This window comes from Streptomyces sp. WAC03905 (genome assembly GCF_057371075.1).
The window spans coordinates 1590559-1648229 of the sequence record NZ_JBXYDZ010000003.1 but is presented as its reverse complement, the minus strand read 5'-3'; the positions used below and the strand labels follow the sequence as shown (position 1 = coordinate 1648229).

General features: G+C 71.6%; 45 protein-coding genes and 6 pseudogenes (1 of these 51 running past the window's edge). 23 read left to right on the top strand and 28 right to left on the bottom strand.

What is annotated here, in order from left to right; genetic code table 11:
- Together AC2RP6_RS10125 and AC2RP6_RS10120 are read right to left on the bottom strand one after the other, a co-directional pair.
- Positions 1-689 carry the 5' portion of an ATP-binding protein gene (locus AC2RP6_RS10125; RefSeq protein ID WP_486445915.1) on the bottom strand. Its footprint begins 547 nt before the window's first position, so the window shows 689 of its 1236 coding nt (coding positions 1-689); its start codon is at positions 687-689; the stop codon falls past the left edge of the window.
- A 466-nt stretch (positions 690-1155) separates the two neighbouring features.
- Positions 1156-1293: pseudogene (locus AC2RP6_RS10120) on the bottom strand (IS481 family transposase); the annotation flags it as partial.
- 17 nt (positions 1294-1310) lie between these two features.
- On the opposite strand from AC2RP6_RS10120, the pseudogene AC2RP6_RS10115 reads away from it, so the two are divergent.
- A pseudogene (locus AC2RP6_RS10115) lies at positions 1311-1637 on the top strand (IS481 family transposase); the annotation flags it as partial.
- Positions 1638-1923: 286 nt separating this feature from the next.
- Here AC2RP6_RS10115 and AC2RP6_RS10110 read toward each other — a convergent pair.
- From AC2RP6_RS10110 to AC2RP6_RS10080, 7 genes and pseudogenes are all read right to left on the bottom strand, one after another.
- Positions 1924-2676, bottom strand: coding sequence for a hypothetical protein (locus tag AC2RP6_RS10110; protein ID WP_486445914.1), 753 nt, complete (start codon positions 2674-2676; stop codon positions 1924-1926).
- Positions 2677-2689: 13 nt separating this feature from the next.
- Entirely contained in the window at positions 2690-3121 is a 432-nt protein-coding gene (locus AC2RP6_RS10105) for a hypothetical protein (RefSeq protein ID WP_486450583.1), read from the bottom strand.
- A pseudogene (locus AC2RP6_RS10100) lies at positions 3116-6549 on the bottom strand (putative T7SS-secreted protein); the annotation flags it as partial. The gene AC2RP6_RS10105 and the pseudogene AC2RP6_RS10100, both read right to left, overlap by 6 nt.
- A complete protein-coding gene (locus AC2RP6_RS10095; protein WP_486445913.1) occupies positions 6549-7112 on the bottom strand; it encodes a hypothetical protein in 564 nt (187 codons plus the stop codon). The gene AC2RP6_RS10095 and the pseudogene AC2RP6_RS10100, both read right to left, overlap by 1 nt.
- Positions 7112-7543: an SseB family protein gene (locus AC2RP6_RS10090; protein ID WP_486445912.1), complete on the bottom strand. Its 432-nt coding sequence runs from the start codon at positions 7541-7543 to the stop codon at positions 7112-7114. Before AC2RP6_RS10090 ends, AC2RP6_RS10095 begins: the two co-directional genes overlap by 1 nt.
- 115 nt (positions 7544-7658) lie before the next feature.
- A pseudogene (locus AC2RP6_RS10085) lies at positions 7659-7952 on the bottom strand (short-chain fatty acyl-CoA regulator family protein); the annotation flags it as partial.
- Positions 7953-8032: 80 nt separating this feature from the next.
- A pseudogene (locus tag AC2RP6_RS10080) lies at positions 8033-8340 on the bottom strand (CorA family divalent cation transporter); the annotation flags it as partial.
- Positions 8341-8405: 65 nt separating this feature from the next.
- On the opposite strand from AC2RP6_RS10080, the gene AC2RP6_RS10075 reads away from it, so the two are divergent.
- Both AC2RP6_RS10075 and AC2RP6_RS10070 read left to right on the top strand, forming a co-directional pair.
- Entirely contained in the window at positions 8406-9524 is a 1119-nt protein-coding gene (locus tag AC2RP6_RS10075) for a winged helix DNA-binding domain-containing protein (RefSeq protein WP_486445911.1), read from the top strand.
- Between the two features lie 106 nt (positions 9525-9630).
- Positions 9631-11352, top strand: a complete 1722-nt coding sequence (locus AC2RP6_RS10070; protein ID WP_486445910.1) for an AMP-binding protein — start codon at positions 9631-9633, stop codon at positions 11350-11352.
- A gap of 177 nt (positions 11353-11529) precedes the next feature.
- On the opposite strand, the gene AC2RP6_RS10065 is transcribed toward AC2RP6_RS10070, so the two are convergent.
- Positions 11530-12018 carry a glutathione peroxidase gene (locus AC2RP6_RS10065; RefSeq protein ID WP_387125483.1) on the bottom strand — a complete coding sequence of 163 codons (489 nt, stop codon included), beginning with the start codon at positions 12016-12018 and terminating at the stop codon, positions 11530-11532.
- A gap of 68 nt (positions 12019-12086) precedes the next feature.
- Positions 12087-12947, bottom strand: coding sequence for a hypothetical protein (locus AC2RP6_RS10060; protein ID WP_486450278.1), 861 nt, complete (start codon positions 12945-12947; stop codon positions 12087-12089).
- A 434-nt stretch (positions 12948-13381) separates the two neighbouring features.
- Here AC2RP6_RS10060 and gcl point away from each other — a divergent pair, with 434 nt between their 5' ends.
- Entirely contained in the window at positions 13382-15160 is a 1779-nt protein-coding gene (gcl, locus tag AC2RP6_RS10055) for a glyoxylate carboligase (RefSeq protein ID WP_486450277.1), read from the top strand.
- 334 nt (positions 15161-15494) lie between these two features.
- Entirely contained in the window at positions 15495-17054 is a 1560-nt protein-coding gene (locus AC2RP6_RS10050) for an APC family permease (protein ID WP_486445909.1), read from the top strand.
- A 481-nt stretch (positions 17055-17535) separates the two neighbouring features.
- Here the strand turns inward: AC2RP6_RS10050 and AC2RP6_RS10045 are convergent, their stop codons facing one another.
- From AC2RP6_RS10045 to AC2RP6_RS10035, 3 genes are all read right to left on the bottom strand, one after another.
- Positions 17536-18993, bottom strand: coding sequence for a catalase (locus AC2RP6_RS10045; protein ID WP_030822343.1), 1458 nt, complete (start codon positions 18991-18993; stop codon positions 17536-17538).
- 238 nt (positions 18994-19231) lie between these two features.
- Complete coding sequence (locus tag AC2RP6_RS10040; protein ID WP_486445908.1) at positions 19232-20131, bottom strand: 2-hydroxy-3-oxopropionate reductase; 900 nt, start codon at positions 20129-20131, stop codon at positions 19232-19234.
- Positions 20132-20205: 74 nt separating this feature from the next.
- Positions 20206-21039, bottom strand: a complete 834-nt coding sequence (locus AC2RP6_RS10035; protein WP_486445907.1) for a TIM barrel protein — start codon at positions 21037-21039, stop codon at positions 20206-20208.
- A 125-nt stretch (positions 21040-21164) separates the two neighbouring features.
- On the opposite strand from AC2RP6_RS10035, the gene AC2RP6_RS10030 reads away from it, so the two are divergent.
- From AC2RP6_RS10030 to AC2RP6_RS10000, 7 genes are all read left to right on the top strand, one after another.
- A complete protein-coding gene (locus AC2RP6_RS10030; protein ID WP_486445906.1) occupies positions 21165-21416 on the top strand; it encodes a YkoF family thiamine-binding protein in 252 nt (83 codons plus the stop codon).
- Complete coding sequence (locus AC2RP6_RS10025) at positions 21413-21796, top strand: helix-turn-helix domain-containing protein (protein WP_486445905.1); 384 nt, start codon at positions 21413-21415, stop codon at positions 21794-21796. The genes AC2RP6_RS10030 and AC2RP6_RS10025 overlap by 4 nt, the downstream gene beginning before the upstream one ends.
- Positions 21797-21950: 154 nt before the next feature.
- Positions 21951-22457, top strand: a complete 507-nt coding sequence (uraD, locus tag AC2RP6_RS10020; protein ID WP_486445904.1) for a 2-oxo-4-hydroxy-4-carboxy-5-ureidoimidazoline decarboxylase — start codon at positions 21951-21953, stop codon at positions 22455-22457.
- A gap of 8 nt (positions 22458-22465) precedes the next feature.
- The gene (uraH, locus tag AC2RP6_RS10015) at positions 22466-22867 is read left to right on the top strand and encodes a hydroxyisourate hydrolase (protein ID WP_486445903.1); all 402 of its coding nucleotides are present in this window, start codon (positions 22466-22468) and stop codon (positions 22865-22867) included.
- Position 22868: 1 nt separating this feature from the next.
- Complete coding sequence (gene pucL, locus AC2RP6_RS10010) at positions 22869-23792, top strand: factor-independent urate hydroxylase (protein ID WP_030656696.1); 924 nt, start codon at positions 22869-22871, stop codon at positions 23790-23792.
- A gap of 194 nt (positions 23793-23986) precedes the next feature.
- Positions 23987-25387 (top strand): 8-oxoguanine deaminase, encoded by a 1401-nt coding sequence (locus AC2RP6_RS10005; RefSeq protein WP_486445902.1) that lies wholly within the window; start codon positions 23987-23989, stop codon positions 25385-25387.
- Between the two features lie 302 nt (positions 25388-25689).
- Positions 25690-27081, top strand: a complete 1392-nt coding sequence (locus tag AC2RP6_RS10000) for a nucleobase:cation symporter-2 family protein (protein ID WP_486445901.1) — start codon at positions 25690-25692, stop codon at positions 27079-27081.
- A 117-nt stretch (positions 27082-27198) separates the two neighbouring features.
- Here AC2RP6_RS10000 and AC2RP6_RS09995 read toward each other — a convergent pair whose 3' ends face one another.
- Together AC2RP6_RS09995 and AC2RP6_RS09990 are read right to left on the bottom strand one after the other, a co-directional pair.
- Positions 27199-27792, bottom strand: a complete 594-nt coding sequence (locus tag AC2RP6_RS09995) for a 3'-5' exoribonuclease domain-containing protein (RefSeq protein ID WP_486445900.1) — start codon at positions 27790-27792, stop codon at positions 27199-27201.
- Between the two features lie 59 nt (positions 27793-27851).
- Entirely contained in the window at positions 27852-29039 is a 1188-nt protein-coding gene (locus AC2RP6_RS09990) for a GDSL-type esterase/lipase family protein (RefSeq protein ID WP_486450276.1), read from the bottom strand.
- Positions 29040-29399: 360 nt separating this feature from the next.
- On the opposite strand from AC2RP6_RS09990, the gene AC2RP6_RS09985 reads away from it, so the two are divergent.
- The 3 genes from AC2RP6_RS09985 (at position 29400) to AC2RP6_RS09975 (ending at position 33510) form a co-directional block, all read left to right on the top strand.
- On the top strand, positions 29400-31142 hold the full coding sequence (locus AC2RP6_RS09985) for an Hsp70 family protein (RefSeq protein ID WP_486445899.1): 1743 nt from the start codon (positions 29400-29402) through the stop codon (positions 31140-31142).
- A 161-nt stretch (positions 31143-31303) separates the two neighbouring features.
- Positions 31304-31921 carry a hypothetical protein gene (locus AC2RP6_RS09980; RefSeq protein WP_486445898.1) on the top strand — a complete coding sequence of 206 codons (618 nt, stop codon included), beginning with the start codon at positions 31304-31306 and terminating at the stop codon, positions 31919-31921.
- 2 nt (positions 31922-31923) lie between these two features.
- Entirely contained in the window at positions 31924-33510 is a 1587-nt protein-coding gene (locus AC2RP6_RS09975; protein ID WP_486445897.1) for a serine/threonine-protein kinase, read from the top strand.
- Between the two features lie 139 nt (positions 33511-33649).
- Here AC2RP6_RS09975 and aceB read toward each other — a convergent pair whose 3' ends face one another.
- The 3 genes from aceB to AC2RP6_RS09960 form a co-directional block, all read right to left on the bottom strand.
- Positions 33650-35269: a malate synthase A gene (gene aceB, locus AC2RP6_RS09970; protein WP_486445896.1), complete on the bottom strand. Its 1620-nt coding sequence runs from the start codon at positions 35267-35269 to the stop codon at positions 33650-33652.
- A 251-nt stretch (positions 35270-35520) separates the two neighbouring features.
- Positions 35521-36132 (bottom strand): nucleotidyltransferase family protein, encoded by a 612-nt coding sequence (locus AC2RP6_RS09965; RefSeq protein WP_486445895.1) that lies wholly within the window; start codon positions 36130-36132, stop codon positions 35521-35523.
- A complete protein-coding gene (locus tag AC2RP6_RS09960) occupies positions 36099-36281 on the bottom strand; it encodes a hypothetical protein (RefSeq protein WP_486445894.1) in 183 nt (60 codons plus the stop codon). Before AC2RP6_RS09960 ends, AC2RP6_RS09965 begins: the two co-directional genes overlap by 34 nt.
- Positions 36282-36369: 88 nt before the next feature.
- On the opposite strand from AC2RP6_RS09960, the gene yczR reads away from it, so the two are divergent.
- Positions 36370-37857 carry a MocR-like transcription factor YczR gene (gene yczR, locus AC2RP6_RS09955; protein WP_486445893.1) on the top strand — a complete coding sequence of 496 codons (1488 nt, stop codon included), beginning with the start codon at positions 36370-36372 and terminating at the stop codon, positions 37855-37857.
- A gap of 25 nt (positions 37858-37882) precedes the next feature.
- Here yczR and AC2RP6_RS09950 read toward each other — a convergent pair whose 3' ends face one another.
- The 3 genes from AC2RP6_RS09950 to AC2RP6_RS09940 form a co-directional block, all read right to left on the bottom strand.
- The gene (locus AC2RP6_RS09950) at positions 37883-39610 is read right to left on the bottom strand and encodes a PP2C family protein-serine/threonine phosphatase (RefSeq protein WP_486445892.1); all 1728 of its coding nucleotides are present in this window, start codon (positions 39608-39610) and stop codon (positions 37883-37885) included.
- Between the two features lie 117 nt (positions 39611-39727).
- A complete protein-coding gene (locus tag AC2RP6_RS09945; RefSeq protein ID WP_486445891.1) occupies positions 39728-40357 on the bottom strand; it encodes a response regulator in 630 nt (209 codons plus the stop codon).
- The gene (locus AC2RP6_RS09940; RefSeq protein ID WP_486445890.1) at positions 40354-41649 is read right to left on the bottom strand and encodes a sensor histidine kinase; all 1296 of its coding nucleotides are present in this window, start codon (positions 41647-41649) and stop codon (positions 40354-40356) included. Before AC2RP6_RS09940 ends, AC2RP6_RS09945 begins: the two co-directional genes overlap by 4 nt.
- A 134-nt stretch (positions 41650-41783) precedes the next feature.
- Between AC2RP6_RS09940 and AC2RP6_RS09935 the strand changes: the two genes are divergently transcribed.
- Both AC2RP6_RS09935 and AC2RP6_RS09930 read left to right on the top strand, forming a co-directional pair.
- On the top strand, positions 41784-42872 hold the full coding sequence (locus AC2RP6_RS09935) for an ABC transporter permease (protein WP_486445889.1): 1089 nt from the start codon (positions 41784-41786) through the stop codon (positions 42870-42872).
- Positions 42869-43559, top strand: a pseudogene (locus AC2RP6_RS09930) (ABC transporter ATP-binding protein). The gene AC2RP6_RS09935 and the pseudogene AC2RP6_RS09930 overlap by 4 nt, the downstream one beginning before the upstream one ends.
- A 132-nt stretch (positions 43560-43691) precedes the next feature.
- On the opposite strand, the gene AC2RP6_RS09925 reads toward AC2RP6_RS09930, so the two are convergent.
- Positions 43692-44495: an IclR family transcriptional regulator gene (locus AC2RP6_RS09925; protein ID WP_486445888.1), complete on the bottom strand. Its 804-nt coding sequence runs from the start codon at positions 44493-44495 to the stop codon at positions 43692-43694.
- Between the two features lie 336 nt (positions 44496-44831).
- Between AC2RP6_RS09925 and allB the strand changes: the two genes are divergently transcribed.
- The gene (gene allB, locus AC2RP6_RS09920) at positions 44832-46166 is read left to right on the top strand and encodes an allantoinase AllB (RefSeq protein WP_486450275.1); all 1335 of its coding nucleotides are present in this window, start codon (positions 44832-44834) and stop codon (positions 46164-46166) included.
- Between the two features lie 3 nt (positions 46167-46169).
- Positions 46170-47288 (top strand): allantoicase, encoded by a 1119-nt coding sequence (alc, locus tag AC2RP6_RS09915; protein WP_486445887.1) that lies wholly within the window; start codon positions 46170-46172, stop codon positions 47286-47288.
- 263 nt (positions 47289-47551) lie between these two features.
- Here alc and AC2RP6_RS09910 read toward each other — a convergent pair whose 3' ends face one another.
- The 3 genes from AC2RP6_RS09910 to AC2RP6_RS09900 form a co-directional block, all read right to left on the bottom strand.
- Positions 47552-48049: a GNAT family N-acetyltransferase gene (locus AC2RP6_RS09910; protein WP_486445886.1), complete on the bottom strand. Its 498-nt coding sequence runs from the start codon at positions 48047-48049 to the stop codon at positions 47552-47554.
- A gap of 943 nt (positions 48050-48992) precedes the next feature.
- Positions 48993-49733 (bottom strand): SDR family oxidoreductase, encoded by a 741-nt coding sequence (locus tag AC2RP6_RS09905; protein WP_486445885.1) that lies wholly within the window; start codon positions 49731-49733, stop codon positions 48993-48995.
- 181 nt (positions 49734-49914) lie between these two features.
- The gene (locus AC2RP6_RS09900) at positions 49915-51339 is read right to left on the bottom strand and encodes a hypothetical protein (protein WP_486445884.1); all 1425 of its coding nucleotides are present in this window, start codon (positions 51337-51339) and stop codon (positions 49915-49917) included.
- A gap of 446 nt (positions 51340-51785) precedes the next feature.
- Between AC2RP6_RS09900 and AC2RP6_RS09895 the strand changes: the two genes are divergently transcribed.
- A complete protein-coding gene (locus tag AC2RP6_RS09895; protein WP_486445883.1) occupies positions 51786-52559 on the top strand; it encodes a barstar family protein in 774 nt (257 codons plus the stop codon).
- A gap of 563 nt (positions 52560-53122) precedes the next feature.
- The gene (locus AC2RP6_RS09890) at positions 53123-53740 is read left to right on the top strand and encodes a dihydrofolate reductase family protein (protein ID WP_486445882.1); all 618 of its coding nucleotides are present in this window, start codon (positions 53123-53125) and stop codon (positions 53738-53740) included.
- 1178 nt (positions 53741-54918) lie between these two features.
- Here AC2RP6_RS09890 and AC2RP6_RS09885 read toward each other — a convergent pair.
- Positions 54919-55287, bottom strand: a complete 369-nt coding sequence (locus AC2RP6_RS09885) for a hypothetical protein (RefSeq protein WP_486445881.1) — start codon at positions 55285-55287, stop codon at positions 54919-54921.
- Between the two features lie 111 nt (positions 55288-55398).
- Here AC2RP6_RS09885 and AC2RP6_RS09880 point away from each other — a divergent pair, with 111 nt between their 5' ends.
- Entirely contained in the window at positions 55399-56376 is a 978-nt protein-coding gene (locus AC2RP6_RS09880; RefSeq protein WP_486445880.1) for a DMT family transporter, read from the top strand.
- A gap of 63 nt (positions 56377-56439) precedes the next feature.
- Here the strand turns inward: AC2RP6_RS09880 and AC2RP6_RS09875 are convergent, their stop codons facing one another.
- Positions 56440-57453, bottom strand: coding sequence for a Gfo/Idh/MocA family protein (locus AC2RP6_RS09875; protein WP_486445879.1), 1014 nt, complete (start codon positions 57451-57453; stop codon positions 56440-56442).
- Between the last annotated feature and the right edge of the window lie 218 nt (positions 57454-57671).

Genomic DNA, 57671 nt, shown 5'->3' with positions numbered 1-57671 from the left:
ACGCCTGCGTCGTCGATGACGATGCACAGGTTGTTCTGGACGCGCTGGAACGTTACTTCTATGGGCGCGTCGTGCTGCGAGAAGCTGGCGGCGTTGTCGAGCAGCTCCGCCACGGCGAGCGCGACGGGCGCCACCGCGGACGCCTTGAGGGCCAGGCCGGTCTGCTGCATGATCGCGACCCGGTGGAAGTTGCGGATCTGGCCCTGGGCGCTGCGCACCACGTCGTAGACGCTGGCGGGGCGGTTGCGCCGGCCGAGCGGCGCACCGCACATGACGGCGATGCCCTGGGCCTTGCGCGCCATCTGGGCGTTGGCGTGGTTGACGTCCAGCAGATCGCTGAGGACGGCGTGTCCACCGTACGTGCGCTGGATCCCGTCCAGCAGCGTCGTCTGCTCGGCGGCGATGCTCTGCAGGAGACTGGCGGCGCCCTTGAGGACGGACTTGGTGTTCTCCTCCGCCGCTTCCTCGGCCTCGCGGAGCGTGGCGGCCTGCTCGTCGCGGAACCTCTGCAGCTCGGCGCGCGACGCGTGCAGGTGGCCGTCCGCCGCGAGCAGCTGCTGCCTCAGTTCGGCCTCGGTGTGCTCCTTCTTCGCCTGCAGCGCCCTGTTGCGGGCGACGAGTGCCGCGACTGCGGCGACGGCTATCGCCACCACCGCAACCAAGCACCACACAAGTGCGTCTCGATTCATGGAAACCTTTCCCGGCGCATGGCGTGCGGACGGCTGCAGATACACCTCGCGAGGCCCCGCAACACAGCTGATCGGCGCGGTTCACCCGTCGATGTGCCGAGTGCGCGACGCCGATCACCATCCGTATCTGCGTGTAAACAGATCAAGATCACAGATGCGGGGATGCTATCACCGGATCTTCGCCCCTCCTGACGCCCGTTGCGGCGTCGCTTCCGCCCAACCGGCCCGTGGCAGGAGCAGGTTGACATGGGTCTTTCGACCCGGCGTCCGCCGTCGTCCACCCTTCTCTCCGTTGATCTGTCAAGCAGTTCTTCACATGAGGAGCCGCAATTCCTCACATCGATCCGAGAGGCCGTCGACCGACCCCCGGGCGGGCCCCACCGGCCGGCGTCCGCGGCCCGGCCGAGCCGCCCGACTCCGCGACGCCGACCTCCGGAGCCGCATCCCAGCCGGTCAGAGCGCGGCCCTCTCCGGTCGGCCGGTCGATCCAAGCCAGCCGGTTGAGGTGGTGGCGGGTCAGGATCCGGTGCACGGTCGAGGCGGGCGGGCCCGGGATCGGGCCTATCCGGGCGGGGCCGAGTTTCCGGGCTTGTCGCAGCTCGCAGCCGGAGCTGAAGTGGCAGGGGGCTATCCCCGGTGATCCGCCGCTACGAGCGTGAGCGGCCCGGCGAACTGATCCACGTGGACGTGCAGAAGCTCGGCCGGATCCCCGACGGCGGCGGTCACAAGACCAACGGCCGCCAGGCCGGCCGGCCGATCCGCGGCAAGGGCTTCGACTACGTCCACTCCGCCGTCGACGACCACTCCCGCCTGGCCAGCAGCGAGATCCACCGCGACGAAAAGTCGCCACCTGCGCGGACTTCCTGACCCGCGTGGCCACCTTCTTCCACGCCTGCGGCATTCCCCGCATCGAGCGGGTGCTGACCCGACAAGGCCTGGGCCTACCGCGGGATGGGGGACGTGAGCGATTTCCTTGGCAGCGGCGGATTCTTCCGGCATGTGGAATTCTGCCCAGACCAGCTCACGGCTGGTCCTGTCGGACCGCAGGATGTCAGGCGCGTCCCGTAGAAGGTCCTGGCTGCCGAAGGTGTCCGCGAGGAACCGCTCGCGCTCGTTCACGTCCGCATAGTGCACGACGTCCACGGAGGTCGATGAAGGGGGGATGCGCAGCGGATCGTTCGCTACTGTCGCGCACCAGTCGCCATCGAATGTCAGGTTCATTGATGGCCGGCCGTCACCAGTTCCCATAGGTGTCCACCAGGTTCGCGATCAGCGCGGTCAGGGCGTCGGCGCGCTGGCGGTCCTCGCGCTGTTCGCGCAGGGCCTCGTCGGCGGCTCGCAGCCGGGCCAGGGCGGCCGGATCCTGGTCTTCCACGTCGTAGATCAGCGGATCGGTGACCAGATCCAGGCACTCGGTGAACAGCCGACGGGTGGCAGGAGACGGGGGGTCGAGGTCGGGGTCTGCGTATGGGTTGGTCAGGTAGCGCGCCGCATTTGTGAGGCTCCACCCCACGACGACGCCGTGCTGGACCAACAGCGCCAGGTCTGGGGCGATGCCGATGCGGGCCTCGATCGGCTCGTCCAGGACATCGAGATCGCGCAGACTGGTCAGTACGGTGTCTCCGGAAACGCGACACAGCACCGGGCACATCTCGTGCCGGAAGTCTTTGAGCTCGTCTGCTCGGAGCCCGCCGGGACGTAGCGCCGGCAGTGTGGGAACGCGGTCGGTGCTGTTGCAGTTGGGGGACGTATACGGCATCTGGAATTCGGCCCCGACGAGCTGTCGGCTGTTCTTGTCGAACCGGAATACGTCGGGGAAATCCCACATGAAGTGCTGGCTGCCGAAGGTGTCCAGGACGAACCGCTCCCGCTCCTTCTTGTCCGCATACTGCACAACGCGCACAGAATCACCTGCGAAGCGGGGGGTGATGTGCAGCGGTTCGCCCGTCACGGTCGCGCGCCAGTCGTCGTCAAATGCCAGATTCATGGTGTCTGCTGCCTCATCTGATCTGCACTCCTGGAGCCATGTAGCCGTTCTTGGTGGGAATCCTGCCCTGCACGATGTCTTCGTGGGTAATCGGCGGGTGGGGGTCCGTGGGTTTGCCTCCGAGCGCCGTCGCTCCGGAGTCGCCCTTGATCCCCGATGGGCCGTATGCCGTGATGGCCTGGCCTTGGCTGCTGCCGGGTCCATGAACCACGACGATGTCCTCGCCCTGGCGGAAGATGAGCTTTTGGGTCGTGCCCGTCGTCTGGTAGACCGCATCCGGATTCTTCAGGATCTCCACGGCCCGTCCGTCGGGGAAAGCATGCATGTCGTCCCCGTGGTAGTCGCTGTGCTTCTTGAACCCTCCGTCCTCCGCCCGGGCGATGACGTCGTCCACGACCTTGTCGATCCGCTTCTGTGCCTTCTCCTCCTTGGTGTACTTGGGCATCAGGCCCAGCGGGTCGCAGCCGCCGTGAGGGTTGTCCACGTACGCGACGGGGTTAGGGGCGGGGGCCAGTCCGAGGGGGTCCGGGGAGGTGTAGCGGCCGGTTTCCGGGTCGTAGTGGCGGAAGACGTTGTAGTGGAGGCCGGTCTCGGGGTCGTAGTACTGGCCGGGGAAGCGGAGCGGGGTGTAGGTGCTGCTGTCGCGGGCCCAGGCGGTGGCGCCCCAGAGGGTGGCCCGGGAGCGCCAGGCGATGTTGCCGGACTCGTCGATCAGTTCGGTGGGGGTGCCGATGAGGTCGGTGGCTATGGCGAAGAAGCGGCTGTCAATCTCCTCCTGGCGGTCGTCGGCCGTGAGGATGCGCTCGGTCTGGGCCAGGGGGATGACTCCGCGGTGGTCCCAGGTGAGGGCGATCGTGTTCGGTTGTTCGGGCTGGTGGCTGGTCTGTTCGCACAGGGTGAGGCCGTCCCAGGTGAACCGTTCCTTGCTGACCGCCTGGCCGAGCTGGTCGCGCTCGAACGAGATGGTCCCGCCGAGCGCATCGGTGCGGAGGCGAGTCGTCCCGCGGCGTCCAGCCGGTAGGTGAGGGTGCGGCCGTCGAAGTCGGTCTCGGAGACGATGTTGTCGGCGGCGTCGTACGTGTACGTCCAGGTCAAGCCGTGCGGATTGATGACGCGGGTGAGGCGCAGCGCGGAGTCGTGCTCGAACTCGTAGCGTGCGCCGTCGGGCCCGATACGGGCGACCGGGAGGTCACAGTGGGTGTACTCGAAGCGGGTCACCCCACCGGCCGCGTCGGTACGGGAGAGCAGGTTGCCCTCGCCGTCGTACGTCCACGTCTCCGTGGCGCCGTCGGGTCCGGTGCGCCAGGCGAGCTGCCCATCGGCGTCCCATTTCAGGCGGGTGACACCGCCCGTCGGATCGGTGATGCGGACCGGCCTGCCGAGGGCGTCCCGCTCCGTACGGGTCACGGCGCCGGACGGATTGGTCACCTCCACGGGCAGCCCCGCCGCGTCGCACACCACGTAGGTCGTGGCCCCCTCGGCGTCGATGAGCGAGGTGAGACGGGCGGCGTGGTCGTAGGTGTAGCGGGTGGTGGCGCCGGCCGGGTCGGTGACGGCCGTGCGATTGCCACGTTCGTCGTACTCGTGGAGCATGCGTGCGCCGTCCGGACCGAAGACTTCCACCGGCAAACCGAACGGGCCGCGCACGGTGTGCAGTTCGCTGCCGTCGGGGCGGACCGCGCGGATGATGCGGCCGTCCTCGTCGTACGAGAAGACGGTCGTGAGGCCAAGCGGGTCGGTGCGGGACAGCAGGTTGCCGCGCGGGTCGTAGGTGAACCGGGTGGTGTGGCCGAGCGGGTCGGTGACGGCCAGGAGCTTGCAGCCCGGGCCGAACACGTGGCGGGTCGCATGCCCGTCGGGGGTGGTCAGGGTGGTGGTGTGGTGACCCGTCTGCGGGTCCGGCTCGGTGTATGACAAGGTGATCTGGATGTGGCCGGCTTCGCCGCCTTCCGCCACGACGCGGTCGCGGTCGTCGTAGACGTAGTCGTACCGGCTTCCGTTGGAGTCGATCCAGGCGATGACGCGGCGGCGGTCGTCGTAGACGAAGGTGGTGGTGGCGCCCGACGGCTTGGTGGCCGCGGTGAGGTTGCCGTCCTCATAGCCGTAGCCCATCAGGGGCAGGTCCGCGCCGCCCTCGCCCGCTCCGGCCAAGGACAGGGCGGTGACCAGACCGTCGGTGATGGACACTTTCACCTGGTGGCCCGCCGAGTGCACGAGGGCCAGCGGCAGACCGTCCTCGTCACGATCGACGGTGATGGTGTGGCCGTTGCGTTCGGTGATGCCGGACAGCCAGGCTTCGCCGTCGCCTCCCGGCTCGCTGCCGACTGGGGCGGTGAAGTGGAAGACCAGGCCGCTGTCGGGCTCGGTGACCGTGTAGTCGCCGTTGGCATCGCGGGCCAGCAGGGTACGGGCCCTGCCCTTGTCCGGCCGGGTGGGCACGCCGGGAGCCGGGTGCGGGTACGTAATCAGAAGGCCTTCGGCCGTGACATGGATGACGCCGGCCTCGTCGATTTCCAGCCGCTCGTCGACCGTGGACGTCCAGGCTGGCCCGAGGAAGCGCCCGACCGGGCAGCCCGACTCGGTGCGGCGGGTGAAGACCAGTGGCAGGATGCCGGGGAGTTCGAAGTCGGTCTGGGGCAGGAACATCCGGCCCGTGGCGAGATCCACCGGGTCGCCTGCCGTCTTGCGCTCGCCATCCGTGGTGTTGTGCGTGCCGTCCGGGGCGTCCTCCACCTGCTGGCGCACCTTCCGACCCTTGATGTCGTCGAGGTGCCTGGCGGCGGAACCGAACTTCTTGACGGCGCCGGTGCCCTTGGAGCCTATGAGTTCGGGGATCAGCTTGCCGATTCCTTCGGAGGGATCCTTCATGAACTCGTCCAGCATCTTCTTGCCCGCGCCCCAGGGGTCGTTGGCCATGGTGAGCAGACCTGCGGCCGTCGAGTTCAGGTTCGTCACGTACTCGGCGGGGTGAGCGATGTTGTAGAGACCCAACGGATTCAGGGCGCTTGCAAAGTTGACGACGCCAGCCGTGCCCTTGACGACACCGCCCAGGAGGTGAGTTCCGGCGAGCTCGAAGTAGATCCGTCCATCGTTGAGCTGTTCGGTGTACGACGGCTTGGGCGGCGCGGCATCTCGGGCGGCCTCGAGGGTGCCGCCGAGGTTCTCGGCGACCTCGTTGCGCTGCTTGCGGGCGTTGTCGAGCTTCTCCTGCGCGGCAGTGGCCATCGCCTTGCCCGGATCGGGGTAGTCGTCCCCCGGGCGCGGCGGGAGGGTCTCCTTTTTCGCCTTGTACGCGTCGTTGTATTCCTTGACCAGCTTGTTGTGGGCAGTGCGGGCGTCCTCGGAGGCCTTCTTGGCCTTGTTGTAGTCGTCGAGGGCCTCCTTGGCCTGGCCCTGGGCCCATTCGACGGTCTCGGCGAAACGACCCATGACGTCGGCGGCCTTGCCGAACGCGTCGGCAGCCTTGAACCAGCGCGGCGGCTCCTTCGAGACGGAATCACGGAACGCTTTGGCGCTCTCTCCCTTGAGTCCGTCGGGCTGGGTGAGGCTCTTCAGACCGTTGCCGACGGATTCAAAGGCCTTCCTGAAGTCGTGCAGGTGGGCGACCTGCTCGCGGATCTTTGATGGGCTGCCGTAGACGAGCTTCATCGGGTCCTCGGTCTGGCCGAGTTCGAGTTCCTCCACGTCCGAGCCGAGCCGGTTGGCCGCCGAGCGGCTCTTGTCCCGGATCCAGTCGCCCGCATCGTCGAGACCGACTTCCTCCGCCAGGTCGGCCGTCTTGCCACCGGTCCACTCGATGGCGTTGCCGACCCCCTCGGCAACGTCCTCGGCAATGTCCTCGACCGGATCGGGAATGTAGTCGCGCCAGCCCATCAGTTGCCGCCCCCGTCGCCCTTCGCCTGTTCCAGCAGATCCTTCAGGGAACCGATCCTGCCGGTGGAGGTCACTGTGTCCTTGGTGTCCGACCAGGTCTGCTTGATGTCCTTCGAGCCCTTCTCGAACGACTCGGCGCTGTGGTCCGGTTTGTAGACGTCCGCGCTGAAGATGTCGCCCCAGGACTTCTGCTCGATCTCGTCCTCGGTGGCGTGCGGATTGACGTACGCGGCGTTCGCGGCTACCTTGAACGCGCCCTGGATGTACTGATCCTCCTCCCACATCATCCCCGCGGCGATGCCAAGATGCCCGGCGAGGGTGGAGGCATCCTGGATCAGGGCGCGCACGCCCCACTCCCAGCGCTCGCAGAAGTCCTCGAAGCGCGTGGCCAGTCCTGCGTGCCCGGTCTCCATCCCCGTCATCGACAAGTTCTCGAAACCCGCACCCTGCGAGGCCCCGGCGGCATCGCCGGACTCCCGCAACTCCGATATCGCTGCCCGCAGCCCGATCTGGATCGAGGCAACCGCCGCCGGCGAAACCTCCAGATCCCCCTCGCTCGCCATCAGGCCACCGCCCCATCGGAAACCCGCCCGGCGACATCAACGGCGCAGGTATCGGGGACGATCCCCGCGACCGGCGGGAACAACATCGAGCCGTCGGTGTCGGCCACGTTCACCGCCACCCCGGCCGGTCCGTCGACCTGCGGAACGACCGCATCGATCAGCCGCGCGCCGAGAACCGCCAGGTAAGGCCACTCCCGGCCGTCCTCCCCGCGGGCCCGGGCGAACCGGAACAACGCCTCCTCGTCGGTGAACGCATAGAACCAGCGGATCCCGCCCGACACGGCCGACGTCAGACCACCGGCGGCGTCACCGGCACTTGCCGCGACGTCGGTGACCGGAACGAGCAGGGCAGCGCGGCGGAACTCTCCCACCAATCGCCCCGGATCCCCCCGGCCTTCCCGGTGATCGGCGATCTCTTCGGTCAGTCCCATGGTATTGCGCCCCCTCCGCGTGATCCATATGAGAGGGGCAAACAGTACCTTGATCATCTAAATGGCCTCACGCGGCGAGGGTCACACACTCCCGGCGCCCGCGGCCATGCGCCGATCAAATGTTCCGATGACCTTGCTGCTTAGGGGCCCTGTGCTCGGCATCGGCCACTATCCCGGCGTCAGCGTGGGACTGCTTGAACCCAGCCTCATCGCATGTGGTCGACGGCCCGCTACGGGACGACCGTGCTGGTTCGCTCGTCGACGGCCCCGCGTGGGCTGGGCAGTCCAGGCGTTCGCAGATGCGGCAGCCCACGCCAATGGGTTCGTCGCGGATGTGTTGGCCAGGTCGAAGCCGTCCGAGTAGATGAGCCGTGACGCGCCGGATGTCGCCGCCGAGCCCGATGGCGAAGGTGTTGCCGGATGCGCCTCAGGTGCCGCTGTGGAGGGCAACGGCGCGGGCGGAGCGGTCTCATGACTCGTTGGATTCAAGAGCCAGTCCCCAAGTTTGAAGACGGGGTACAGACTGAGACAAAATACCTCCATCGGGGCCACTGTAAAGGGGTATCCGAACGCCCAACTTAGCTCTGGCATGGCTTCGACGTTCATGCCATAGATGGTTCCAACCAGTCCGGGTGCAAACAGAATTGCCGCCAGCCTGAGATCTTCTTGATCTCCTCGTTCTGTTCGAAGCCGGTTTAGGCCAGGGCGCTCATTTCGGCGTTCTGCTGCTGGGAGACCAGGATGGCGTTCACCGCGAGGATCTCGGTCAGGGCCTGGCGGAAGCCGTCGACGCGGCTTCCCGCCGTCCTCCGGTGACGAGTTGCGGACAGAAGGTGTCCGCAAGGAGGACTAGCTTGCTCTCATGGCCTCCAGGACGACACATCCCGTACTCGACACCCGCGCACTGAACCGTGCCACGCTCGCCCGCCAGTTGCTGCTCGGCCGCGCCGAGATGTCCGCGCGGGACGCCGTCGCCCACCTCCTCGGGCTGCAGGCGCAGAACGTCAAGCCCCCGTACTTCCAGCTGCACGCCCGCCTCGCCGGCTTCGACCCCGCCGAACTGGCCGGGCTCATGGAGTCCCGCGAGGTCGTACGCATGGTCACCATGCGGTCGACCATCCACACGCACACCGCGCACGACGCACTCACCCTGCGCCCCCTCGTCCAGCCCGCCCGCGACCGCGAAGTCACCTACTTCCGCAAGGGCCTCGACGGCGTGGACCTGGACCGGCTGGCGCGGCGGGCCCGCGCCTTCGTCGAGGGCGAGCCGCGCACCATGGCCGAGATCCGCGAGGACCTGCTCCGCGCATGGCCCGACGCCGACCCGCAGTCCCTGTCCGTCGCCGCGCGCTGCCTGCTGCCGCTGGTCCAGGTCACGCCCCGAGGTGTGTGGGGACGCAGCGGGCAGGTACGGCTCACCACCGTCGAGAACTGGCTCGGCGAGCCCGCCGGGGCGGCGCAGCCCGTGGAAGAGGTCGTCCTGCGCTACCTCGCGGCGTTCGGCCCCGCGTCGGTCAAGGACATGCAGACCTGGGCGGGGGTGACCCGCCTGCGCGACGCCTTCGAACGCCTGCGGCCGGGGCTGGCCGTCTTCCGCGACGAGAACGGCGTGGAGCTCTTCGACCTGCCCGACGCGCCCCGCCCCGACGCCGGCACCCCGGCGCCGGCCCGCTTCCTCCCGGAGTTCGACAACCTCCTGCTGTCCCACGCCGACCGCACCCGCGTGGTCCCGCCCGAGGTCAAGGGGCGCAGCTGGACCGGGAACCAGGCCCACTGCACCCTCCTCGTCGACGGCTTCCTGGCCGGGCTCTGGAAGCTGGAGGGCGGGGCGCTCACCGTGGAACTGTTCGACCGGGTGCCGAAGGCGGCGCGGGAGGAGATCGTCGCCGAGGGGGAGAAGCTGGTCGCCGACCTGGGCGGACCGCCCGACGCGACCGACCGGCCCGCCCCGTCCGTACGCTTCGCCCCCATCCGCCGCTGACAGCCGACTGCCGCACCCGGGCCGCCCCCCCGGCCCCCTCAAACGGTCAACTCGCGGCTGACGCCACCCTGGTGGTCGGTACACCGGACGCGGCACGATACCTGCCATGACGACCGAAAGTGCCCGGAACAGCGCCACCGGCGACGCCGCCGACCCCACCGCCCAGTTCCTCGCCGCGCGGGACTTCCTGCTGGAGCGGCGCGGCGACTACGAAGCCGCCCACACCGGATTCACCTGGCCCCGCCCCCACCGCTTCAACTGGGCCCTGGACTGGTTCGACCGCATCGCCGCCGGCAACGACGCCGACGCCCTGCGCATCGTCGAGGAGGACGGCACCACCGAGTCCCTCTCCTTCGCGCAGCTCGCCGTACGCTCCGACGCGACCGCCGGCTGGCTGCGCGGCCAGGGCGTCGCACCCGGCGACCGGATCCTCGTCATGCTCGGCAACCAGCGCGAGCTGTGGGAGGTGATGCTCGGCGCGATGAAACTGCGCGCCGTCGTCATCCCCGCCACCCCCCTCCTCGGCCCGGCCGACCTGCGCGACCGCGTCGAGCGCGGACACGTGCGGCATGTCGTCGCGCGGATCGAGGACACGGCCAAGTTCGACGAGGTCCCGGGCGACTACACCAGGATCGCCGCCGGGGACCCGGCCGACCGGGTACCCGCGGGCTGGCTGCGCCTCGCCGACGCCCCGGACGCCGTCGGCGGCTTCACCCCCGACGGTGAAACCCTCGCCACCGATCCCCTGATGCTCTACTTCACCTCCGGCACCACCGACCGCCCCAAGCTCGTCGAGCACACCCACGCCTCGTACCCCATCGGGCACCTCTCCACCATGTACTGGCTGGGGCTGCGCCCCGGCGACGTGCACCTCAACATCGCCTCGCCCGGCTGGGCCAAGCACGCCTGGTCCAACCTCTTCGCCCCCTGGAACGCCGGCGCGACCGTCTTCGTCCACAACTACGCCCGCTTCGACGCCGAGCGCCTGATGGCCGAGATGGACCGGCACGGCGTGACGACCTTCTGCGCCCCGCCGACCGTGTGGCGGATGCTGATCCAGTCCGACCTCAGCCGACTGGCCCGCCCTCCGCGCGAGGCCGTCGCCGCCGGCGAGCCGCTCAACCCGGAGGTCATCGAGAAGGTCCGCGAGGCCTGGGGCGTCACCATCCGCGACGGCTTCGGCCAGACCGAGACCACCCTCCAGGTCGGCAACTTCCCCGGCGTCCCCGTCAAGCCCGGCTCCATGGGCCGCCCGGCGCCCGGTTACGAGATCGTCCTTCTGGACCCGGTCACCGGCAAGGAGTCCGCCGACGAGGGCGAGCTGTGCGTGGACCTGCGCGTCCGGCCCGCCGGGGTGATGACCGGCTACCGCGACGACCCGGAGCGCACGGCCGAGGCCATGGCGGACGGGCTGTACCGGACCGGCGACATCGCCGCCCGGGACGCCGACGGCTACCTCACCTACGTCGGGCGCTCCGACGACGTCTTCAAGGCCTCCGACTACAAGATCAGCCCGTTCGAGCTGGAGAGCGCCCTGCTGGAGCACGAGGCGGTGGCCGAGGCCGCCGTGGTCCCCGCCCCTGACGCGCTGCGGCTGGCGGTACCGAAGGCGTACGTCACCCTCGCGGCCGGCTGGGAGCCCGGGCCGGAGACCGCCCGGGTGCTGTTCGAGCACTCCCGTGCGGTGCTCTCCCCGTACAAGAGGATCCGGTGCATCGAGTTCGGCCCGCTGCCGAAGACCGTGTCCGGCAAGATCCGGCGGGTGGAGCTGCGGGAACTCACCGCGGCCGGCTCCGCCGAGGAGTACCGGGAGGCCGACCTGGGCTGACCGGGACCAGGCGCACCGGGCCCCCGGCGGCACGGTGCGCCGCCCGCCCGGGCCCGTACGCACGCGTACGTCTCCGCCCGGCCCCGCAGGCACCCGTACGCCTCCGCCCGGGCGGGCAGGCACCCGTACGCCTCCGCCCCGGGCGGGCAGGCACCCGTACGCCTCCTCGCCGTGTCCTTACGCGGGCAGGTGCGCCTCGATCGCCGCGATCACCTCGGGCGCCTCCGGCTCGGTGCGCGGACGGAACCGTGCCACGACCTCGCCCGCGGGGGAGATCAGGAACTTCTCGAAGTTCCACTGGATGTCCCCCGCCTCACCCTCCGCGTCGGGGGTCTTCACCAGCTCCTGGTACAGGGGGTGCCGGTTCTCCCCGTTGACCTCGGACTTCTCCAGCATCGGGAAGGTGACGCCGAAGCCCGCCGCGCAGAAGGTCTGGATGTCGTCGGCGTTGCCGGGCTCCTGGCCGCCGAACTGGTTGCAGGGCACACCGATGACGGTGAAGCCCTTCTCCTCGTACGTGAACTGCAGGCGGGCCAGCCCCGAGTACTGCGGGGTGAGCCCGCACTGCGACGCGGTGTTCACGAGCAGGATCGCCTTGCCCTTGTGCGCCGCCAGGCTGGTGGGCTCGTCGGACAGGGTGGTCAGCGGAATGTCGTACAGGCTCACGGGACTCTCCTCGGCAGGCAGCGGGTCGTGCCACGAGCCTAAAGGGTGGTCAGGGGGTGCCCCGCCGGTCAGGCCCCCGAGCCGACCAGTTCGTCCGCCGGGTCGTTGACCGGCTGCGGCATGCCGGTGAGGTCCATGACGAACAGCGGTATCCCCAGCTCGTCCGCGCGGACGCGGGCGTCCGCCGTGTACCCGGCGAGGGAGAAGTAGACGCTGGTCGCGGAGGCGGTGAGTCCGTTGAGCCACACGCATTCCACCGCCCGCAGCCCGGCCGGCGCGGTGGTCGGGTCCACCTGCGCCACCAGCCCCGGAGCGCGCAGGTCCACCGCCGCCGACGGGATCGGACGCCCGTCGGGCTGCCGTACGTCCTGGAATCCCAGCCAGCGCAGGTACAGCGCGGCGGTGGCGACCGCGTCCCTGGCCGTACGGATGGTCACCGGCCGGAAGGCGGGCCGCGGCACCGACCCGGTCGGTGGCGGCGGCATGTGCGCCGGGTCCGGGCCGGGCCGCGCCGACGCCGGGCCGCCATCACCGCGCCCGAGTCCGCCCGCACCTCCGCCCGTACGTCCGCCGGCACCTCCACCCGCAGGTCCGGAAGCCGCATCCCCGGCCGACCCGGCAGCACCACCGGCCGGGCCGCCGGCACCAGCACCGGCCGGGGCGCCGGCACCAGCACCGGCCGGGCCGCCGGCATCACCATCACCGGCCGGGCCGCCCGCAGGGTCACCGGCCCAGGTCGCCGCCGGAGCGTCGGCGCGGGCCCCGGCCGGGCCGGCCGCGTCCCCGGGTCCGGTGTCCGACCCCGTACCGGCCTCCAGCGGCTCCGGCGGGTGGACCGGGAGCCGCACCACCGTGCCGCACGATCCGCACCCCAGCTCGGGGTGCGGCCACTCGCTCTCCCGCCCGCACGTCGTGCACCGCACCGACACCCAGCTGTCCGACCAGGTGCGGTGGGTCAGCAGGACCGGGGGCGCCGACAGGTCCAGCGGGGGATGGACCGGGCTCCCGCAGGCGCAGGGGAAGACCGGCGCGGTGTAGCCGTTCTCGCGCAGGCACGCCGGGCAGCGCACCGGTACCGCTTCCGCCATGACCCCTGACCCCCTCCGTCGCCCTGCGTAGGTCCATGCTCCACCACCGGCGACCGCCGGGGCGAGCGTGAGCGCCATTTCCGCACCGTTCCCGCCGACGGATCGGTGATTTGTACAAGTCGCCGAGTGAGATGCGGCTTTTGGTGGTTTCCGGGGTGCCGCACCGCCTTGACGCCGGAGGAGACGCCGCTTAGCTTGTTCCGTATAGCAGAACAAAACTTCCGGATGACGGAAAAGCCTGACCGCCAGACCCGCAGGAGAACCTGATGCCTCGTATGACAGCCGCCGCTGCTGCAGTTGAGATCCTCAAGCTCGAGGGTGTCGAACAAGCGTTCGGTGTTCCCGGTGCTGCGATCAACCCCTTCTACCGCGAGCTCAAGAACGTGGGCGGCATCAACCACACGCTCGCCCGCCACGTCGAGGGCGCCTCGCACATGGCCGAGGGGTACACGCGGGCCAAGGCGGGCAACATCGGCGTCTGCATCGGCACCTCGGGTCCGGCCGGCACCGACATGATCACCGGCCTGTACTCCGCCATCGCGGACTCCATCCCGATCCTGTGCATCACCGGTCAGGCTCCGGTCTCCAAGCTCCACAAGGAGGACTTCCAGGCCGTCGACATCGCCGCGATCGCCAAGCCGGTCACCAAGGCCGCCACGACGGTCCTGGAGGCGGCGCAGGTTCCCGGCGTCTTCCAGCAGGCCTTCCACCTGATGCGCTCCGGCCGTCCCGGCCCGGTCCTCATCGACCTGCCCATCGACGTCCAGCTGACCGAGATCGAGTTCGACCCGGCGACCTACCAGCCGCTGCCGGTCTACAAGCCGCAGGCCAGCCGCGCCCAGGCCGAGAAGGCCCTGGGCTTCCTGCTGGAGTCCGAGCGCCCGCTGATCGTCGCCGGCGGCGGCATCATCAACGCCGACGCCTCCGACCTGCTCGTCGAGTTCGCCGAGCTGACCAACATCCCGGTCATCTCCACCCTCATGGGCTGGGGCGTCATCCCCGACGACCACGAGCTGGCGGCCGGCATGGTCGGCGTCCAGACCTCGCACCGCTACGGCAACGCGACCTTCCTGGAGTCGGACGTCGTCCTCGGCATCGGCAACCGCTGGGCCAACCGTCACACCGGCTACAACCTGGACGCCTACCTGGGCGACCGCAAGTTCGTCCACGTCGACATCGAGCCCACCCAGATCGGCAAGATCTTCGCCCCGGACTTCGGCATCGCCTCCGACGCCAAGGCCGCGCTGGAGCTCTTCATCGAGGTCGCCAAGGAGCTCAAGGCCGAGGGCAAGCTGCCGGACTTCTCCGCCTGGGCCGCCTCCGCCCAGGAGCGCAAGGCCACCCTGCAGCGCCGCACCCACTTCGACAACATCCCCATGAAGCCGCAGCGCGTCTACGAGGAGATGAACAAGGCGTTCGGTCCCGAGACCCGCTACGTCACCACCATCGGCCTCTCCCAGATCGCCGGCGCGCAGATGCTGCACGTCTACAAGCCGCGCCACTGGATCAACTGCGGCCAGGCCGGCCCGCTCGGCTGGACCATCCCGGCCGCCATCGGTGCCGCCACCGCGGACCCGGAGACCCCGATCGTCGCGCTCTCGGGCGACTACGACTTCCAGTTCATGATCGAGGAGCTGGCGGTCGCCGCCCAGCACAAGGTCCCCTACGTCCACGTCCTCGTGAACAACGCCTACCTCGGCCTGATCCGTCAGGCGCAGGGCGGTCTCGGCATCAACTTCGAGGTCAACCTCGAGTTCGAGAACATCAACACCCCGGAGATCGGCGCCTACGGCGTCGACCACGTCAAGGTCGCCGAGGGCCTGGGCGTCAAGGCCATCCGCGTCACCGACCCGAACGAGCTGGGCGCCGCCTTCGAGCAGGCCAAGAAGCTGGCCCAGGAGTTCCAGGTCCCGGTCGTCGTCGAGGCCATCCTGGAGCGCATCACCAACATCTCGATGAGCAAGACCGTCGACATGAGCGACGTCACCGAGTTCGAGGAGCTCGCGACCGAGCCCGGTCACGCCCCCACCGCGATCAAGGCCCTGCAGGTCTGACCGCCCCGCACCGCAGAGCGGCCCCCGTCCCTCCACCCGGAGGGGCGGGGGCCGCTCGCGTCACGTCACCTCACCACGCGGACTCGGGTACGACCGTCCGCGTCACCGCCCCGGCCCCCGCCGCGACGGCGAACTCCCGCTCGCACGGCCCCCAGAGGCGCGCGGGAGACGCTGCGACGGCAGGAGACGAGGCCCGGCCGGGGCCCCTCGCCGCGTCCATTCGGGCTTCCCTCACGTGCGTCGGCCGTCGGCGGCCGGGGTGGTGGGCTGCGGGGCAGGACACTGGCCGGGGCCTCCGGTTGCCGCCGGGGCGGGTGGAGAGCGAGGTGGCCGGGTGGCGCACGCATCGACGGGCGGAGCGGAGGGCGACGGCGGGGCCGCCGACCGTGGCGACGGTGCTCCCGGCACTCCCGGCACTCCCGGCACTCCCGGCACTCCCGGCATTCCCGGCACTCCCGGCACCGCCGACGGTGACGTCGAGCTCGGCGGGTACCGGCAGGAGCTGAAGCGCACGCTGGGCTCCTTCCAGGTGTTCGCGATCTCGTTCGCCTTCATCTCGGTGGCGGTCGGCGTCTTCGCCACCTACGACGAAGTGCTGCGCAGCGCCGGGCCGGTGGGGATCTGGCTCTGGCCCCTCGCCGCGGTGGGGCAGACCCTGGTGGCCCTGGTGGTCGCCCAGTTCGCGGCCCGCATCCCGCTGAGCGGGTCCTCGTACCAGTGGGCGTCACGGCTCGGCAGCACCCGGACGGGCTGGTGGTTCGGCTGGCTGACCTTCTGTTACCTGGCCATCGCCGTGGTGGCGATCGACAACGCGCTGGCGAGCCAGGCCTTCATGCCGCTCGCCGGCATCGCGCCGGACGAGGGCACCGCCCGCGTGATCACCCTGGTGGTGCTGTTCGTCCAGGCCGTCCTCGCCATCGCCTCGACGCGCCTGGTCGGCTGGATCAACTCGGCCGCGGTGGGACTCGAAGTGGTGCTCGTCGTGGTGGTGGCCGTCGCCCTCCTCGTCGCCGTCGCGGTCACCGGCGACGGCACGGCCGCGAACCTCGGCTCACGCGGCGTGGCCGAGGACGCGCCCGGCTACTTCGCCGTCGGCGGCGGGCTGATGCTGGCGATGATCATGGGACTGGCCACCCTCGTCGGCTTCGACTCCGCGGCCAACCTGGCCGAGGAGGCCAAGGACCCCCACCGCAGCGTCCCCCGCGCGATCGTGGGCTCGGTCGTCGCCGCCGGGGTCCTCGGGATGGTCCTCCTGATCGCCCTCACCGTCGCCATCCAGGACCTCCCGCGGACCAGCGCCGAGGGTTCACCGGTCGCGGCGATCATGCGGGACCGGCTCGGGCCGGCCGCCGAGAAGGGGCTGCTCGTCGCGATCTCGTTCGCGTTCTTCGGCGCCGGGATCGTGGTGATGACCGCCTGCTCGCGGCTCGTGTACGCGATGTCGCGCGACGGGCGCTTCCCCGCGCACCGGGTGATGCGCCGGGTGGACTCCCGTACGCGGACGCCGGTCCCCGCGACCCTGCTCATCCTCGCGCTCGGGTGCGTCCTGATGGTCGCGCTGCCGGGCGCCGCCCTGCTGGAGCTGATCACGGCGTCGACGATCCTGCCGGCCCTCATCTACGGCGCCACGATCGTCCTCTACCTGGCCGTACGCCGCCGCCTCGGACGCCGGGAGGGCGCCTTCGACCTGGGCCGCCTCGAACTGCCGGTCGCGGTCTGCGCGCTCGCCTGGACCCTGCTCGCGCTGTTCGTCCTGGTGACCCCGCGGGAGGCGCTGGTCCCCGTCGTGGTGGTGGCGGGCCTGCTCGCCCTGGGCGGGCTGTTCTTCCTCGGGATGCTGCGGTTCGACCGCGCGGCCCTGGACACGGAGCCCGGCGTCGACACCGACTGGTAGCGGTCCCCACCCCGGCCCCCACCCGGCCCCCACCCCGGCCCCCACCCGGCCCCCACCCCGGCCCCGCCCCGGGCCGTGCGCGGGAACCCCGGTACAGCAAAGCGCCGAGTCACGGGACCGTCCGTGACTCGGCGCTCTGGTTGTTACCGCCCGACGGTGCGAGGCTGGCGCGACAGGACGTTCGCACCGCCGGGCGGAGTCTGTGGGGAGGAGGTCCCCTCTTCCCGCAGGGCGCTCTGTGCGCAGCCCCTGTGAGCAGAGGAGTGGCTGGGACCGTGGCGGGCGGGCGACGAGAACTCCGGCGTCGTCTCCCTCAGGTCAAGAGACGGGCCTCGGAACCCATTACCACCGCACTGGCTCGCACGCCCGCCACGGTCCTCGTCCTGCCCTCACCGCGTACCACCCCTCATCCGGGTCCACGGGTCGGGCTCAGCACCCGGGGCCTGACCTCCCGTCAGGCCCCCGGTACATCCATATCGGCTCAGGCGTCGCGCAGGGCGCGGACGGCCTCCTCGACGCGACGGCCGTAGTCGGCGTCGGCGGCGTGGAAGTGAGCCAGGTTCTTCTCGATGACGTCCTCCAGGGTGACCTGGGACAGGCCGCCCGCGATGTTCGCCACCAGCCGCTGCTTCTCGGCCTCCGACATCAGGCGGTAGAGCTCACCGGCCTGGAAGAAGTCGTCGTCCTTGGTGTGGGCCGGGGCCTCGTGGGTGCCCGTGTAGCCGGAGACGGCCTTCGGGGCGCCCAGCGCCAGACCGGTCTCGGCCGGGCCCTGGTACGAGTTGGGCTCGTAGTTCTTGTCGTGGCGCGAGCCGTTGCGCAGCGCCATGACACCGTCGCGGCCGTAGTTGTCGGCCTTCGTCGCCTTCGGGGCGTTGACCGGCAGCACGGTGTGGTTCACACCGAGGCGGTAGCGCTGGGCGTCGGCGTAGGCGAACAGGCGGCCCTGGAGCATCTTGTCCGGCGAGGCGGTGATGCCCGGGACGAAGTTGTTCGGGGAGAACGCGGACTGCTCGACCTCGGCGAAGACGTTGTCCGGGTTGCGGTCGAGGACCAGGCGGCCCACGCGCTGCAGCGGGTAGTCCGCGTGCGGCCACACCTTGGTGAGGTCGAACGGGTTGAAGCGGTAGTCCGCGGCCTCGGCGGCCGGCATGATCTGGACGTACAGGGTCCAGCTCGGGTTCACGCCGCGCTCGATCGCCTGGAGCAGGTCGGTCTGGTGCGAGTTCGCGTCCTTGCCGACGAGCTCGGCGGCCTGCTCACCGGAGAGGCAGCGGATGCCCTGGTTCGTCTTGAAGTGGTACTTGACGAAGAAGGCCTCGCCCTGCTCGTTCGTCCACTGGTAGGTGTGGGAGCCGTAGCCGTTCATGTGGCGGTACGACGCCGGGATGCCGCGGTCACCCATGAGCCAGGTGATCTGGTGCGTGGCCTCGGGGGCGTGCGCCCAGAAGTCCCAGACGTTGTCCGGCTCCTGCTTGCCCGTGAAGGGGTCGCGCTTCTGGGAGTGGATGAAGTCGGGGAACTTGATCGGGTCCTTGATGAAGAACACCGGGGTGTTGTTGCCGACGAGGTCGTAGTTGCCCTCTTCGGTGTAGAACTTCAGGGCGAAACCACGGGGGTCGCGCACCGCGTCCGCGCCGCCGAGGGAGTCGGCGACGGTGGAGAACCGCAGGAAGGTCTCGGTCTTCTTGCCGACCGTGTTCAGGAAGGCGGCGCTGGTGTAGGCGGTGACGTCGTCGGTCACCTCGAAGTAGCCGTACGCGGCCGAGCCGCGGGCGTGCACCACACGCTCCGGGATGCGCTCACGGTTGAAGCGGGCGAGCTTCTCCAGGAGCTGCTGGTCCTGGATCAGGAGCGGGCCACCGACGCCGGCGGTGGCGGAGTTCTGGTTGTCGGCGACCGGGGCGCCGGACTCGGTCGTCAGCGTGCGCTTCGACATGGTGACCTTCCGTACGGGTAACTGCTGACGGAAAGCGTCTTCCGTCATGCGGAACAGCCTAATTTCGGCGAGAACTAAACGTCAACAGTTTGTTGAACGAAGTTGTGGGCGAGATGACCCGGACGGTGCCGGCGCTTGGGCGCGACAGGACAGGTGTCAGCACCGGCACCGTCCGGAGACTCGGAGCCCCCTCCTGCGAGGGGACGGGCCGGGCCCCGAGGGGGCCCGGCGGGGGACCTCAGACCTGGGTGCCGGAGAGGCGCTCGACGGCGCGCAGCAGGGCCGAGTGGTCCAGGCCGCCGTCGCCCTGGGCGCGCAGCGAGGCGACCAGCTGGGCGACGACCGCACCGACGGGGAGGGCGGCACCGACGTTGCGGGCGGCGTCGGTGACGATGCCCATGTCCTTGTGGTGCAGGTCGATCCGGAAGCCGGGCTTGAAGTCGCGGTTCAGGAAGTTGTCCTTCTTGCGGGTCAGGACCGTGGAGCCGGCCAGACCGCCGTTGAGGACGTCGAGGGCGGCCCGGAGGTCCACGCCCGACTTCTCGAGGAAGACGACGGCCTCGGCGCACGCCTGGATGTTCACCGCGACGATGAGCTGGTTGGCGGCCTTCACCGTCTGGCCGGAGCCGTGCGGACCGCACAGGACGATGGTCTTGCCGAGGGCCTCCAGGATGGGCAGGGCCGCGTCGAAGTCGGCCTGCTCGCCACCCACCATGATCGACAGGACGGCCTCGATGGCGCCGGCCTCGCCGCCGGACACCGGGGCGTCGATGACGCGGATGCCCTTCTCGGCGGCGTTCTTCGCCAGGTCCACGGAGGTCTGCGGGGTGATCGACGACATGTCGACGATCAGCGCGCCGGACTTCGCGTTCTCGAGGATGCCCTCGGGGCCGTAGTTGATGGCCTCGACCTGCGGGGAGGCGGGCACCATCGTGATGATCACGTCGGCGTCCTTGACGGCCTCGGCGATCGAGCCGGCCGCGGTGCCGCCGGCGGCCGCGAGGCGGTCCAGCTTGTCCTGCTCCAGCGTGAAGCCGGTGACCGAGTAGCCGGCCTTCAGCAGGTTCTCGGCCATGGGGGAGCCCATGATTCCGAGACCGATCCAGGCGATCGACGGGAGTGCAGCGGGGTTGCTCATGATGAGGGTCCTTCTCTTAATGCTTCGTACGAAAAGTGCGTGAGGTGCCTGGCTGATCGCCCGGACTTCGTCCTCTACTCGGCGGCGCGGGCCTCGGCCGGCAGCCAGGCGAAGGACGCGGCAGCGTCGGCGGCCTTGTACTCGAGGCCCACGTAGCCCTCGTATCCGGCCTTCTTCAGCTGGTCGAGCAGCTCCTCGAGGGGCAGCTCGCCGGTGCCCGGGGCACCTCGTCCCGGCTTGTCCGCGATCTGGACGTGGCCGGTCTTGGCGGCGTACTTTTCGATGACCTCGGAGAGGTCCTCACCGTTCATCGCCAGGTGGTACAGGTCGAGCAGGAACTTGGCGTTGCCGAGGCCGGTGGCCTCGTTCACCTTGTCCACCACCTCGATGCCGGCCGGGGCGCTCACCAGCGGGTAGAGCGGCGACTCGGGCTTGTTGAGGGTCTCGATCAGGAGGATCGCACCCACGCGGTCGGCAGCCTGCGCCGCGACGACCAGGTTCTTCAGGGCCAGCTCGTCCTGGACGGCCGGGTCCACGCCCTCGACGCGGTTGCCGTAGAGGGCGTTCAGCGCCTTGCAGCCCACCGAGGCGGCGAAGTCCGCCGCCACGTTGATGTTGGCGTTGAAGCGGTCCGACTCCTCACCGGGCACCGAGACCGCGCCGCGGTCCGGGCCCGGCAGCCGGCCGGCGTAGAAGTTCAGGCCCACCAGCTGGGTGCCGGCGTCCTCGAGAGCCTTCTTGAGGGCGTCGAGCTCCGCCTGTGCGGGGGTGGGGGTCTCGATCCAGGGCCACCACAGCTCGACCGCCGTGAAGCCCGCCGCGGCGGCGGCCGCGGGGCGCTCCAGGAGCGGGAGTTCCGTGAAGAGGATCGACAGGTTCACATCGAAGCGCTGGTCCGTGTATCCCATGAGGGGTGTGCGCTCCTTCCGTATTGCGGAAGTTATTTTCTGCTTGATGGAAGACTGCATGGGGTCCCGCGCGGATGTCAAGTGCGGACTCCCGAAAAATCGAGACGGCGCGGTAGCTTGACGGCGTGCGATTGAGAGTGGAGTTCACGACCGAGCCCTTCGATCTCGAAGAGGCCCCCGACCACGCCGTGGCGGCCCGCGAGGTCATCCAGAAGGCCCAGCTGGAGGCGGTGGACGTCGGTCCGTTCGGCAACACCGCTGAGGGCGACGCCGACCGGGTGCTGTCCGCGGTGGCCGCGCTGCTGCGCGACTCCCTGGGGGCCGGGGCCACGCGCGTCACCCTCCAGGTCAACGTGATCGGCGAGGAGACGCCATGACCGAGCCCCGCGACCACCCCTTCGTCATCGCGGTCAAGCCGCTCGTCGACGCGATGGGCGGCGTGCTGATGGACCCGGCCCAGGCCACGCCCGACGACGTCGTGCTGCGCTGGGAGGGCCAGGACCTGCTCGCGGTGCGCCTGCCCCAGCTGTCGGACTCGCTGGACCACATCCTGGCCGCGCTGGAGCGCCGGCACGGCGTACCGTTGTCGCAGCTCGACCGGAAGTCCAAGCAGGACGTCGTACGGATACTGGAGGCGCGCGGCGCCTTCTCCGTCCGGCACGGTGTGGAAACGGTCGCGGGCGCCCTGGGGGTCAGCCGCTTCACGGTCTACAACTACTTGAACAGGGAAAACCCCAGTAAGAACAGCCAAGCGTGAACGACTTCTGACCCACAGTGACGAGCCGCCGCCCAATTCACCCGGGCGGCGGCTTTTGTGTACGGGAAGTTTCAACAAAGTGTTGACGCCGTGTTGTGGAGAGCGTTAGCTATGCGCAGCCCGTCAAAGCAACAACAGGCCACGGAGGCCTACCGTGACTTCGAGTCCGACCCCGGGTCTCACCCGGATCAACACCTTGGACGACGGCGCGGCCACGGCCGAGCTGCACGAGGTGTGCGCCAGCTCGGCGTGGGGGAGCAAGATGCTCGCGCAGCGCCCCTTCGCCACCGCCGCATCCCTGTTCGCCGCGAACGAGACCGCCATGGCGGAGCTCACCGCGGACGACCTGGCCGAGGCGATGGGAGGCCACGCGCCGATCGGCCGGCCGAAGCCGGGAGACCCGACCTCCGCCCGTGAGCAGCGCGGCATGGCCGGTGCCTCGGAGGAGCTCAAGAACGAACTCCTCGAACTGAACCTGGCCTACCAGGAGAAGTTCGGCCACGTCTTCCTCATCTGCGCCACCGGTGCGACCGGCGAGTTCATGCGGGACGCGGTCAAGGTCCGGATCGGCAACTCGCCGGAGCAGGAGCGGGAAATCGCCCGCGGCGAGCTCGTCAAGATCAACCGGATCCGCCTGACCCGCCTCGTAGAAGGAGAGTGAGACCGACCATGAGCACCGAGACCGCGGCATCGCCGAACAGTTCCGTGTCCACGCACATCCTGGACACCAGCATCGGCAGGCCCGCCGAGGGCGTCGCCATCTCCCTGTCGGCCCGTACGGGACTCGACGGCGAGTGGGCGGCCCTGGGCGGCTCCGCCACCGATGCGGACGGGCGCTGCAAGGACCTGCCGGCGCTGCCGGAGGGCACCACCCACGTACGTCTCGACTTCGAGACCGAGACGTACTTTTCGAAGAAGCAAGCCGAGGCGCAGCAGGACGCCCCCCGCGTAAGGGACAGCGCTACGTTCTTCCCCGAGGTCACCATCACGTTCGCGGTGAACCCGGGCGAGCACTACCACGTACCGCTGCTGCTCAACCCGTTCGGCTACTCCGTTTACCGAGGGAGCTAGCATGGCCACGATTCTGGGCCAGAACCAGTACGGCAAGGCAGAGAACCGCGTCGTCAAGATCACGCGGGACGGCGACACCCACCACATCAAGGACCTGAACGTCTCGGTCGCCCTCTCCGGCGACATGGACGACGTCCACTACTCCGGCTCGAACGCGAACGTCCTGCCGACGGACACCACCAAGAACACGGTGTACGCGTTCGCCAAGGAGTACGGCATCGAGTCCGCCGAGCAGTTCGGCATCCACCTGGCCCGCTGGTTCGTGAACAGCCAGGAGCCGATCCAGCGCGCGCGCATCCGGATCGAGGAGTACGGCTGGGAGCGGATCGCCACGTCCGACGCCAACTCCAAGTTCATCGGCGCCGACGAGGTCAAGCACTCCTTCGTCCGCCAGGGCCAGGAGACCCGCGTCACCCAGATCACGTACGACGGCCAGAACTGGGAGGTCATCTCCGGCCTCAAGGACCTCGTCGTCATGAACTCCACGAACTCCGAGTTCTGGGGCTACGTGAAGGACAAGTACACGACCCTGCAGGAGGCGTACGACCGCATCCTGGCCACCCAGGTGTCGAGCCGCTGGCGCTTCAACTGGTCGGACGACGAGCAGCGGATGCCCAACTGGGAGAAGTCCTACGCCGAGACCCGCAAGCACATGCTGCAGGCCTTCGCCGAGACCTACTCCCTCTCGCTGCAGCAGACCCTGTACCAGATGGGTTCGCGCATCATCAACCACCGCTCGGAGATCGACGAGGTCCGCTTCTCGCTCCCGAACAAGCACCACTTCCTCGTCGACCTGGAGCCCTTCGGCCTCAAGAACGACAACGAGGTGTACTTCGCCGCGGACCGCCCCTACGGTCTGATCGAGGCCACGATCCTGCGGGACGGCGCCGACGCGCGCATCCCGGTGGACATGACCAACCTCTGAGAGCGCGGCACGCGCGTCCCGGGGCTCTCCGCAGTGGCCCCGGGACCGCGCGACACGACCCAACTTCCTGAATCGGCACCCGGACGCACCCCATGGGGCGGCAGTACTGTCAGCTGCCAAGGCCCCGGCTCCGGCACTCAAATCCCCTGGGTCCTGCCGTGCCCGCACCGCCACTGAAAGCACGAGGAAGTCCCATGGCAGCATCGGCAGCCCATGACAGCGCCGCCCCGCGCATCGTCATCGAGAACTGTGCGATCGCGACCGTCGACGCCAATGACACCGAGTACGCCTCGGGCCACATCGTCGTAGCAGGCAACAGGATCGAGTTCATCGGTGCGGGCAGGGCCCCCGAGAACCTCGAGAACGTCGTCCGCCGGATCGACGGCACCGGGCACCTCGTGACCCCCGGCCTGGTCAACACGCACCACCACTTCTACCAGTGGATCACGCGTGGCCTGGCCACCGACCACAACCTCTTCAACTGGCTCGTCGCGCTGTACCCGACGTGGGCGCGCATCGACGAGCAGATGACGTACACGGCCGCGCAGGGCTCGCTCGCCGCGATGGCCAAGGGTGGTGTGACCACCGCGATGGACCACCACTACGTCTTCCCCAAGGGCTCCGGCGACCTCTCCGGCTCGATCATCCGCGCCGCGTCCGAGATGGGCGTCCGCTTCACCCTCGCCCGCGGCTCGATGGACCGCAGCGAGAAGGACGGCGGCCTGCCGCCGGACCACGCCGTCGAGACCCTCGAAGGCGCGCTGGCCGACACCGAGGCGACCGTCAAGAAGTTCCACGACGCCTCCTTCGACTCCATGACCCAGGTCGCCGTCGCCCCCTGCTCGCCCTTCTCGGTCTCCACCGAGCTGCTCAAGCAGGGCGCCGAGCTGGCCCGCCGCCTCGGTGTGCGCATGCACACGCACGGCAGCGAGACGGTCGAGGAGGAGAAGTTCTGCCACGAGCTCTTCGGCATGGGCCCCACCGACTACTTCGAGTCGACCGGCTGGCTCGGCGAGGACGTGTGGATGGCGCACAGCGTCCACATGAACGACTCCGACATCGCCGCGTTCGCCCGCACCAGGACCGGTGTCGCGCACTGCCCGTCCTCCAACGCCCGTCTGGCCGCCGGCATCGCCCGCGTCCCGGACATGCTGGCCGCCGGCGTACCGGTCGGCCTCGGCGTGGACGGCACCGCCTCCAACGAGTCCGGTGAGCTCCACACCGAGCTGCGCAACGCGCTGCTGATCAACCGTCTGAACCCGGTGCACCGCGAGGCCGCGCTCAACGCCCGCCAGGCCCTGCGCCTGGGCACCTACGGCGGCGCCCAGGTCCTCGGCCGCGCCGACAACATCGGTTCGCTGGAGGTCGGCAAGTGCGCCGACCTGGTCCTGTGGAACCTGAACACCTTCCTGCACTCCTCGATCGCCGACCCGGTGACCGCCCTGGTCTTCGGTGCGGCCGCCCCGGTGACGGCGTCGTTCGTCAACGGCAAGCAGATCGTCGAGAACAACCGGCTGCTCTTCGCCGACGAGGACGCCATCGCGGTGTCCACGCGGGAAGAGGCCCAGCGCCTCGCGCGGATCGCGCAGGCCTGATCCCCCGGAGTCCGGCCGGGGGGGACGGCCCCCGGCCGGCCGCCGCGGACCCGAGCGGGGTCCGTGGGCAGCCGTTCCCGGGAGGCGCCCGAGGCAATCCGAAGGCGCTCCCGGGAGCGGTGACTCGTGCCACCCGCGCCACGGCGCATCGCGGAAGCGGCGATTGGGCGAATCGTTTCTGCACCCCTTGGGACAAGAAGTGGCTCCACCCACAACTTCATACGCGCTCGACTCGCACAGCTTTCGCACCACCTCCAAGACACCCACGTCCCTGCCGACGTGTTACCCGACCGGAGGAAGCCGTGGCCAACCCGCCCAGGTTTCGCAAAGACGCAGTCGCAGTACCGGAGGTGAAGCACCCGGTCGACGAGACCCTGCCCCCTCTGAAGATGTTCACCAGCGGCCTCCAGCACGTGGCCGCCATGTACGCGGGTGTCGTGGCCCCGCCCATGATCGTCGGCCCCGCGGTCGGACTCTCCGCCACCGAGACCGCCTTCCTGATGGGCGCCTCGCTCTTCACCGCCGGCCTCGCCACCCTCCTGCAGACCCTCGGGTTCTGGAAGGTGGGCGCCAAGCTCCCCTTCGTCAACGGCGTCTCCTTCGCCGGTGTGACCCCCATGATCGCGATAGGCAAGGGGGAGGGCGCGGACGCCCTCCCCGTCATCTTCGGAGCGATCATCGTCGCCGGAGCGATCGGCTTCGTGGCCGCCCCCTACTTCGGCAAGCTCGTCCGCTTCTTCCCACCCGTCGTCACGGGTACGGTCATCACCCTGATCGGCGTCTCGCTCCTGCCCGTCGCCTTCAACTGGTCGCAGGGCGGCAACCGCACCGCCACCGACTACGGCTCCATGCAGAACATCGGCATGGCCGCCGTCACCCTGGTGATCGTCCTGCTCCTGCGCAAGTTCCTGCGCGGCTTCCTCCAGCAGATCTCCATCCTGCTGGGCCTGGTCGCCGGTACCCTGATCGCCATCCCGCTGGGGATGACCAGCTTCGACGCCGTCAGGAACGCCTCGGTCGTCGGCTTCCCCACCCCCTTCCACTTCGGCGCCCCGCAGTTCCAGGTCGCCGCGATCGTCTCGATGTGCATCGTCATGCTCGTCTGCATGACGGAGTCCACCGCCGACATCCTGGCGCTGGGCAAGATCGTCGGCCGTCCGGCGGACGAGAAGGCCATCGCGGGAGGCCTGCGCGCCGACACCCTCGGCAGCGCGATCAGCCCGCTCTTCAACGGGTTCATGTGCAGCGCCTTCGCGCAGAACATCGGACTGGTCGCCATGACCAAGGTGCGCAGCCGCTTCGTCGTCGCCGCCGGCGGCGGCATCCTGATCCTGCTGGGCCTGTGCCCGATGGCGGCCTCCGTCATCGGCGTGGTCCCGCTGCCCGTGCTGGGCGGCGCCGGCATCGTCCTGTTCGGCTCGGTGGCCGCCAGCGGCATCCAGACCCTGGCCGGCGCGGCCATGGAGAAGGGCGAGAACGCCCTGATCGTCGCCGCCTCCGTCGGCATCGGCCTGATCCCGATCGCCGCGCCGGACTTCTACCACGCCTTCCCCAAGGACCTGCTGGTCGTCCTGGACTCCGGGATCAGCACCGGCTGCGTGGTGGCCATCGTGCTCAACCTGGCCTTCAACCACCTCGGCGCCAGGAAGGGCGCGGCCTCGGGGGCCGCACCCGAACCGGTGCCGGTCCACTGACCGGCCGTGAAGAGCACGGCGGCGCGCTCGCCACCCACTGCGGGTGTGGCGAGCGCACCGCCGTGTCCGGTACGGGCGAACCGCCGTGCGCCCGTACGTGCGGTGACGCCGCGCCGGTCAGGGCCGCCAGAGCATCAGATTGCTCATCAGCTCGGCCTGTTCGATCGCGTCGTCGAGTGCGTGGTGCGTGTGGCGCCGCCGGGAGAGCAGTTCACGGGGCATCCGCCCCTTGACCGCGGCGCGCAGCGGCACCCGCGCCTTCGTCGCGTAGAGGGTCTTCATGTCGAAGCACCCGGAATGGCCGAAGGGGCTGTCCCCGCCGAACCGGATCAGGTACCAGTACAGGAACGTCCAGTCGAAGGACGCCGGATAACCGCACATCACCGGCTGTGCGTCCGCGTCCTCGGACACCTTGCGCACCCAGGCGCGGAACGCGGCCATGGCGGCCGCCGGGTCGGTGCCCTCGCGGACCAGCCGGTCGCGGTCGAGCCCGCTGACGGCCAGCGCCTCGGGCACCCAGGTGTCGCTGATGGGCCGCAACTCCCGGTAGAAGGTGCGCCTCTCGGGATCGGCGGCCGTGTACACCTCCCCGTCCTGCCGGCCGGCTACCGCGGCCCCGAAACTGATCATCGAATACGGTCCTGGAATGGGTCCGTCGGCCTCGATGTCGACGGAGATGTAGAGACTGGGACGTGCGGTGCGGACTGCCATGCGCGCGAGCATGTCAGCCCGGACCGCCGCCGATCATCCGGTTTTCGCCCGCGGTGGCCTCAGGGTGCGGAGGTCAGGAACATCCCGGTGTGGTCGCCGCCCGCCGTGTTCCTGCAGCTGGAGGCGGAGCCCGCGGGCTGCGCCACCGCCAGGGCCAGGCAGCGGCCGGCGGCCAGCTGGCCGTAGTGGTTGGGGTGCATGGACTCCTGGATCAGGCCCTGCGACTCGTTGTTGTCGATCCAGCGCGCCCACTCGCTCGTCCTCGCCGACGCCGGGACGGTGGAACTCACCAGCTTGCTCGACTTCGCGCACACCTCGCGCCCCTGGAGCATGTCCCGCAGGTCGAGGAACTGCACGCCCTTGGCGGCGGCGACGCCCCTGATGCGGTTCGCGATCTGCGGCACGAGCGAGTCGCGCGCCCAGTCCGAGTCCCGGTTCCAGAAGGGGCAGCCGCCCGTGTTGAGCCGGCTCCAGTCGCTCTGCGTGTACCGGTTCTCGGCGCCGCGCGGGATCGGCGACGGGTAGGACTGGAGCACGATCCGGTAGGAGGAGTCGGTGTACCCGGCGCCGCGCATCACGGCCCGGATCTCGTCGACCGACTTGCCGACGTCCGCCATGACGGCGTCGATCTTCTGGTCGACGCCGTACTGCTGGTCGTCGTAGCAGTACGAGTTCCAGATGACGAAGTCCAGCGCGCAGTCCTTGATGATGTCGGCGAAGCCCAGGTCGTTGCCGCCGATGGACAGCGCGATGACCTTCACGTCGTGGCTCGCGGCCACCGCGGCCAGCTGATCGGCCTGCGGGGCCTCGCCCTTGTAGGAGACGCCGCCGTTGGAGGCGCGGAACACGTTCTGCGAGACGGCGCCGGAGCATGCGAGGTTCACGGCGACGTCGGCGATCGGCCCGGCGCTGCGCACCTCGGCGGAGTCGGAGCGGTGGCAGCCGCCGGCCGTGGTGCCGTACACCTTGGCCGGGTCGTAGGTGCTGCCGCTGACCCAGCCCCGGTCGGTGCCGTTGCGGCTCCCGGAGTTGGTCAGGCTGTTGCCCTTCCAGCGGCCGCCCTCGCCGGAGATGTAGCTGTCGCCCATCGACACCACGGCGGTGGGGCCGGTCCCGGGGGCGGCGACTGCGGTCCCGGGGCCGCCGGCGAGCAGCGCGCCGACGGCGAGTGGCACGGTCACGGCGGCACAGGCCAGTCGTCGCACCCGGCCGGCGTCGCGGTCCTTGCTGACGTTGCGGAATCCGATCACTGCGGAACTCCTGCGCTCGGCCACGCCGAAGCCGGCAACGCGCACATCGGCTGCGCTGCCGTTCGTGTGGCTGGGAAGTGGGGGTACCGCCGGCCGGTGGCACCGGAAAGGTGACACGGGCCCGGTTGTTACCGCTAGGTACGTGCAAGTTACGAACCAGTAACGACCGATCGGTCGTTCGGTCGGAGCCCCGATTCGCGCCCCCCCGGAGTCCTCCGCAGCCACTTCGTCGGGCACGTCAACCGCCCATCTGCACGGAACAGCTGACGGACAGTCCGCAGGTCGGGCACCCTGTGTGACAACGACCAGCCTTCCGGGCGAGCGCGGGCACCGGGAAGGACGAGGGGGACGGCACGCATGAAGTACAGGGTTGTGGCTGCCATCGACTTCGGGACGCACGGCTCGGGCTTCGCCTGGGCGGTGCTCCCGGCCGGAGCGGAAGGGCCCGACCAGCGCCAGATCGACTATCCGGACCAGTGGGACGACGCGCCCCTGACCTATCCGAAGAACCTTTCCGCCCTCTTCCTGGATCCCGACGGTGACGACCGCGACTGGGGGTACGCCGCCCGGCGCGCCGGCGCCGCGGGCGAACCCGGCCGGCTCGAACACGGCTTCAAGATGTGGCTCAGCCCCGAGGGCCGGGAAGACGGCCAGGGGCCCGGGGCGGGCCTCGTCGGCACCCCGGAACAGGCCGTACCGCTGATCGCGGCCTACCTGCGCCGCCTGCGCGGCGCCGCCATCGACCGGATCGTCGGCGGCGGCTTCATGGAGTCCGACATCCGCTGGTGCCTGACCGTCCCCGCCATCTGGGAGCCCGAGCAGCGCCACCTCATGCGCGACGCGGCCCGCCTGGCCGGATTCCCCGCCGACGACCGCGACCGCCTGATCCTCGTCACGGAACCGGAAGCCGCGACCGTCTACTGCGCCCAGGACGCCGCCGCCGGAATCGGCGGCCTCGGCTCCACCGCCACGCTCGTCGTCGACTGCGGGGGAGGCACCGTCGACATCGCCGCCTACCGTTGCACGCAGGACGGCGCCCTGGAGCAGCTGCGCCGCCCCTCCGGCGGCAAGCTCGGCTCGAACTACATCAACCGCCGCTTCCAGGTCCAGGTGCTCGCCCCGCGCCTGGGACAGGCCGCGTTCAAGGCACTGGAAGCGGCTCCGGCACAGCTCCTGGAGCTGATGGACGACTTCGAACGGATGAAGACCCACTTCCGCGGGGACAGTGACAGCCCGGTCAGCATCCCGATCTCGCTGAAGGCCAGCCGGATCATCGACCCCCACGGCGGCACGGAGCGCCTCGCCGCGGAACAGCAAGGGGTCGACGACCACATCGTCATCGAACCCGACGTGATGCGGGGGCTGTTCCACGGCACCACCGAACCGCTCGTGAAGCTGGTGGACACCCAGATCCGCGAACTGCTCGCCGACCCCGTCGTCGCCGCCGACGGCCTGCGCGTCATCCTCGTCGGCGGCTTCGCCCAGTCCCACTACGTGCAGAGCCGGCTCACCACCCACCTCGACCGGGAGTTCCCGGCCGGGGTCCAGCTGATGATCCCGCCCAACCCCTCCCGCGCCGTGCTCGGCGGCGCCGTGCACTACGCCTGCCGCCCCGAGGTCGTGCACTCCCGGCGCGCCTCCCACACGTACGCCGTCGAGGTCTCCGAGCGGCGCAGGTTCGGTGCCGTCTTCCGGGAGTCGGAAGCCGTACGCGCGCTCACCATCATCAAGGTCAAGGGGCAGGGCGCCTTCCGCGACGGCGTCCTCGACCCGCTCGTCTTCATGGGGGAGTCCGTACAGGTCGGCAGCGAACGGACCTACACCCTCGTTCCGCTCACCCCCGACCAGCCGGAGGTGAAGGTCGCGCTGTACGCCGTACCCGAGGTGAAGGACCTCACGGTGAACACGCCCGGCGCCCGGCGCCTGGGAACGATCGTCGTCGACATTTCCGAGTCGGTCGGCGAGGAGGAGGTCGACGACCGCGGAGTGGACCTGTACTTCACCTTCGGCGGGACCGAGATCGGTGTGGCCGCGGTCAACCCCCGCACCGGAGAACGCCGCGAAATGGTCGTCGAGTTCGCCGGAGTCCCCGAGCAGTAGGCAGCAGGCAGCAGGCAGCAGGAGAAGAGGTACGCGCGATGGAGAGCCCAGGACGTCCGGACCGAGGACTGCCCGCGTCACCGGGCCCGTGGGCCGGCGGCACACCCCCCGTGCCGTCCGCGGCGCCCCCGGCCCCGGCCTCCGCCCCGGACGGCGCACGCATGCCCTGGCGGGTGTTCCAGGAGGTGAGGGCCCTGCGCGCGGAGGTCGGTTCCCTGCGCGCCGAACGGCAGGAGGCCAAGGAGCGGATCGACAAGCTGTACGAGGTGGTGCACGGCCTGCGCGCCGACCGGACCACGGAGCTGGAGAGCGCCCACCACGAGACCTCGCAGGCGTACGGCGCCCTGCGGGACCGGATCATCGGCCACTGCCGCTCCGCCGCCGAGGCCGCCGCGGGCCGGCCCCACCACCGGGCGGAGACCCATGTGCGGCTCTGCGCCGCCGTGTTCCGCACCGTACTGGGCGAACACCCGGCGGCCGAGGAGGACTGGCACCGCACGGCCGCCGACGTGCTGGGCCCGCAGGTGCCCCTGGGTCCGGTGACGGAACTGCACCGGCAGACGGCCGAACTGCGCGCGCGCATCGCGGAACTGGGCGGCGTCCACCGCTGGAACTTCGAGCTGCGCCTCGGCCACGCCCCGGACCCGCGCCTGCACGAGGTGTGGCCGCGGGCCGACGAGCGGGAGCCGCTCAGCCTCTGCGTCGCCCCCGCCTACCAGGTGGTCGGCCGGCCCCCGCACGTCCGGCCGCTCGTCCACACCGTGATCGGACGGGTGTGACGGTGCCCGGACGCCCGTCGGACGGTTCGGTGCTCGACCGCCGCTACCGGCTGGACCGGCTGCTCGGCCGCGGCGGCATGGGCGAGGTCTGGCAGGCCACCGACCTCAGGGACGGCAGCACGCTCGCCGTCAAGACGATCCTCGGGCAGTCCCTGGACTCGCCCGACGCGCGCGCCCGGTTCCGGCACGAGGCACGGGCCCTCGAACGCGTCGTGAGCCCCTACACCGTGCGCCTGCTCGGATCCGGCTCCGACGGTGACGTCGACTACCTGGCCATGGAGTACGTCGCGGGCCGCGGCCTGGACCGGGAACTCGCGGTCCGCTTCGTCGCCGACCGCACCTGGCGCTGGGCGGCTCCCCTCCTGCGCGGGATCGTCCAGGGCATCGCCGACGTGCACGCCGCCCAGACGGTGCACCGCGACATCAAACCGTCCAACGTCCTCCTCACCGGGGACGGTTCCGTCAAGGTCTGTGACTTCGGCATCGCCAAGCTCCTGGGGCCGGAGCCCTTCACCCAGCTCACGACCCCCGGCCAGGCCATCGGCAGCGCCCCCTACATGCCCCCGGAGCAATGGAACGGGGGACCGGTCACCTACCTGGGCGACCTCTACTCCCTCGGCTGCCTCGCGTACGAACTGCTCACCGGAGTACGCCCCTTCGGCCCGTGCGCCGACCGCGAGGACTACCGCCGGGCCCACCTGGAGCAGCGGCCCGAGCGGCTGTCCGTGCTGCGTCCCGACCTGCCGGCGGCGCTGGACCTCCTCGTGTCCGCCCTGCTGGAGAAGCGCCCGGGCGACCGGCCGGCCTCCGCCGAGCTGGTCGCGGTGGTCCTGGACGTGTTCCCCCTGGAGGCCCGCGGGACCCGGTGGGCCAGGCAGCGGCTCGCCACCCACGACGCCGAGACCGACCGGATGCTGCGGGACGCCGAGAGCAACTGGCTGTCGAACCGGCCCGAGGCGGGGCTCGCCTCCAGCCGCGAGGTCGTACGCCGCAGGGTGCTGGTGAACGGCCCGAACGCGGACGCGACCCTGCGGGCGCGCCGGGTGGAGGCGGACTGCCTGTGGGCGCTGGGGGACGTCGCCGAGGCGCTGCAGCTGAGCGAGGAGCTCGCCGAGCAGCGGGTCGCGGTGCTCGGCCCGTACAACGACGAGGCGATCATGTCGCTGCGGGCCTGGGCCAGCCGGCTGTGGCACCTGGGCCGCCTCACCGAGGCGCTGGTGCCGCTGCGGCGGATAGCGCAGGCGCGCGCGGACACCCACGGGGACTACTCCCCGGAGTACCACCGGGCCAGTTACGACCTCGCGCTGTGCCTCTTCTCCTGCGGCCGGGGCGAGGAGGCGGCCCCCCTGCTGCGCGCCGTGGTGGCCGGACGCGGCGACCTGCTCGGCGCGGGGGCCCCGGAGACGCTGGAGGCGTGCCTCCTGCTGGGAGCCGTGCTGCTGGAGCAGGACGGGGCGGCGGAGGCCCTCGCGCGGCTGGAGCCCCTCGAAGCCGCCCTCGACCGGGGCTGGATCCCCAACCAGCGGCCGCCGGACCACGCCCGCGCCCTCATCGAGACGGCCCGGCAGCGCGTGAAGCGCAAGCGCTGAGCAGGCCGGGACCGCCGAGCCGGCCGGGACCGCCGAGCCGGCCGGCCGGGAAAGGACACGGCTCCGCCCCCGTGCCGTGGGCAGCGGGGGCGGAGCCGGCCGGGTCGGGCCGCTGTGCGTGTCGGCCGGATCCGGGGTGTCAGCCGACGAGCTGGTCGTAGGCGGGGAGGGTGAGGAAGTCCGCGTAGTCGGCGTCCAGGGAGACCTTCAGGAAGAGGTCGTGAGCCTGCTGCCACTTGCCGGCCGCGAAGGCCTCCTCGCCCAACTCGGAGCGCAGGGCGGCCAGTTCCTCGGCCGCCATTTCGCGGGTCAGCTCGGCGGTGGCGGTCCGGCCGTTCTCGAAGACGACCCCGGCGTTGATCCACTGCCAGATCTGCGAGCGGGAGATCTCGGCGGTGGCGGCGTCCTCCATCAGGCCGAAGATGCCGACGGCGCCGAGGCCGCGCAGCCAGGCCTCGATGTAGCGGATGCCGACCTGGACCGCGTTGCGCAGGCCTTCGTAGGTGGGCTTCGCGTCGAGGGAGTCGATCGCGATCAGCTCGCCCGGGGCGACCGAGACGTCCTCGCGCAGCCGGTCCTTCTGGTTGGGCTTGTCGCCGAGGACGGCGTCGAAGGAGGCCATGGCGATCGGGACGAGGTCGGGATGGGCGACCCAGGAGCCGTCGAAGCCGTCGCCCGCCTCGCGGTCCTTGTCGGCCTTGACCTTCGCGAAGGCGACCTTGTTGACCTCGGCGTCCTTGCGGGACGGGATGAAGGCCGCCATGCCGCCGATGGCGTGCGCGCCGCGCTTGTGGCAGGTGCGGACCAGCAGTTCGGTGTACGCGCGCATGAAGGGGGCGGTCATCGTCACCGCGTTGCGGTCCGGCAGGACGAACTTCTCGCCGCCGTCGCGGAAGTTCTTCACGATGGAGAAGAGGTAGTCCCAGCGTCCCGCGTTCAGGCCCGCCGCGTGGTCGCGCAGCTCGTAGAGGATCTCGTCCATCTCGTACGCGGCGGTGATCGTCTCGATCAGGACGGTCGCGCGGACGGTGCCCTGGGGGATGCCGACGTAGTCCTGGGCGAAGACGAAGATGTCGTTCCAGAGGCGCGCCTCCAGGTGCGACTCCGTCTTCGGCAGGTAGAAGTACGGGCCCTTGCCGAGGTCGATCAGACGCTTGGCGTTGTGGAAGAAGTACAGGCCGAAGTCGACGAGGGAGCCGGAGGCCGGGCCGCCCTCGAACTGCAGATGGCGCTCCTCCAGGTGCCAGCCGCGCGGGCGCATCACGACGGTCGCGAGCTCCCCGGCGGGCTTGAGGGCGTACGACTTGCCGGTGCGGGGGTCGGTGAAGTCGATGCGGCGCTCGTAGGCGTCGATCAGGTTGAGCTGGCCGAGGACGACGTTCTCCCAGGTGGGAGCGGAGGCGTCCTCGAAGTCGGCGAGCCAGACCTTGGCGCCCGAGTTCAGGGCGTTGATGGTCATCTTGCGGTCCGTCGGACCGGTGATCTCCACACGGCGGTCGTTCAGCGCGGCCGGGGCCGGCGCCACCTTCCAGTCGCCCTCGCGGACCTGTGCGGTGTCCGGGAGGAAGTCGAGGGTGGAGGTCCGGGCGATCTCGGCACGGCGCTCGCCGCGGCGGGCGAGGAGCTCGGCGCGGCGGGGGGCGAACCGCCGGTGGAGCTCGGCCACGAACGCGAGGGCCGCTTCGGTGAGGACTTCGTCCTGCCGCGGCAGGGGCTCGGCGTCGACGATGGCCAGCGGGGACGGCGCTGGTGCGGACATAACTGTCACTCCTTCAGCGGCGGTGCCTGGCGGCCGCGGGGAATGCTCGCGCGAGACGGCACGCAGTGCCGTCGGGTGTGGAGAGTTCCGAAATACGGTCGCGGGCGCCGTCTGTGGGTTCAGGGCGCTTCTGACCAGTGGATAGTAATTTCCTCATGGTGGAAGTTCAATGGTTTGTTGATGTCGAGATTCTCTGAGTCGACAGATTCCATTTTCCGGTGGCCCTCAGTGCCACTGCCGTCACGCGGTGCTCAGGCGAGTCGTGCCAGGTCGGGCGGCGTGTCGATGTCGAAGGCCTCCGCGACGTCCGAGCACTCCACCAGCATGAGCTCTCCGGCGTGGCGCGCCAGATGGACCCGTGCCCCCTTGTCGCCCGTCGCCGTAGCCGCGATGTCGGCCCATCGGTCCGCCCCGAAGAGCACGGGGTGCCCGCGCTCGCCGTCGTACGCCGCCGCCACCAGGCTCGCGGGGGAGCGGTATGCCTCCCGGACCCGGGCCACCGCCGCCGGGCCGATGCCCGGCTGGTCCACCAGCGACACCAGGGCCGCGCCGGCGCCCGTACCGGCCAATGAGGCGAGGCCGACCCGCAGCGAGGAACCCATCCCCTCCGCCCAGTCCGGATTGTCCACGACCACGCATCCGGACAGGTCGGCCCGCTCGCGGACCTCGGCCGCCGCGGCCCCGAGGACCACGTGCACCGGGGCGCAGCCCGCCTCCCGCAACACCCGCACGGCGTTCTCCACCAGCGGCCGGCCGCGGTAGGGCAGCAGGGCCTTGGGGCGGCCCCCGAGCCGGCGACCGCCGCCGGCGGCCAGGAGCAGTCCCGCGATCACGGGCGAATCGGAGTGCGTGGTGGCTGACATGCCACCGATTCTCGCTCCTGGGCACGGCCTCGCGGCCGCCGTTCCAGGAAGCGCCGCACGGCGGCCGACGCGGCCGCGATCCGCAGCGGACGGGCGATCCGGTCCTCGGCGGCCGCCAGCAGGGCACGTTCGTCACGGTCGGTCAGCATCTCGGCTTCTCCTTGCCAATCGGGGGCCAATGCCGCGAGTCTGGTCCTGGATTGGCCTGGCCGTCAGAGCCAATCAGGGGAGGTTGGCATGGCGAACGGGCGAGTGGTCCACACAGCGGACAGAACCATCGGCAGCCGCCAGCTCGCCGCGCTGCTCCCCGCAGCCGTACTGGCCCGCCCCGGCTACCGGGCGCTCGCCGACGCCCTGCGCACGCTGGTCCTCGACGGCCGCATCCCCCTCCACGTCCGCCTGCCCGCCGAACGCGAACTCGCCGAGGCCGTCGGCGCCAGCCGGGCCACCGTCACCGGTGCCTACGACCTGCTGCGCGAGAGCGGCTACGTCCGCAGCCGGCGCGGCTCCGGCACCTGGACCGAACTCCCCGAGGGCCACCGCCCCGTCGGTGCCCACGCCCTCCTCGGCTCCGGCGGCCACAGCGCCGACGGCGACCCCGGCATCGACCTCGCCATCGCCGCCATGGGCGCCCCCGACGTCGCCCTCGCCGACGCCGTCGCCCGGGCCGCACCACGGCTGCCCGAGGCCGCCCGCACCCCCGGATACCACCCCTTCGGCCTGCCAGAGCTGCGCGCCGCCGTCGCCGACCGCTTCACCCGGCGCGGCCTGCCCACCCGCCCCGAGCAGATCCTGGTCACCTCCGGCGCCCAACAGGCCTTCGCCCTCGTGGTCAGCCTGCTCTGCCGCGCCGGGGACCGGGTCGTCACCGAGAACCCCACCTACGCCAACGCCCTCGACGCACTGCGCCACGCCCGCCTGCGCACCGGTTCCATCGCCGTCTCCGACACGGGCTGGGACATGGAGATCGCCGAGTCCACGCTGCGCCAGACCGTGCCCAGGCTGGCGTACGTGATCCCCGACTTCCACAACCCGACCGGCGCCCTCATGCCCGAGGAGGAGCGGCTGCGGCTGCTCGCGGCGGCCCGGCGCACCGGCACCTGGCTGGTCGTCGACGAGACCATCGCCGACATCGCCCTGGACGTCCCCGCCCCCGCCCCCCTGGCCTCCCTGGCCCCGCGCGGCGGCGCCGACCACGTGGTGACCATCGGCTCGCTCAGCAAGACCCACTGGGGCGGCCTGCGCGTCGGCTGGGTCCGGGCCACCGCGAAGATGATCACCGAGCTGACGGCCGTACGCGTCTGCGCCGACATGACCGGCTCCGTCCTCGACCAGCTCGTCGCGCTCCCGCTGCTGGACGGCATGGACCGCACCCTGCCCGCACGCCTCGACGAGCTGCGCGGCCGCCGCGCCGCCCTGGAGGACGCCCTCCAGCGGCACACCCCGGAATGGTCCTGGCGGACCCCGCCGGGCGGCCTCTCGCTCTGGGTCGACCTCGGCGAACCGGTCAGCTCCGCCCTCGCCGAACGGGCCGCGGCCGCCGGGGTCCACATCGGCCGCGGCGCCCGCTTCGGCGTGGACCCGGGCACCTTCGAACACCGCCTGCGCATCCCGTACACCCTCCCCGCCGACCGCCTGGACGAAGGCGTGCGCCGCCTCGCGGCCGCCTTCCACGACGGCGTCCCCCTGCCCCCGTCGGTGGACCGGCCGCACTGGGTCGCCTGACGGGTGCCCCGCGGCCGCCCTCCGGTCAGCCGACGCCCAGGGCCACCAGGCAGGTGTCGTCCTCGTGCTCGTCCGACGCGTACGCGTCCAGGATGCGGTCGAGGGTGTCCTGCGGGCCCAGTCCGTCGCACCGCGCCAGCACCTTGGCCAGGGTCTCGACGCTGTCGGCGATGTCCTCGCCCCGCCGCTCCACCATGCCGTCCGTGTAGAGCAGCAGCAGGTCACCCGGCCGCAGGTCCGTCGTCGCGGTCTCGTACGCGTGCCCCGGCAGCAGCCCGAACAGCGGACCGCGGTGTTCCGTGCCCAGCGCCGAGGCCGCGCCGTCCCGCAGCAGCAGGGGCGCCGGGTGCCCCGCGCACGCCCAGCGGAACCGGCGCCGCGTGTCGATGTGCCCGATGACCCCGGTCGCCGTCTCGGCCGAGGGATCGGCGCACAGCAGCTCGTTGAGCCAGGTGGTCAACTGGCCGGCATGGGTCCCCGGGGCGTGCGCGAGACCCGCCAGCGCGTGCCGCTGCTGCGCCATCCGGGCCACCGCGCCCAGGCCGTGGCCGCAGGCGTCGCCGATGGCCAGCAGGATCCGGCCGTCCGGCAGCAGCCGGCACTTGTACCAGTCCCCGCCCACCGCGGCGTCCGCCTCCGCCGGGACGTAGGCGGCCGCCACGGACAGGCCCGCCTCGGCCAGCTCGGCGGAGACCGTCGGCAGCAGCGCCTCCCGCAGGGCGGAGGCGACCCGCCGCTCCGCGGCCGCCTCCTCCCGCAGCCGGTCGGACTGCCGGCGCGTCGCGGCGAGCCGCTGACGGCTGCGGACCTGCGACGTCAGGTCGCGGGCGATGACGTGCACCGACCAGGGCAGCCCGTCGGTCGCGATCACCGGATGCCCCACCAGGTGCAGGGTCCGGACCTCGCCCAGCACGCTGAAGCGGATCTCGGTCCCCGACGGCTCCTCCCCGTCCACCAGCGCCACCAGGAACTTCGCGAAGCGCGGTACGTCCTCCAACAGGACCGTGTCGCACAGCTCCGCGAGCTCCAGGGGCCGTGCCGGATCGGTGCGGAAGATCGACGACAGCCCCTCCGACCACACCACCTCCCCGGACAGCAGGTCCCACGTGCCCCAGCCCATGGACGCGATGTACTGGGCGTCGAGCGAGAGCAGCTCCCCGCGGCTGTGCGCCGCCCGCCACGTCGCCAGCACCTGGCCGCCGCAGGAGGAGGCGTCGTAGAGCAGCTTCGTGCGGTGCAGCCCGTCGCTGCGCTGCTCGGTGTAGTCGAGGGCGTACGCCTTCAGGGCGCGCCCGGTCCGCAGTACGGCATCCAGGGCTCCGACGAGCCCGCCGACCGCCGCGCCGGGCTGCACCTCCAGCAGCCGGCGGCCGATCTGGCGGTCGGGGGCCTCCAGCCACTCGGCCGCGCGCACGTGGTTGCCCGCCTTGACCGTGAAGTCGACCGTCACCCCGGCCCCGTCGCGCACGGGGGTGAACAGCGCCGCCGACAGCGGAATGGCGGGCAGGGTCGCGCAGACGCACGCCCACGGGTCGTGCTCCCCGCCCGCGTCGCCGCAGCCGTGCCCCGGCCCTGCGGAACCGCAGGAGCAGGCCTGCGCGCCCTCGTCCCGCGCGAGCCCGCCCGGGGCGGGGTCCGGCCCCCCGTCCAGCCGCACCCCGGCACCGTGCCGGGCGACCTCCCGCAGGGCCCGCACCTCGCGGGCCAGGTGCTGTTTCAGCGTCTCGGGGTCCTGGGGCACCAGCGGGCTCATGCGCCTCTCCCTCCGTCCGGCGGTGCGGGCTGCCGAGGGGCGCCTGCCCACCTGCCCCCCGTCCACGCCCACCCGGGCACCGCGGGCACCGCGCGCACTACGGGGGCCGCCGGCGCCCTACGGCGTGCGGATCAGGCGGCGGGTCGCGGCCGCCGCGACGGCGGCCGTGCGGGACTCGACGCCCAGCTTCGCGTACACGTGCACCAGGTGGGACTTGACCGTGGCCTGGCTGAGGAAGAGCCGCTTGGAGATCTGCTGGTTCGACAGGCCGTCCGCCACCAGCTGGAGCACCTCCAGCTCCCGCTTGGTCAGCGCCTCCGCCGGCGTCCGCATCCGGTCCATCAGGCGCAGCGCCACCGCCGGGGCCAGGGCCGACTGGCCCGCGGCGGCCGTGCGCACGGCCGCCGCGAGCTCCTCCGGCGGGGCGTCCTTCAGCAGGTAGCCCGAGGCGCCGGCCTCCACCGCCGCCAGGATGTCAGCGTCCGTGTCGTAGGTGGTCAGCACCAGCACCCGGGGGGCGCCGGGGCGGCTCGTGATCAGTGCCGTCGCCTCGGCACCGTGCATGCCCGGCCCGAACTGCAGGTCCATCAGCACCACGTCCACGCCTTCGCCGGCGGCCAGCTCCACCGCCCGCTCGGCGGTCGAGGCCTCGGCCACCACCGCGAAGTCCGCCTCGGTGTCCAGCACCGCGCGCAGGCCCGCCCGGACCACGGGATGGTCGTCGGCGAGCAGGAGACGGACGGTCACCGGGCCTCCACGGGTTCCGTGTGCTCCAGGTGTTCCAGGGGCAGCGGCAGGGTCACGGCCACGGCGGTGCCCTGGCCCGGGTCGGACTCCACGGTGAACAGCCCGCCCAGCGACTCGGCGCGCGAGCGCATGGCGGGAAGCCCGAAGCCCCGGTCGGCGGAGCCGGATGCCGCGCCCGGTCCGGGCGCGGCCGAGGCCGGGCAGAAGCCGTCCCCGTCGTCGACGATGTCCAGCGTGACCGAGGCGTCCATGAAGGTCAGCGTGATCTCGGCGCGCCCGGCCCGGGCGTGGCGCACCACGTTGGCCAGCGCCGACTGGGCGATCCGCAGCAGTGCCACCTCGTACGGGGTGGGCAGCACCCGCGGCCGGCCGCTCAGCGAGAACCGCACCCGCGGCCCCGGCACCCCCGCGCACAGCCGCTCCAGCGCCGCGGCGAGCGAGCCGTGCTCCAGGTCCGGCGGCGTGAGGGCCCGTACGAAGCGCCGCGCCTCCGCGAGGTTGTCCTGCGCGGCCTGACGGGCCCGGGCGATGTGCGGCGCCGCCGGGGCCCCCTCCGGCAGTACCCGCTCGGCGGCCCGCAGCAGCAGCTGGATCGAGGACAGGCCCTGCGCGAGGGTGTCGTGGATCTCCCGGGCCAGGCGCTCGCGCTCGGCCAGGATCCCGGCGCTGCGCTCGGCCGCGGCCAGCTCGGCCCGCGTCGCGATCAGCTCCTCGATCAGCTCCCGGCGGCGTTCGCTCTCGCGGTACAGCGCCTGGTAGCCCAGTACGGTCGCCACGGCCACGGCCGCGCCGAGCAGCGGGCCAAGGAAGGCCCCCGGGGTCGCGGCGCTGCTGTGCGCGAGGAAGCCGCCGATGGCGGCGCAGGCGGTCACCGCGACGGCCGTGACACCCCAGCGCAGCCGCAGCAGGTGCAGCTCCAGGAAGTACAGCGGGAACGCGATCCACAACCCGTCGGGGGAGAGCGTCAGCAGGCCGGCCCAGACCGCGCCGAGCGCGGCCAGCCACAGCGCGGCCGCCCGTTGCGAGCGGAGCACGGCGGGCGTCCGTACGCCGGCCGCGTACACGGCGGCGAGCAGCGCACTGGCGGCGACCACCCAGCCGGCCCGCGGCGCGGAGTCGGCGACGGCCCGGCTCGCGGCCAGTGCGAGCAGCCCGAGGAACAGGGCGTGCAGGCACAGCTTCAGCACGTGCGAGACGGGCGTCAGGGACCGGGCGGCGGGCGCGTCCGGGGACGCGCCGGCACCGGGCGGCACGGGGGGAACGGGGCGGGCGGGGGGAGCTGCAGCAGTCATGTCCCGACCAGCGTAGAGCGGTCCCGGCCGGCCCCGGTCAATCGAAAGTTCGATGTCCGGGTGCGCCCTTCGATGCGGGGATCGCTCCCGCGGCGCGATGCCCCGGTCCGTGGCGGCGCACCAGGGTGGGGGACATGTTCGTCGCATGGAGAGATCTACGGTTCGCCAAGGGCCGTTTCGCCCTGATGGGCTCGGTCGTGCTGCTGATCACGCTGCTGGTCGGCCTGCTGTCCGGGCTCACCGCCGGCCTGGCCCGGGAGAACGTCTCGGCCGTCACCGGCCTGCCCGCCTCGCACCTGGCCTTCGCCGCGCCCGGCGGGGACCGGAAGGTGTCGTTCACCGACTCGCAGGTGCCCGAGTCCGCGTGGCTGGCCTGGCGGGCGCAGCCCGGCGTGCGGTCGGCGGAGCCCCTCGGGATCCGCACCACCAACGCCCACTCGGGGGGTGGGCGGACCACCGCGGTCTCGGCCTTCGGTGTGGACCCGGCCGGCGGGCTCGCGCCGCCGGGAGCTGGCCCCTCGCGGGGCCGGGTGGTCCTGGCGGAGAAGGCGGCGGAGGAGCTGGGCGGACTCGCCGCCGGCGACGGGCTCCGGGTCGGCCCGCTGGACCTGACCGTGGCCGCCGTCGAGGGCACCGCGGCCTTCAGCCACACCCCGGTCGTCTGGATGGACCTGGACGACTGGCAGCGCATCGGCAATCCCGGCACCTCCGCCGGCACCCTGGCCACGGTCGTCGCCGTCTCCGGCAGCGGCCTGGACCTGGCGGCCGCCGACCGGGCCGCGGGGACCAGGGCGCAGACGGTCGACGAGGCCCTGGGCGCCATCGGCTCCTACCAGGCCGAGAACGGCTCGCTCCAGCTGATGCGGGGCTTCCTCTTCGCCATCTCGGCCCTGGTCGTCGGAGCGTTCTTCACGGTGTGGACGATCCAGCGCAGCGGGGACATCGCGGTCCTGAAGGCCCTGGGCGCCTCCACCCCGTACCTCCTGCGCGACGCGCTCGGCCAGGCCGTGGTGATGCTCGCCCTCGGCACCGGGCTGGGCACCGCGCTCGCCGCCGGCCTCGGCGCGCTCATCGGCGGCGGTGACGTGCCCTTCGTCCTCGACGCCGCCACGGTCCTCCTCCCCGCCGCGGTCATGATCGCGCTCGGTGCGCTGGGCGCCGCCCTGTCCGTCCGGCGGATCACCGCCGTCGACCCGCTGACCGCCCTCGGGAGCGCCCGATGACCCTCCTCGTCCACGACGCCACGCTCACCTACCCCGACGGGGAGGGCCGGGCTCACCGCGCTCGACGCGGTCGGCCTGGAGGTGCCCGCCGGAACCCTGACGGCGGTCATCGGACCCTCCGGCTCCGGCAAGTCCTCCCTGCTCGCGGTCGCCGCCACCCTCGTCACCCCCGACAGCGGCCGGGTCGTCGTCGCGGGCGTGGACACCACGGGACTCGGCCCCGCCGAGAAGGCGGCGCTGCGCCGGGAGGAGATCGGCATCGTCTTCCAGCAGCCGAACCTGCCGGCCTCGCTGACCGCCGCCGAACAGCTCCAGGTCATGGCGCACCTGGCGGGCCGGCCCGCGAAGGCGCTGCGCCGGCGGGCGCTGGAGCTGCTGGCGGCGGTGGGCCTGGCCGACAAGGCCGACAAACGCCCCCACCAGCTCTCCGGCGGTCAGCGCCAGCGCGTCAACATCGCCCGCGCGCTGATGAACGAGCCCGCCGTCCTGCTGGTGGACGAGCCGACCAGCGCCCTCGACCACGAGCGGGGCGCGGCCGTGCTGGACCTGCTGGTCACCCTGACGCGCGAGCGGTCCACGGCCACGGTGCTGGTCACCCACGACCACGCCCACCTGGAGCGGATGGACCGGACGGCGACGATGGCCGACGGCCGGCTGACGGCGTCGGAGGTGCTGCGGGAGCCCTGAGCCGGGAGGCAGGGCCCGCCGCGGGTACGGCAGGGCCCGCGGTACGGCAGGGCCCGCGGTACGGCAGGGCCCCGGCGCCCCTCGCGACGCGGGGGAGGCACCGGGGCCCTGCCGTACGGCGTTCCGTACCGCTTACGCCGGGCTCTGGTTGGCCAGTGCCACGGACAGCTCGTCGGCGACGTTCTGCAGGATCGGGACGAAGGACTCGGCCACGGCCTCGGTGACCCGGCCGGCCGGGCCGGAGATGGAGATCGCGGCGGCGGTCGGCGAGTTCGGCACCGACACGGCCAGGCAGCGGACTCCTATCTCCTGCTCGTTGTCGTCGACCGCGTAGCCGGCCCGGCGGACCTGCTCCAGCGCCTCCAGGAAGCCCTCGGGCGTGGTGATGGTCTTCTCGGTCGCCGCCGGCATGCCGGTGCGCGCGAGGAGGGCCCGTACCTCGTCGGCCGGGGTGTGGGCGAGGAGGGCCTTGCCCACACCGGTGGAGTGCGGCAGCACCCGGCGGCCGACCTCGGTGAACATGCGCATCGAGTGCTTCGACGGCACCTGGGCGACATAGACGATCTCGTCCCCGTCGAGGAGGGCCATGTTCGCCGTCTCGCCGGTCTCCTCGACCAGCCGGGCGAGGTAGGGGCGGGCCCAGGTGCCCAGGAGGCGCGACGCGGACTCGCCGAGGCGGATCAGCCGGGGGCCGAGCGAGTACCGTCGGTTGGGCTGCTGGCGTACGTACCCGCACGCCACCAGCGTGCGCATCAGGCGGTGGATCGTGGGCAGGGGCAGGCCGCTGGCGGCGGAGAGTTCGCTCAGTCCGACCTCGCCCCCGGCGTCGGCCATACGTTCGAGCAGATCGAAGGCGCGCTCAAGGGACTGGACGCCACCGCTGGCGGCAGGGGTCTTTGAGGAAGCGTCGGTGGTGCTGGCGCTGGACGTCGGCACGGCGCGGTCCTTTCGGTGCTGGCAGGCAAGGGAGCAGCCTACCCGGCGGGCGGCGTCGGCCCCAGTGCTGGGGTGCGGGCCGTCGCTGCCGGTCAGAGGTGGTTTGTCCTGGTGGCGGACGTCCTCGTGAAGTTGTCCGCCCGACTCCCGTGGTGGTAGCTACATTCTGTATCCCGAAATCTTAATTCCATCCTGTGGAAACATCCAATTGCGGTCCCGGTGCGTCAGCGGTCCGTCCGGGCGCTCTTGACTGCTCCCGGATCGCCGGGAAGACTCCGTCAACAGAACGTTGAATTTCGCTCTGTGGAAGTAGATGGGGAGGTTCCGGTGGCCGACGTGGCTGTGGAACTGGTACTGCGCTCGACGCGCGTCATCACCCCCGAGGGGACGCGCGCCGCCTCGGTCGCCGTCGCCGGCGGGAAGATCACGGCCGTGCTGGCACACGACGCCGAGGTACCGGCCGGAGCCCGGCTGGAGGACTTCGGCGACGACGTCCTGCTCCCCGGCCTGGTCGACACCCACGTCCACGTGAACGACCCGGGCCGCACCGAGTGGGAGGGCTTCTGGACGGCCACCCGCGCCGCCGCGGCCGGCGGCATCACCACGATCCTCGACATGCCGCTCAACTCCCTCCCGCCCACCACCACGGTCGACAACCTGCGCGTCAAGCAGGAGGTGGCCCGCGCCAAGGCGCACGTGGACGTCGGTTTCTGGGGCGGCGCCCTCCCGGACAACGTCAAGGACCTGGCCCCGCTGCACGACGCCGGCGTCTACGGCTTCAAGTGCTTCCTGTCGCCCTCTGGCGTGGACGAGTTCCCCGAGCTCGACCAGGAACAGCTCGCCACCTCCCTCGCGGAGATCACCGGCTTCGGCGGGCTGCTGATCGTGCACGCCGAGGACCCCCACCACCTCGACGCCGCCCCCGTCGTCCCGGGCCCCAAGTACGCCGACTTCCTGGCCTCGCGGCCGCGCGACGCCGAGAACACCGCCATCGGCAACCTGATCGCGCAGGCGAAGCGCCTGAACGCGCGCGTCCACGTCCTGCACCTGTCGTCCTCGGACGCGCTGCCGCTGATCGCCGCCGCCAAGGCCGAGGGCGTCAAGATCACCGTCGAGTCCTGCCCGCACTACCTCACCCTCACCGCCGAGGAAGTGCCCGACGGCGCCAGCGAGTTCAAGTGCTGCCCGCCCATCCGCGAGGCCGCCAACCAGGACCTCCTCTGGGACGCGCTCGCCGACGGCACCATCGACTGCATCGTCTCCGACCACTCGCCCTCGACCGCGGACCTGAAGACCAGCGACTTCTCCACCGCGTGGGGCGGCATCTCCTCCCTCCAGCTCGGCCTGCCCGCCATCTGGACCGAGGCCCGCCGCCGCGGCCGGACCCTGGAGGACGTCGTCCGCTGGATGTCCGCCGCCCCGGCCGCCCTGGCCGGGCTGGCGCAGAAGGGCGCGATCGAGGCCGGCCGCGACGCCGACTTCGCCGTGCTCGCCCCCGAAGAAACGTTCACCGTGGACCCGGCCGAACTCCACCACCGCAACCGGGTCACGGCGTACGCGGGCAAGACCCTGCACGGCGTCGTGAAGTCCACCTGGCTGCGCGGCACGCAGATCGCCGACCACGGCACCCCGACCGAGCCCACGGGCCTCCTCCTCGAAAGGCAGAACTGACCAGTGGCGATTGAATCCTTCACCGGCAACGCGAACCCGTACGGGGGCGGCGACCCGTACGCGGACTACCGCACCGCGGAGTTCCCCTTCACCCAGTACGCGAACCTCGCCGCCCGTGAGCTGGGCGCCGGTGTCATCGCCGCCAACGACGAGTTCTTCGCCCAGCGCGAGAACCTGCTGATCTCCGAGGCCGCGCACTTCGACCCCGAGGACTTCGGCCACAAGGGCAAGGTCATGGACGGCTGGGAGACCCGCCGCCGCCGCGGCGTCTCCGCCACCCAGCCCTGGCCCACCCCCGAGGACCACGACTGGGCCCTCGTACGCCTCGGCGCCCCCGGCGTCATCCGCGGCATCGTCGTCGACACCGCCCACTTCCGCGGCAACATGCCGCAGGCCGTCTCCATCGAGGCCACCAACTGGGAGGGCGCCCTCGCGCCGACCCCGGAGGAGCTCCAGGGCGACGACGTGAAGTGGACGACCGTCGTCCCCCGCACGCCCGTCGGCGGTCACGCCGCCAACGGCTTCGAGGTCGACGCCGAGCAGCGCTTCACGCACCTGCGCGTCAACCAGCACCCCGACGGTGGCATCGCCCGCCTGCGCGTCTACGGCGAGGTCCTGCCCGACCCCAAGTGGCTCGCCGCGCTCGGCTCCTTCGACGTGGTGGCCCTGGAGAACGGCGGCTCCGTCCAGGACGCCTCCAACCGCTTCTACTCGCCGCCGACCAACACCATCAACCCGGGCCGCTCCCGCAAGATGGACGACGGCTGGGAGACCGCCCGCCGCCGCGACAACGGCAACGACTGGATCCGCTACCAGCTCGTCACCGAGTCGGAGATCCGCGCCGTCGAGATCGACACCGCCTACCTCAAGGGCAACTCGGCCGGCTGGGCCTCCCTGTCGGTGAAGACGGGCGAGGAGGGCGAGTGGCAGGAGTTCCTGCCGCGCACCCGCCTGCAGCCCGACACCAACCACCGCTTCGTCCTGGACACCCCCGCGGTCGGCACGCACGTGCGCATCGACATCTTCCCGGACGGCGGCTTCTCCCGCCTGCGCCTCTTCGGCTCGCTGACGGAGGCCGGCGCGGCCGCGCTGACCGCCCGCCACCAGGAGCTGGGCGGCTGACCCCGCACCCGTGACCGCCCCGGGGGCCGACACCCCCGGGGCCGCACGCCCCTCAGGGGCGCACCGCCCACCGGTGCGCCCCTGAGGCGGTTCCGCGGAACGGACCCGGGCCGGCGAAGACGAGCTGCGCCGGGCGCGGGGCGAGGTGCTGATCCGGGCGACGGCGGGGCCCTGCGGCCAGGGCCCACCGGACCGGGTCGATCGTGCCCGCGAAGACCCCTCCTGCGCGGTGGGTCCGGCACCACCCGGCCCGCCCTGCGGGCCTACTCTGCCGACACTCCGTGGTCGGCGGCCGGGGCGACGGCCAGGGCCGCCACGACCTCCTCGTCCTCGAACTCGCCGGTGGGCACGAAGCCCAGGTCGGCGTAGAGGCGGGCGGCGGGCAGGTTGTCCGGGTGGTACGACAGCCGGATCTCCCGGCAGGACGGCAGCGCGCCCAGCCGCCCGATCAGGGCCCGCACCGCGGCCCGGCCCACGCCCCGCCCCTGCTCGGCGGCGTCGACGATCATGCCGCCGATCCAGTGCGCGCCGCCCTCCTCGTCGTACGCCCACATCACGTGCCCGACCACCGCGTCGCCGGCCCGGACGGCGAGGGAGTTCCACACGCCGCCGCGCATCGAGAGCAGCAGGTACCGGGCGCCGAGCGCGGCGACGAACCGCCGCTGGTCGTCGGCGGGCGCGACGTCGGCGACGTCCCGCCAGTTCCCGTCGGTGACCTCGTCGAGCACCACGCACCGGCCCTGCCGATCGGTGAAGTCCACGCTTCCCCCCGCCCGTTCGTCCTGTCGATCAAGCTGAGCATAAGGTCGCGGCACCCGACCCCGCGCACCAGAAACCGCCCGCCGCCGGCCCTGCGCGGCGCGGGCGGCGTGCCCCTACTCCGCGGCACCCTGCGCACGGCGCGCCGCGCCCACTCCGCGGCCCCCCGCGGCGGGCGGGGCGGTGTGCCCCGGCACCCTGCGCAAGCGCGGGCGGCGTGCCCCTACTCCGCAGCGCCCTGCGCACAGCGCGGCGGGCCCGCCGTCGCGCGGACGACGCCCCCGCTCCGCGGCCCCCCGCGGCGGGCGGTGCGCCCCGGCACCCTGCGCGAGCGCGGGCGGTGTGCCCCTACTCCGCGGCACCCTGTGCAAGCGCCGCCGCGCGGACGCCGCCCCCACACTCCGCGGCCCCCCGCGGCGGGCGGTGTGGCCCTGTCACCCGGGCGGTGTGCCCCCTACTCCGCGGCGCCCTGTGCACGGCGCAGCGCGCCCCGGCACCCTGCGCAAGCGCGGGCGGTGTGCCCCTGCTCCGCGGCGCCCTGTGCACGGCGCAGCGCGCGCCCCGGCACCCTGCGCGAGCGCGGGCGCCCCAACTTCGCGGCATCCCGCGGCGGGCGGTGTGCCCCTACTCCGCGGCACCCTGCGCACAGCGCGGTGCGCCCGGGGGAGGGGCATGACCGCCGCTCGGCGGGGCTGCCCCCCCCCGGCCGGGCCGCCCGCTCCTGGGCCTCCGCGCGGCAGTTGGCGCGGGGGCCCGCCTCACCACTTTGCTCGGCGGGCCGTGCGGGCCGTCTCGGACCGGCCGAGGTGCACCGGCGGCGCCCCGCGAGCCACCGCGTGACGGGCGGAGGCCGGGCCTCCCAGCCCGCCCGCAGGACACCACGACGGCGCCCCTCCGAAGGGGCAAGGAGCCCCCGGCCCCGTCCGTCCGCACGCCCGGCGAGGGCTACGCCGCGTGGCCGCCGTCCACCGCGAACTCCGCGCCCGTGATGTAGCCCGCCCCGGGGCCGGCGAGGAAGGCCACCACGTCCGCGACCTCCTCCGCCTTCCCGAACCGCCCGACCGCCGTCATCGCCGCCTGCGGGGCCGCGTACGGACCGTCCGCCGGGTTCATGTCGGTGTCGACCGGCCCCGGATGCACGACGTTCGCGGTGATCCCGCGCCCGCCGAGCTCGCGCGCCAGGGCCTTCGTCAGCCCGATGGTCGCGGCCTTGCTCGTGGCGTAGAGCACCCCGCCCGGCCCGGGCACCCGCTGCGCCATGCAGCTGCCGATGGTGATGATCCGGCCGCCCTCCCGCATCCGCGCCGCGGCCGCCTGGGCCGCGAGGAACGCGCCGCGCACGTTGACGCCGAGCACCCGGTCGACGTCGCCCGCCTCCACCGCCTCCATCGGCCCGACCGCCCCGACCCCGGCGTTGTTGACCAGCACGTCGAGCCGCCCGAAGCGCCGTACGGTCTCCCCGACGGCGTTCGCGACCTCCGCCGCGTCCCCCGCATCGGCCCGCAGCGCGACCGCCCGCCGCCCGAGCGCCTCCACCGCCTTCACCACGCGTCCCGCCGCTTCCGCGTCGCTGACGTACGTGATCGCCACGTCCGCCCCGTTGCCGGCGAGCCGCACGGCGACGGCCGCCCCGATCCCCCGGCTTCCCCCGGTCACCAGCGCCACCGCGTTCCTGTTGCTGCCCATGTCGTTCCTCCCGCATCGAATGGTTGCTGCTTCAATCAAATCCTCTGGGGGCCCAGCGCCGCTGGCGGGAATCCGACCTGGCATTCCGCGCGGGGGAGGGACGCAGAACGGGGAACGACGGAGCGCCCCGCCAGGAGTGATCTCCTGGCAGGGCGCTCGGAGCTGAGGCTCTCCGTTCCGACTACCCGATCGTCAGGAAGGTGTTCCAGCCGTCCTCGTCACGGCCGGTGGGGCCGCCGACGGCGCTGGTGCCGCCCATGTAAAGCCACTGGTTCCCATTGGTCCCGACAGCCCAGATGTCGGGGATCCCGTCACCGTTGGCATCGGGGGTCCCCAGAATCATCGGTATCGCGGCACGACCCCACCCGGTACCGGCGTAGGCGTAGTCCTGACCGCCCAGGGCACTCGCCCCGTCCTTCAGGGAGACGAGGTCGACGCCGCCGTTCGCGCCCGGCTTCCCCTTGCGCAGGACGAGGCCGCGGTTGGGGTTGGCGTTGTCGCGGTAGAGCAGGTCGGGGACCTTGTCGCCGGAGATGTCCCGGACGCCGACGATGTCGCGGGACTCCCAGACCGTGTTGGCCACCTGCTTGTACGAGGCGAAGCTGGCACCCGAGTATCCCGAGAACATCCACACCACGTCGCCGGCGATGGCGAACAGGTCGGGAGATCCGTCACCGTCGACGTCCTCGCTGACGACGATCTGGCGGAAGGTCGCCGGGTCCGGTGCGTTGACGGGCAGCAGGATCTCCATGCGCCTGCCGACGTCGAACTGGCCGGTGCCGATGCCCGGGTATACGTACATCTTGCCGTCCGGCATCCGCGCGATCACGTCGGTCAGGCCGTCGCCCGGGAACCAGTCGGTGGAGTGACCGATGAGCGCCGACTTCCCGGTGGTCGCGTCCTTCCAGTGGCCGCTGACGGGCGTGCCGTTGTCGAGGGTGGCGAAAAGGTGGGCGTCGGTGTCGCCGAGGGAGTCACCGGCGTAAGTGAGCAGGTCTCCCCGTGCGTTGACGGCCAGGACGTCGGGGTTGCCGTCACCGGTGACGTCGCCGGGCTTGTCCAGGCCGGGCCTGGCCTTGACGAGGAACTCGTAGGCGGTGTGGCCGGACACGTTGCCGGACTTGCTGACCGTACGCACGTAGAGGACGTTGGGACCCGTGGTGTCGACCTGCATCTTGACGGTCGCCTTGTCACTGGCATCCGGTGCGGCCTTCTTGTCGAACAGCGGACGGTTCAGGCTCCACTGGTACTCCTGGACGTCACCGGCTTTGGCGCCGTTTCCGGAGAGGTACAACGCCTGGTCCGGGGTGCCCGCCTCCTTGAGGCTCCAATCGGTGCCGTTGCCGCTGGGCGGGAAATCGGTGGAGGTGACAGCCGGGTTCGGCGGCACGCTGTGGCTGACCGTGAAGGTGCACCAGCCGCCGCCACCCGAGTCGAGGGGGCCACTGCCGGGCGACCACCAGCCGTCCTTGTCCTTGGCGCGGGCGAGCCACCAGTACTGCTTGCCGTCCTCGAACTTGTCGAAGGGCACCTCCGCGGTGACGAAGCCATCGCTGTTGACGCGGAGCATCTGGTTGTAGACGACGTTCCGGAATTGCTTGAGCACACCCGCGAAGTCCTGGCCCCCGGCGCGCGGGCACTGTCGGCCACCGAGTACCGCTGGCTGGCCAGCCGACTGGCTGAGGCCCTGACCGACGCGCTCCGGGTGGCCGAATACGACTTCTACCACCGCACCCACCCGCGTCACCCTCCGCGCCGAACCCGGCGCCTGGCAATGTGCCGACCCGCCGCTCGCGGCCCCTGTCGGCAGGAGCGGCGGCAACACACACGGATTTCCCCGCACAACCGAATCAGCGAAGCGCGCGGCCAAGTAAGGTCCGCATGCGCAGTCGGGTTTTCCGGGCTCGCCTGAATGGGAGGTTCCCGGGAAGGGCGATACGTACAGGATCGTCGGTCCGAACCGCTTCGGGGAGTATGGTTACACGGACCCGAAAGTCAAGTACGCTAAAATCACCGTCCTTCCGTCCTGTTGATTCGACGTGTCCAAGGTAGGTGGCGTTGTTGGTGAAATATCAAATTAGGTTCGAGGAAAGCGATACATCCGTCTTCGCTTGCGATCTGGAGGGGTTTTTTGTCGGGCGTTATAGCTACGACGACTTCGGCGCGTTCCTTGAGGCCGAGTACCCCCGACTCGCCTTCAGGCTCGTGCGCCCGACCCTGAACGCGCCGATTGCGACGCTTGGGGGTGACGTCGAGGTCCTGGTCCTCGACGCTGCAGGTCGGCCCATGGGGCGCTACGCCCTGTGGGGCGCCAAGCTAGCCCTCGGAAATGCGCCGGAAGATCTGGTCGTCACGGCGCAAATGGGGGTGCCTCCCCATGTCGAGGCTCGCAGCTTGTGGGACAGGTTCCGCGTGTCTCAACCGCGGCGTGGTGAATGGCGCACGCTTCAGGTCGGCGCCCGTGAGGCGTGGCTTGAAGTGGCCGGCCTCAGCTACGCGGAATCCGTCTCCGCGGGGCAGATTTCAGCTCCCCCTCGAGAGATCGATATGGGGGGTGACGACATCAAGGATGTCGCGAGTTTCTTTTGTGCCATCGGTGAGGCTTTCCGTGGTCCGGGAGGGTATATGGGGCAGACTTTTGCCGAATTGGAAGAGTCTCTTGCGGACTGCCTCCAAGGTGCCCCAGCTCGGCTTACCTGGCGGGACATTTCGGTCGCGCGTTCTTCCTTGTCTGCGGTAATGAATATTGCCGGTGGGTCGAGTTCCAAATTCGATTTGCTCCTTGAGGTTCTGTCAGAGAATAATGTGGACGTCATTCCTGGATAGAGCGCGTGCCTCCTGGGGGAGGGTGCTGGACACGATGTGGCCCACTGCCGTAGGGCTGCCACTGCCCGTGGGAGTTGCAGGACGGACACTCGCTGAGCAACCCCCATTTATGACCCCGATCTGGGCCGACTGGTAGGCCGCAGTCGCTTGTGTGGCTTATTGGGCTTGACGGGTAACAAGGAGCTCACCGGACTTCGTTATCGGTGGGCTCCTTGCGTTTCTTAACGCCAAGAGTTGAAGGCGGCGGTGCCGCTGCCGTGGTCGAGGTCCTACCGGCGCAGGCCGAGGAGTTCCTAGCGGAAGCGAGTTCGAACAGTGCACGGAGGCAGTGACTTTGGGGCGGTGACCGGGGTGTGGGCTTCGTCGGTGGTGAGGGTTCGCAGCGGCGGGGGCGGGTGCGGACGTGGCGGGCGATGTTGCGTGGGATCGCACCCTTGCGGACGGTGTTCGCCGGGTCCTTGGCACTGCGCCGATCGAGCCGTTGGGAGCGTGGCGGCGCGGTGAGTTCCGGTGGGGGCGGGAGTCTGAACCCGTAGGGACCATCGAGCGAGGAGCGCAGGGGCATGGCCGAGTTGACACTGACCAGTTTCGTGACGTTGGACGGCGTGATGCAGGCGCCGGGCGGGCCCGAGGAGGATCGCAGTGACGGGTTCGAGTACGGGGGGTGGGCCGCGCCCTACGTCGACGAGGGGATGGGGGAGTTCGTCACCGAGGTGTTCGCGCGGGCCGGGGCGTTCCTGCTCGGGCGGAAGACGTACGAGATCTTCGCCGGCTACTGGCCCGAGCACGACGAACCCGGCGACCCGGTGGCGGGCGGGCTGAACCGGCTGCCCAAGTACGTGGCCTCGACCACCCTCAAGGAGCCCGCCTGGGGGCCGGCCACCGTGCTCGACGGGGAGCACCTGCAGGGCGAGATCGTCCGGGTCAAGGACGCGTTGGACGGGGAGCTCCAGGTGCACGGCAGCGGGCAGCTCGCGCACTGGCTGCTGGCTCGGGACCTCGTCGACGAGATCAACCTGCTGGTGTTCCCCGTCGTGGTGGGCGCCGGGCGGCGGCTGTTCCCCACCGGCGGGCTGCCCACCGCCTACGAGCTGACGGCCTCTCGTGCGACGCCGTCGGGGATGACCATCCAGACGTACCGGCCGACCGGCCGCGCGACGTTCGGCACGGTGGGGGCTTGACCGGGTTTCATCCGGGCGGCCGCCGCCGGGACCGGTGGTCGAGCCTGTCGGTGGAGTGGCGGTCGCCCCGGCGACGTGCGGTGGCGGGCGGCTGCCGGGGCGCGGCGAGGAGACGGGTCGGCTCGTGGTCGTAGCGGGCTTCGGTGCCGCCGTGGGCCGGACGGTGCGCGCGATCGGCCGACCTGGTTTCGCAGTGCTGGTTCCAGAGGGCGAGGTTCGGGCGTCGTGTGCGGTCCGCAGCGGCGGCCTCGCGCGTCGGTCGTAGCTGCTACTTGTCGGCCCGCGACCGCGGTGGCAGCGTCGGTGCGGACTGCCGTTCGACGCCGTCCGGGATGGCCGCCCACACCTGCCGGCCGACCGCCGACCGGGATGGCGCGCGCCTTCGAGCACCTCGAACCGCTCGACCAGGCGGCGCCGGAGCCTGCGGCGAGTCCGCCCGCGGGCCGCGCCGGGCGGCCCGGTCGGTCCGGCAGGAGCCGCGGGGCGCGCGTCGTAAGGCGCCGTGGGTGGCTGACCGGCTCCGCCCGGCTGGACGTCACGGGGACCAGTGGTCGAGCCCGTCGCTGCGGCGGCCGTGTGCTGCCCGATGGTCCGTAGGGCAGGCCCAGCCGGCCTCGTAGCGCTGGGGTCTGAGCGGGTGGCGCCTCGCCCGCCGGCCGTATGCGGTACGCGGTACGCGGCACGCATAGGGCCGGTCGTGGCCCCCCCCGCAGGGGCCGTCGGCGGCGTCGGCCTGGCCGGCACGCCCCCCGGAAGGGGCCGCCACCGCGGGGGGTGTCGGACATGCGTCCGCGCGGGTCGCCAGCGGTGTCGGCCAGTCTTCGCGCAGGCAGTCTGCGGCGTCGGCCTCGCCCGCACCGCCCCCGGATGTGGCACGGCGTCCGGGGCCGTCGGCCGGGTCCCCGCGCGGGTCGTCGGGGCGCCGGCCTCTCCCGCCCCCCCCCGGAAGCGGCACCGCCGCCGGGGGCGTCGGCCATGCCCCCGCGCGGGCCGTCGGTGGCGTCGCCCGGGCCCGCACCGCCCCCGGATGTGGCACGGCGTCCGGGGCCGTCGGCCAGGTCCCCGCGCGGGCCGTCGGCGGCGTCTGCCCCGCCCGCACGCCTTCCCCGGAAGCGGCACGGCCGTCGGGGCCGTCGGCCCGGGACGGGCGGGGCTGCGGGTCGGGCTCTCCGGCGCTTCTAGCGCCGGTCCAGGGCCAGTTGGACCACGCGGCCCTCGCGGAGGACCAGGAGGTCCGGGGCCTCATGTGCGTGGTGGCGGATGCGGCCGACCGGGCCCGGCGGGCGGATGTACGGGGTGAGGAGGAGCAGGAGGTCCTCCAGGGCCGGGAGCTGCTCCTCGTGGATCTCCTGGCGGGCCGTCAGGGCCCAGCCGTCGTGCTCCGCCGGGCCGAACGCGCCGACGAGCATGCCGCCGACCTGCCACGCCGGGCCCCGCGGGGCGAGCAGGCCGTCCCCCGTCAGGTGGGCCCGCACCTGCGCGAGTACGGCCTCGGGCGTGCTGTCGAGCAGGTCGAACGCCAGGTCCACGGCGTAAAGATCAGCCATGGGCCCGATGCTACGGGTCGGAGGCGGACGGCCCGGAAACAGGGCGCACCGCATGATCGGCTCCGGTACGGTGTGCCCCGCAACCGTGCGAGCCGTCGATGTCTCCACCTCATGACGACCCGTGGGAGACATCCGGTGACCGTCGCCACGCCCGCCACGCCCGCCACGCCCGCCACGCCCGCCACGTCCCCCCTGCGCGCCGCCCCCCGCCGGGCCTGGTCCGGTGATCTGCCCGTGCTGGCCGTCGCCGTCGTGTGGGGCGCGAGCTACCTCGCCGCCAAGGGGATCACCACCGCGCACACCGTGATCGCCGTGCTCGTGCTGCGGTTCGCGCTCGTGCTGCCCGTGCTGGTCGTCGCCGGACGGGCGCGACTGCGCGCCCTCACCCCCGCCCAGCTGCGCGGCGCGGGGCTGCTGGGGCTCGTACTCGGCGGGATCTTCCTGCTGGAGACTTACGGGGTCGTCCACACCTCCGCCACCAACGCCGGGCTGATCATCAGCCTGACCATGATCTTCACGCCCCTCGCCGAGGCCGCGGTCCGGCGGACGGCGCCCTCCGCGGGATTCCTCGGGGCCGCCGCCGCCTCCGTCCTCGGCGTCGTGCTGCTCACCCAGGGGGCCGGGTTCAGCGCGCCCGGCCTCGGTGACCTGCTCATCCTCGGCGCCGCGCTCGCCCGGACCCTGCACGTGCTGCTGATGGCCCGGGTCGAGGCCGTCCAGGACGCCGACTCGCTGTCCCTGACCACCGTGCAGCTCGGTGCCGCCGTGCTCGTGTTCGCCCTGCTGGCCGCCCTGCCCGGGACCGGCGCCACCCCGTGGGCCGCCGCGGCGGACTTCGGCCCCGCGCAGTGGGCGGGCCTGGCGTTCCTGTCCGTCTTCTGCACCCTCTTCGCCTTCTTCGTGCAGATGTGGGCCGTACGGCGTACCTCGCCCTCCCGGGTCAGCCTGCTGCTCGGCACGGAGCCCCTGTGGGCCGCCGTCGCCGGAATCGCCGTCGGCGGGGAGCACCTGGGGCCGATCGGGTACGCCGGGGCCGTGCTGGTCCTCGTCGGGACCGCATGGGGGCGGCGGGCCGTCACCCCGTCCTGAGCGTGGCCGGAAAGCGCCGCAGCCAGCCGGCGATCACCGTCATAGGGTGACCGGATGCCCTGCTCACCGATCCGGCAGGTCCGGGAGCTCCTCCAGCCGGACCCGGCGCCGCTCCCGCCGCGACAGCTCGCAGGCCTCCGCCACCCGCAGCGCGGCCAGCGCCTCGCGCCCGTCGCAGGGGTTGTCCGTCTCGCCCCGCACCTGGCGGACGAAGGCGTCCAGCTCGGCCTCGTACGCCGGACCGAAGCGTTCCAGGAAGCCGGTCCACGGCTTGCTCGCCGGCGGCGGCCCGTTCGGCTCGGTCGAGGCGATCGGCGTCCGGTCGTCCAGCCCGGCGGAGACCTGGTCGCGCTCCCCGGCGAGCTCCATCCGTACGTCGTAGCCGACGCCGTTGCACCGGGTCCCGGTGGCCGTGACCAGGGTGCCGTCGTCCAGGGTGAGCACCGCCGCGGCCGTGTCGACGTCACCCGTCTGCCGGAACTGCGGCGGACCGGCGTCGGACCCGGCCGCGTACACCTCCACCACCTCGTGGCCGGTCACCCACCGCACCATGTCGAAGTCGTGGACCATGCAGTCCCGGTACAGGCCGCCCGAGGTCGCCAGGTAGTCGGCGGTGGGCGGCGCCGGGTCCGCCGTCACCGTCCGTACGGTGTGCAGCCGGCCCAGCGCGCCCGAGCGGACCAGCTCCCGGGCCGTGCGGTAGCCGGCGTCGAAGCGGCGCATGAAGCCCACCTGGAGCAGCCCGCCCAGGGCCGCCACCTCGCGCAGCACCGACAGCGTGCGGTTCAGGTCGGGGGCGACCGGCTTCTCGCAGAACACCGGGAGGCCGCCGCGTACCGCCCGTACGACCAGTTCCGCGTGCCCGTCGGTGGAGGAGGCCACGACCACCGCGTCCACGCCCCAGGTGAAGACCTGCTCCACGGAGGGCGCGGCGGTGGCCCCGAGCCGGTCGGCGAGGCGTGCCGCCCGCGCGGGATCGGCGTCGGCGAGCAGGAGCGAGCCCGCCTCCGGATGGCGGGCGAGCGTCGCCGCGTGGAACGACCCGATCCGGCCAGTTCCGATGAGCCCGATGCGCATGGACTCAACCTGGCCCCGCCGGGGGAACCTGTCAATCCGCTCGCATCGGATCCGCGATCCGCGTGCGCTGATCTGCGATCCCGTCGTGTCGGTCTGCGCATGCATGCCCCGATGGCCCTTCATGGTCCACTGTGGCGGATACTGGGCGGCTGAAACCGGAATGACCGAATGATGACGGACGGCATGACAGCCGGGACGACGGACGGCATGACAGCCGG

Excerpts from the sequence above, each read along its gene's own strand:
- AC2RP6_RS09980 (WP_486445898.1), top strand. The coding sequence starts at position 31,304 with ATGCCCTGGCGGGTGTTCCAGGAGGTGAGGGCCCTGCGCGCGGAGGTC.
- AC2RP6_RS10095 (WP_486445913.1), bottom strand. The coding sequence starts at position 7,112 with ATGGCGAGCGAGGGGGATCTGGAGGTTTCGCCGGCGGCGGTTGCCTCG.
- AC2RP6_RS09940 (WP_486445890.1), bottom strand. The coding sequence starts at position 41,649 with ATGACTGCTGCAGCTCCCCCCGCCCGCCCCGTTCCCCCCGTGCCGCCC.
- AC2RP6_RS10005 (WP_486445902.1), top strand. The coding sequence starts at position 23,987 with ATGGCAGCATCGGCAGCCCATGACAGCGCCGCCCCGCGCATCGTCATC.
- AC2RP6_RS10045 (WP_030822343.1), bottom strand. The coding sequence starts at position 18,993 with ATGTCGAAGCGCACGCTGACGACCGAGTCCGGCGCCCCGGTCGCCGAC.
- AC2RP6_RS09880 (WP_486445880.1), top strand. The coding sequence starts at position 55,399 with ATGACGACCCGTGGGAGACATCCGGTGACCGTCGCCACGCCCGCCACG.
- AC2RP6_RS09995 (WP_486445900.1), bottom strand. The coding sequence starts at position 27,792 with ATGGCAGTCCGCACCGCACGTCCCAGTCTCTACATCTCCGTCGACATC.
- AC2RP6_RS09950 (WP_486445892.1), bottom strand. The coding sequence starts at position 39,610 with ATGAGCCCGCTGGTGCCCCAGGACCCCGAGACGCTGAAACAGCACCTG.
- AC2RP6_RS09960 (WP_486445894.1), bottom strand. The coding sequence starts at position 36,281 with ATGCTGACCGACCGTGACGAACGTGCCCTGCTGGCGGCCGCCGAGGAC.
- AC2RP6_RS09885 (WP_486445881.1), bottom strand. The coding sequence starts at position 55,287 with ATGGCTGATCTTTACGCCGTGGACCTGGCGTTCGACCTGCTCGACAGC.
- uraH (WP_486445903.1), top strand. The coding sequence starts at position 22,466 with ATGAGCACCGAGACCGCGGCATCGCCGAACAGTTCCGTGTCCACGCAC.
- AC2RP6_RS10070 (WP_486445910.1), top strand. The coding sequence starts at position 9,631 with ATGACGACCGAAAGTGCCCGGAACAGCGCCACCGGCGACGCCGCCGAC.
- yczR (WP_486445893.1), top strand. The coding sequence starts at position 36,370 with ATGGCGAACGGGCGAGTGGTCCACACAGCGGACAGAACCATCGGCAGC.
- AC2RP6_RS10035 (WP_486445907.1), bottom strand. The coding sequence starts at position 21,039 with ATGGGATACACGGACCAGCGCTTCGATGTGAACCTGTCGATCCTCTTC.
- AC2RP6_RS09905 (WP_486445885.1), bottom strand. The coding sequence starts at position 49,733 with ATGGGCAGCAACAGGAACGCGGTGGCGCTGGTGACCGGGGGAAGCCGG.
- AC2RP6_RS10110 (WP_486445914.1), bottom strand. The coding sequence starts at position 2,676 with ATGAATCTGGCATTTGACGACGACTGGCGCGCGACCGTGACGGGCGAA.
- AC2RP6_RS10105 (WP_486450583.1), bottom strand. The coding sequence starts at position 3,121 with ATGCCCAAGTACACCAAGGAGGAGAAGGCACAGAAGCGGATCGACAAG.
- AC2RP6_RS09985 (WP_486445899.1), top strand. The coding sequence starts at position 29,400 with ATGAAGTACAGGGTTGTGGCTGCCATCGACTTCGGGACGCACGGCTCG.
- AC2RP6_RS10090 (WP_486445912.1), bottom strand. The coding sequence starts at position 7,543 with ATGGGACTGACCGAAGAGATCGCCGATCACCGGGAAGGCCGGGGGGAT.
- AC2RP6_RS10025 (WP_486445905.1), top strand. The coding sequence starts at position 21,413 with ATGACCGAGCCCCGCGACCACCCCTTCGTCATCGCGGTCAAGCCGCTC.
- AC2RP6_RS09890 (WP_486445882.1), top strand. The coding sequence starts at position 53,123 with ATGGCCGAGTTGACACTGACCAGTTTCGTGACGTTGGACGGCGTGATG.
- AC2RP6_RS09935 (WP_486445889.1), top strand. The coding sequence starts at position 41,784 with ATGTTCGTCGCATGGAGAGATCTACGGTTCGCCAAGGGCCGTTTCGCC.
- pucL (WP_030656696.1), top strand. The coding sequence starts at position 22,869 with ATGGCCACGATTCTGGGCCAGAACCAGTACGGCAAGGCAGAGAACCGC.
- AC2RP6_RS10075 (WP_486445911.1), top strand. The coding sequence starts at position 8,406 with ATGGCCTCCAGGACGACACATCCCGTACTCGACACCCGCGCACTGAAC.
- AC2RP6_RS09875 (WP_486445879.1), bottom strand. The coding sequence starts at position 57,453 with ATGCGCATCGGGCTCATCGGAACTGGCCGGATCGGGTCGTTCCACGCG.
- gcl (WP_486450277.1), top strand. The coding sequence starts at position 13,382 with ATGACAGCCGCCGCTGCTGCAGTTGAGATCCTCAAGCTCGAGGGTGTC.
- aceB (WP_486445896.1), bottom strand. The coding sequence starts at position 35,269 with ATGTCCGCACCAGCGCCGTCCCCGCTGGCCATCGTCGACGCCGAGCCC.
- AC2RP6_RS10040 (WP_486445908.1), bottom strand. The coding sequence starts at position 20,131 with ATGAGCAACCCCGCTGCACTCCCGTCGATCGCCTGGATCGGTCTCGGA.
- AC2RP6_RS09965 (WP_486445895.1), bottom strand. The coding sequence starts at position 36,132 with ATGTCAGCCACCACGCACTCCGATTCGCCCGTGATCGCGGGACTGCTC.